Origin of the sequence: Sphingobacterium sp. 40-24 (assembly GCF_001899705.1) — a bacterium.
Lineage (GTDB): Bacteria > Bacteroidota > Bacteroidia > Sphingobacteriales > Sphingobacteriaceae > Sphingobacterium > Sphingobacterium multivorum.
In genome coordinates this window covers 1-52,954 of sequence record NZ_MKWH01000064.1, presented here as the reverse complement: position 1 = coordinate 52,954, position 52,954 = coordinate 1, and the positions used below count along the sequence as shown (strand labels likewise).

46 protein-coding genes and 3 tRNA genes are annotated in these 52,954 nt (G+C 38.6%); 19 read left to right on the top strand and 30 right to left on the bottom strand.

Translation table 11 applies throughout. From position 1 onward, the window contains the following. The first annotated feature begins 2 nt into the window (after positions 1-2). A tRNA-Leu gene (locus tag BGP15_RS24885) sits at positions 3-87 on the top strand. Between the two features lie 137 nt (positions 88-224). Here BGP15_RS24885 and chrA read toward each other — a convergent pair. The 3 genes from chrA to BGP15_RS24870 form a co-directional block, all read right to left on the bottom strand. Further along, complete coding sequence (gene chrA / locus BGP15_RS24880) at positions 225-1,553, bottom strand: chromate efflux transporter (RefSeq protein ID WP_286770969.1); 1,329 nt, start codon at positions 1,551-1,553, stop codon at positions 225-227. A 200-nt stretch (positions 1,554-1,753) separates the two neighbouring features. Continuing rightward, the gene (locus BGP15_RS24875; protein WP_046671760.1) at positions 1,754-2,275 is read right to left on the bottom strand and encodes an OmpA family protein; all 522 of its coding nucleotides are present in this window, start codon (positions 2,273-2,275) and stop codon (positions 1,754-1,756) included. A gap of 96 nt (positions 2,276-2,371) precedes the next feature. After that, the gene (locus BGP15_RS24870) at positions 2,372-4,558 is read right to left on the bottom strand and encodes a glucoamylase family protein (protein ID WP_286770968.1); all 2,187 of its coding nucleotides are present in this window, start codon (positions 4,556-4,558) and stop codon (positions 2,372-2,374) included. Positions 4,559-4,718: 160 nt separating this feature from the next. Between BGP15_RS24870 and BGP15_RS24865 the strand changes: the two genes are divergently transcribed. Together BGP15_RS24865 and BGP15_RS24860 are read left to right on the top strand one after the other, a co-directional pair. Then, entirely contained in the window at positions 4,719-5,672 is a 954-nt protein-coding gene (locus BGP15_RS24865; RefSeq protein ID WP_046671762.1) for an acetyl-CoA carboxylase carboxyltransferase subunit alpha, read from the top strand. Positions 5,673-5,941: 269 nt separating this feature from the next. After that, positions 5,942-6,014: transfer RNA gene (locus tag BGP15_RS24860), tRNA-Lys, on the top strand. A 163-nt stretch (positions 6,015-6,177) separates the two neighbouring features. Here BGP15_RS24860 and BGP15_RS24855 read toward each other — a convergent pair. From BGP15_RS24855 to BGP15_RS24840, 4 genes are all read right to left on the bottom strand, one after another. Next, the gene (locus tag BGP15_RS24855; RefSeq protein ID WP_286770967.1) at positions 6,178-7,314 is read right to left on the bottom strand and encodes an AcvB/VirJ family lysyl-phosphatidylglycerol hydrolase; all 1,137 of its coding nucleotides are present in this window, start codon (positions 7,312-7,314) and stop codon (positions 6,178-6,180) included. 387 nt (positions 7,315-7,701) lie between these two features. Then, a complete protein-coding gene (locus BGP15_RS24850) occupies positions 7,702-8,451 on the bottom strand; it encodes a LytR/AlgR family response regulator transcription factor (protein ID WP_286770966.1) in 750 nt (249 codons plus the stop codon). Position 8,452: 1 nt separating this feature from the next. Beyond that, a complete protein-coding gene (locus BGP15_RS24845) occupies positions 8,453-10,069 on the bottom strand; it encodes a sensor histidine kinase (RefSeq protein ID WP_286770965.1) in 1,617 nt (538 codons plus the stop codon). A 311-nt stretch (positions 10,070-10,380) separates the two neighbouring features. Further along, the gene (locus BGP15_RS24840) at positions 10,381-12,279 is read right to left on the bottom strand and encodes an alpha-L-fucosidase (protein ID WP_286770964.1); all 1,899 of its coding nucleotides are present in this window, start codon (positions 12,277-12,279) and stop codon (positions 10,381-10,383) included. A gap of 383 nt (positions 12,280-12,662) precedes the next feature. On the opposite strand from BGP15_RS24840, the gene BGP15_RS24835 reads away from it, so the two are divergent. From BGP15_RS24835 to BGP15_RS24820, 4 genes are all read left to right on the top strand, one after another. Next, positions 12,663-13,115: an SRPBCC domain-containing protein gene (locus BGP15_RS24835; RefSeq protein WP_286770963.1), complete on the top strand. Its 453-nt coding sequence runs from the start codon at positions 12,663-12,665 to the stop codon at positions 13,113-13,115. A gap of 93 nt (positions 13,116-13,208) precedes the next feature. After that, entirely contained in the window at positions 13,209-13,637 is a 429-nt protein-coding gene (locus BGP15_RS24830; RefSeq protein WP_286770962.1) for a DUF1801 domain-containing protein, read from the top strand. Positions 13,638-13,645: 8 nt separating this feature from the next. Next, a complete protein-coding gene (locus BGP15_RS24825) occupies positions 13,646-14,575 on the top strand; it encodes a DUF1801 domain-containing protein (protein ID WP_286770961.1) in 930 nt (309 codons plus the stop codon). Between the two features lie 22 nt (positions 14,576-14,597). Beyond that, on the top strand, positions 14,598-15,419 hold the full coding sequence (locus tag BGP15_RS24820; RefSeq protein WP_286770960.1) for a VOC family protein: 822 nt from the start codon (positions 14,598-14,600) through the stop codon (positions 15,417-15,419). A gap of 77 nt (positions 15,420-15,496) precedes the next feature. On the opposite strand, the gene BGP15_RS24815 is transcribed toward BGP15_RS24820, so the two are convergent. Next, positions 15,497-15,916 carry a SufE family protein gene (locus BGP15_RS24815; protein WP_070566085.1) on the bottom strand — a complete coding sequence of 140 codons (420 nt, stop codon included), beginning with the start codon at positions 15,914-15,916 and terminating at the stop codon, positions 15,497-15,499. Positions 15,917-15,928: 12 nt separating this feature from the next. After that, a complete protein-coding gene (locus tag BGP15_RS24810) occupies positions 15,929-17,152 on the bottom strand; it encodes a cysteine desulfurase (RefSeq protein WP_070566087.1) in 1,224 nt (407 codons plus the stop codon). A gap of 189 nt (positions 17,153-17,341) precedes the next feature. Between BGP15_RS24810 and BGP15_RS24805 the strand changes: the two genes are divergently transcribed. After that, entirely contained in the window at positions 17,342-18,334 is a 993-nt protein-coding gene (locus BGP15_RS24805) for an acyl-ACP desaturase (RefSeq protein WP_112375597.1), read from the top strand. A 72-nt stretch (positions 18,335-18,406) separates the two neighbouring features. Here the strand turns inward: BGP15_RS24805 and BGP15_RS24800 are convergent, their stop codons facing one another. From BGP15_RS24800 to BGP15_RS24765, 8 genes are all read right to left on the bottom strand, one after another. Next, positions 18,407-19,936: a peptide MFS transporter gene (locus BGP15_RS24800; RefSeq protein WP_286753187.1), complete on the bottom strand. Its 1,530-nt coding sequence runs from the start codon at positions 19,934-19,936 to the stop codon at positions 18,407-18,409. 54 nt (positions 19,937-19,990) lie between these two features. Further along, positions 19,991-21,763 (bottom strand): peptide MFS transporter, encoded by a 1,773-nt coding sequence (locus BGP15_RS24795; RefSeq protein WP_286770959.1) that lies wholly within the window; start codon positions 21,761-21,763, stop codon positions 19,991-19,993. 137 nt (positions 21,764-21,900) lie between these two features. Further along, entirely contained in the window at positions 21,901-22,230 is a 330-nt protein-coding gene (locus BGP15_RS24790) for a helix-turn-helix domain-containing protein (RefSeq protein WP_070566095.1), read from the bottom strand. Positions 22,231-22,296: 66 nt separating this feature from the next. After that, the gene (locus BGP15_RS24785; RefSeq protein ID WP_286770958.1) at positions 22,297-23,667 is read right to left on the bottom strand and encodes a Mur ligase domain-containing protein; all 1,371 of its coding nucleotides are present in this window, start codon (positions 23,665-23,667) and stop codon (positions 22,297-22,299) included. A 7-nt stretch (positions 23,668-23,674) separates the two neighbouring features. Continuing rightward, on the bottom strand, positions 23,675-24,514 hold the full coding sequence (gene prmA, locus BGP15_RS24780) for a 50S ribosomal protein L11 methyltransferase (protein ID WP_046671772.1): 840 nt from the start codon (positions 24,512-24,514) through the stop codon (positions 23,675-23,677). Positions 24,515-24,523: 9 nt separating this feature from the next. After that, entirely contained in the window at positions 24,524-25,291 is a 768-nt protein-coding gene (tpiA, locus tag BGP15_RS24775) for a triose-phosphate isomerase (protein WP_070566100.1), read from the bottom strand. Positions 25,292-25,302: 11 nt separating this feature from the next. After that, positions 25,303-26,469, bottom strand: a complete 1,167-nt coding sequence (locus BGP15_RS24770) for a putative sugar nucleotidyl transferase (protein ID WP_286770957.1) — start codon at positions 26,467-26,469, stop codon at positions 25,303-25,305. Between the two features lie 78 nt (positions 26,470-26,547). After that, a complete protein-coding gene (locus BGP15_RS24765; RefSeq protein ID WP_046671774.1) occupies positions 26,548-26,796 on the bottom strand; it encodes a type B 50S ribosomal protein L31 in 249 nt (82 codons plus the stop codon). A gap of 225 nt (positions 26,797-27,021) precedes the next feature. On the opposite strand from BGP15_RS24765, the gene BGP15_RS24760 reads away from it, so the two are divergent. Then, the gene (locus BGP15_RS24760; protein ID WP_046671775.1) at positions 27,022-27,360 is read left to right on the top strand and encodes a DUF2853 family protein; all 339 of its coding nucleotides are present in this window, start codon (positions 27,022-27,024) and stop codon (positions 27,358-27,360) included. Between the two features lie 24 nt (positions 27,361-27,384). Here the strand turns inward: BGP15_RS24760 and BGP15_RS24755 are convergent, their stop codons facing one another. Continuing rightward, entirely contained in the window at positions 27,385-28,029 is a 645-nt protein-coding gene (locus tag BGP15_RS24755) for a carbohydrate-binding family 9-like protein (RefSeq protein WP_286770956.1), read from the bottom strand. Between the two features lie 78 nt (positions 28,030-28,107). After that, positions 28,108-29,214 (bottom strand): phosphotransferase enzyme family protein, encoded by a 1,107-nt coding sequence (locus tag BGP15_RS24750; protein ID WP_046671777.1) that lies wholly within the window; start codon positions 29,212-29,214, stop codon positions 28,108-28,110. Positions 29,215-29,444: 230 nt separating this feature from the next. On the opposite strand from BGP15_RS24750, the gene BGP15_RS24745 reads away from it, so the two are divergent. Further along, positions 29,445-30,791, top strand: coding sequence for a Gfo/Idh/MocA family protein (locus BGP15_RS24745; protein ID WP_046671778.1), 1,347 nt, complete (start codon positions 29,445-29,447; stop codon positions 30,789-30,791). 145 nt (positions 30,792-30,936) lie between these two features. Continuing rightward, the gene (locus BGP15_RS24740; protein ID WP_201638674.1) at positions 30,937-32,229 is read left to right on the top strand and encodes a hemolysin family protein; all 1,293 of its coding nucleotides are present in this window, start codon (positions 30,937-30,939) and stop codon (positions 32,227-32,229) included. Positions 32,230-32,305: 76 nt separating this feature from the next. On the opposite strand, the gene BGP15_RS24735 is transcribed toward BGP15_RS24740, so the two are convergent. The 8 genes from BGP15_RS24735 to BGP15_RS24700 form a co-directional block, all read right to left on the bottom strand. Then, complete coding sequence (locus BGP15_RS24735) at positions 32,306-33,895, bottom strand: peptide MFS transporter (RefSeq protein WP_286770955.1); 1,590 nt, start codon at positions 33,893-33,895, stop codon at positions 32,306-32,308. Between the two features lie 83 nt (positions 33,896-33,978). Continuing rightward, entirely contained in the window at positions 33,979-35,553 is a 1,575-nt protein-coding gene (locus tag BGP15_RS24730) for a peptide MFS transporter (RefSeq protein WP_083295945.1), read from the bottom strand. Between the two features lie 276 nt (positions 35,554-35,829). Then, positions 35,830-36,720: a TIM barrel protein gene (locus BGP15_RS24725; protein WP_046672364.1), complete on the bottom strand. Its 891-nt coding sequence runs from the start codon at positions 36,718-36,720 to the stop codon at positions 35,830-35,832. 22 nt (positions 36,721-36,742) lie between these two features. After that, the gene (locus BGP15_RS24720; protein ID WP_070566110.1) at positions 36,743-37,471 is read right to left on the bottom strand and encodes a (Fe-S)-binding protein; all 729 of its coding nucleotides are present in this window, start codon (positions 37,469-37,471) and stop codon (positions 36,743-36,745) included. 20 nt (positions 37,472-37,491) lie between these two features. Next, the gene (locus BGP15_RS24715; RefSeq protein ID WP_286770954.1) at positions 37,492-38,790 is read right to left on the bottom strand and encodes an MFS transporter; all 1,299 of its coding nucleotides are present in this window, start codon (positions 38,788-38,790) and stop codon (positions 37,492-37,494) included. Positions 38,791-38,800: 10 nt separating this feature from the next. Further along, the gene (locus tag BGP15_RS24710; protein WP_286770953.1) at positions 38,801-40,120 is read right to left on the bottom strand and encodes a D-alanyl-D-alanine carboxypeptidase; all 1,320 of its coding nucleotides are present in this window, start codon (positions 40,118-40,120) and stop codon (positions 38,801-38,803) included. Positions 40,121-40,244: 124 nt separating this feature from the next. Next, positions 40,245-41,960, bottom strand: coding sequence for a RagB/SusD family nutrient uptake outer membrane protein (locus BGP15_RS24705; RefSeq protein WP_070566116.1), 1,716 nt, complete (start codon positions 41,958-41,960; stop codon positions 40,245-40,247). A 32-nt stretch (positions 41,961-41,992) separates the two neighbouring features. Beyond that, positions 41,993-45,298 carry a SusC/RagA family TonB-linked outer membrane protein gene (locus tag BGP15_RS24700; RefSeq protein ID WP_286770952.1) on the bottom strand — a complete coding sequence of 1,102 codons (3,306 nt, stop codon included), beginning with the start codon at positions 45,296-45,298 and terminating at the stop codon, positions 41,993-41,995. A 429-nt stretch (positions 45,299-45,727) separates the two neighbouring features. Between BGP15_RS24700 and mqnC the strand changes: the two genes are divergently transcribed. The 3 genes from mqnC (at position 45,728) to BGP15_RS24685 (ending at position 47,737) form a co-directional block, all read left to right on the top strand. After that, positions 45,728-46,852, top strand: a complete 1,125-nt coding sequence (gene mqnC / locus BGP15_RS24695; protein WP_070566118.1) for a cyclic dehypoxanthinyl futalosine synthase — start codon at positions 45,728-45,730, stop codon at positions 46,850-46,852. A gap of 9 nt (positions 46,853-46,861) precedes the next feature. Next, entirely contained in the window at positions 46,862-47,422 is a 561-nt protein-coding gene (gene scpB / locus BGP15_RS24690) for an SMC-Scp complex subunit ScpB (protein WP_286770951.1), read from the top strand. Positions 47,423-47,575: 153 nt separating this feature from the next. Beyond that, entirely contained in the window at positions 47,576-47,737 is a 162-nt protein-coding gene (locus tag BGP15_RS24685) for a hypothetical protein (protein WP_167450446.1), read from the top strand. An 88-nt stretch (positions 47,738-47,825) separates the two neighbouring features. Here BGP15_RS24685 and trxA read toward each other — a convergent pair whose 3' ends face one another. The 3 genes from trxA to BGP15_RS24670 all read right to left on the bottom strand — a co-directional run bounded on the left by trxA (position 47,826) and on the right by BGP15_RS24670 (position 49,710). Beyond that, complete coding sequence (trxA, locus tag BGP15_RS24680) at positions 47,826-48,122, bottom strand: thioredoxin (protein ID WP_046672371.1); 297 nt, start codon at positions 48,120-48,122, stop codon at positions 47,826-47,828. Further along, entirely contained in the window at positions 48,122-48,721 is a 600-nt protein-coding gene (locus BGP15_RS24675; protein ID WP_286710423.1) for a rhodanese-like domain-containing protein, read from the bottom strand. The genes trxA and BGP15_RS24675 overlap by 1 nt, the downstream gene beginning before the upstream one ends. 140 nt (positions 48,722-48,861) lie before the next feature. Continuing rightward, positions 48,862-49,710, bottom strand: coding sequence for a glycoside hydrolase family 25 protein (locus BGP15_RS24670; protein ID WP_070566122.1), 849 nt, complete (start codon positions 49,708-49,710; stop codon positions 48,862-48,864). Between the two features lie 67 nt (positions 49,711-49,777). Here BGP15_RS24670 and BGP15_RS24665 point away from each other — a divergent pair, with 67 nt between their 5' ends. From BGP15_RS24665 to BGP15_RS24645, 5 genes are all read left to right on the top strand, one after another. After that, a complete protein-coding gene (locus BGP15_RS24665) occupies positions 49,778-50,662 on the top strand; it encodes a bestrophin family protein (protein ID WP_070566124.1) in 885 nt (294 codons plus the stop codon). 95 nt (positions 50,663-50,757) lie between these two features. Continuing rightward, positions 50,758-50,842: transfer RNA gene (locus BGP15_RS24660), tRNA-Ser, on the top strand. Between the two features lie 408 nt (positions 50,843-51,250). Next, the gene (locus BGP15_RS24655) at positions 51,251-51,541 is read left to right on the top strand and encodes a hypothetical protein (protein WP_146753114.1); all 291 of its coding nucleotides are present in this window, start codon (positions 51,251-51,253) and stop codon (positions 51,539-51,541) included. Positions 51,542-51,545: 4 nt separating this feature from the next. Next, complete coding sequence (locus BGP15_RS24650; protein ID WP_112375585.1) at positions 51,546-52,040, top strand: RNA polymerase sigma factor; 495 nt, start codon at positions 51,546-51,548, stop codon at positions 52,038-52,040. After that, the gene (locus BGP15_RS24645; protein WP_286770950.1) at positions 52,027-52,623 is read left to right on the top strand and encodes a hypothetical protein; all 597 of its coding nucleotides are present in this window, start codon (positions 52,027-52,029) and stop codon (positions 52,621-52,623) included. The genes BGP15_RS24650 and BGP15_RS24645 overlap by 14 nt, the downstream gene beginning before the upstream one ends. Positions 52,624-52,954: the final 331 nt, after the last annotated feature.

Here is a 52,954-nt window from a genome sequence, read left to right as displayed (position 1 = left end):
CTGCCTAGGTGGTGGAACTGGTAGACACGCAGGACTTAAAATCCTGTTCCCGTTAAGGGAGTGCGGGTTCGATTCCCGCCCTAGGTACAAGAAAGCTCATCTAACGATGGGCTTTTCTTGTTTATATGCGTCTGTAACCTAGAATAACCCTATCAAATTCACTCCCCCCTTCAATCTTTTATAAATTTGCTCGCGAAGCTCATCAGTCGATGGACATTTTTATTTTATCGCCATAAAAATAAGAGAAAGCCATAGGCCAAACTTAACAGTATAAGTTTCAACATGCCTATTTTATAGTTGAATAAAAGAAAAAGTGAAAATAGCACCCATACCAAAGCCATCGGCTCAATGGCATACCAAGAACTAACCCCACCTGGAAATAGAATTCCTAGCCCTAAATAACAGGCTAAATTAACGATTACACCAACGACCGATGCTGTTACTAAAGACAGAATAAATTGTATACATGCATTTTTTTGGGTCCGTTCGATCAGTGGTGCCCCAACAAAAATCAGGGCAAAGTTTGGCAAAAAGGTAAAATATGCTGTAGCGATCAAACCTAGTGCTGCCATAGAATGGGACTGATGGAAATGATTGAAGCCGGCCATGAAACCAACATAGGCCAAAACGACCACTAAAGGCCCCGGGGTTGTCTCTGCAAGCGCAAATCCATCTATCATCTGGCTCTTGGAAAGCCAAAACAATTTCTCTGTCACTAGGGCCGCAACATAGGGAATGACTGTATAAGAACCTCCAATCGTCAAATAAGCAGACTTTGTAAACAAAAAGGAAAGTGTCTTCCAAAATTCCGTATCGATAGTAAAAAACAGTAAAATGGACAGCGGAATCAACCATAGTAAGAAAAACAGCAGAACCTGAAGAGAAATACGACGGTAAGATATAGGGGGTAGTTTTTCGAGCGTATTGATATAATAAACTGATTCGAGCTGCTTATCTTCTTTTTCATGATGGGCATTTATTTTGGAAGTTTTTGACAAGATTGCATAGCATAGTACACCGAAAGCGATCACGCCCACAATAATCCAGGGCATTGGAACCCCAGCAAAATACGATAGCAGAAAGGCAGCCAATGCGACCAAATAATGCCATATGCTGACAAGAGATTTCTGCCCCACTCGAAAGGTTGCAAATATAATGATCGCTAGAACGGCAGGTTTTAAACCCGAAAATAAAGCAATAAGCAATGCGGAGTTACCATAGTGTGCATATAGTGCACTGAGTCCAAATATAATGAGAAGTGAAGGAACAATAAAAAATAGTCCGGCCAACACACCTCCTTTTAAGCCATGCAGCTTCCATCCTAAATAGATGGTCAATTGGTGCGCCTCAGGTCCTGGCAACAACATACAGGCATTGAGTGCCTGAAAAAACTTCCTGTTGCTTACCCATCTTTTCTTTTCGACCAAAAAATCGTGCATGATGGTCACATGACCAGTTGTTCCACCAAAACTTATCCAACCTAACACAAACCAAAACCACATGGCTTCCCGAAAAATTGGCTTCTGTCTATGATCTTCTTCTTCTACATTCATCTTTTTCAACGCTACTTCCCCTAAGCTCAGATTTTATCGAAAACAATCCCACAAAACAGTCCTCATTCGATGTCTCCTATTTAAAATACCTTGTTTCGGGAGAAAAGACACCGCGGTTTAAAACCGCGATATAACCACATAAAAAAAGCGGGATATCTTAAATATCACGCTTTTTTTATATTAAGAATTGGTCTGATAAACTATTTTTTATCTAAAATAGTAACTTCCACTCTTCTATTTTTTTGACGTCCTTCCGGAGTTTTATTATCACCAACTGGATTTGACTGACCGAAACCTTTTGCTGTGATGCGTGATTCAGCAACACCTGAATCTACTAAGAACTTCTTAACAGAAGCCGCTCTTTTATCGGAAAGCCACTGATTATACTCAACAGTACCCGTAGCATCCGTATACCCATCAACTTTGATCTTATTATTACTTTCTTTCAAGATCAACGCCAATTTACTAACTTCAGTTTTTGCCTTCTCAGATAGGTAAGAAGAGTTTGTTGGAAACAATAAATCAGACGATATACTAAACTTAATCCCCTCATCAGTTCTTTTCGCATCATTAAAATCCTTCTTCACATTTTTCAAACCATCATCAGTTCCATCTTTTGTTACAACAGCACCTGGATTGACTACAATAGCTTGTTGTTTACAGGAAAATAACGATAAACTTGCACATAAGGTTAAAATCCCCAAATTAATTTTTCTAAGCATGTCGTTCTAACGTATTTAATATCGATTTAAGCAAGTAAATATAGCGAAAAAAGTCCAATATGACATCCCTTCTTCGCCATATCTAACGTAACAAATCTATTTCTTGGTATATACTTTTTCTAAAGTCTTTTTTACCTCAGGAATATTCTCATACAATTTCCAAATCATGCCTGAATTTGCATTCTCAATCATTACGGCAATCGTTGCCTGATTCCTCGCACGATAGCTTTCAGAAACATCGTTGTTTTTAATATCAATCCAGCTTCTGAAACCATATTGGGTAAACAACACATCGGCGTATTCTTCGTAAAACTTACGTAATGCTTTTAGACCGATCTCCTTTTCAAAGGGGTAAGCTGCAATAGATATCGCAGGATTCACCAAATACCCCTGATAGGTATCCTCCACATTTTCCACTCCCCAAATATCTGTAAATCGTGTCCCTATGCTCATCTCATTATCTCTCCGTTTATAGGCCAGAATATAATTCGACAAATATTTCTTGTAATCGACAAAATCATCCACTTTTCCTTTTGGATCCATAATCAAAAAGGGACGATAAACAGACATCAATGATTCATTTAAACTGCCGCCGGCAATATTCTTGGCAAAAATAACTTTATCGTCGGAGTAGATCGAAACTCCGGTATTTCCGTCGTCGCCAATTAAAGGGTTTGCACTTATTGAACGCGCTAAAGAATCATCTAATTTCATTTTGAGTTCAGGAGCCAAATCATTGGTGTCATCCCCAAAATACAATTCGTGACCTTTATGTTTGGTTGCAAATCCATTGATATAAGCTGAAATCGCTAAAGGATGGGTAGGTGAAGACATCGCCAGCAAGTAGGTCCCCAGACTCTCGTTAAATCCCCCCAAAGGCCTCGATCTAGCTGTACTGTCTACTGGAGACCACTTATTCCAAAGTACATCAGGATGCTGTGCATCCGTAAAATAGTTCCAGTTTATGCGCTCCCAGAGCTTCGTAATAGTATTCCTCAAGGCCTGTTCCTCAGGATCCTCTTTAGAAAAATATTGTCGGGCGATCAAAAGCGATTCCATAATATGGGAGGTACCGCGCAAATCGTACGTTGGAACTGAATCGCGATAATAAGGTACCCCTGAGCGGCCATCGTAAAGCGCTGTAAAGACCCCTTGATGTTGTTGTGCACTGCTCAAAAATTTCACAATCCGTGTTAACCTGACCAAAAGAGCTTGTCGCGAGATCAAATTGTTCTCTCCTGCCACAAGCAAACCCAAGATCGCATAGCCGGTTTCATTTGTTGATACAATAGCTTGTCTATTACCTCGGTCAGGTAGAAACATACCACTATTCACATCATAGTTGTCTATAAAATAATTCACATGAGCATTTCGGATAAAATTCAACATCTCTTTATCCGTCCCCTTTTTTGTTTGTACCTCCCTAACCTCAGAAAATGGAGATTCAACATAATTATAATCTACCCAAGCGATTTTGTAATAATAAGATTTATTATATTCATTAACCCTATCCAGCGACTTCTGTACATAGATGGGTAAAATTGCTATCGGCTGAAAATTGAGTTTATCTTCCGAACGGTAGATTTTCACATAGCGGATACTTGGTGTCAGCGGCAATTGCCAAACCAGCTCAACTTGTTTATCTACGGAACTGATCTTCGATAAGATAGCTGCTGATGAAAGTCTTACCTTTGGATAGTTTTTGGGCAAAAACTCAATTTGATCGATAAATAATTGATTTGTCTGCAGGGCAGTTCCGTTTTGTTCCAGAATTAAAGCCGAAACAGACTTCCCTAGTGAAATTCCTCCAAATTTATTGACTGGAATGGACACATTAAGCCAGGTATCATAAGCAAAATCATCGATATAATTTGCGATATCCACAGCATTTGTCTTCGTGTCGTTTTGTTGTAAGGTAACTTTTGGCAATTGTCCCTTTTCAGTATTGCTTTGAATAAAAAGCTTAAAAGTTAGATGATCATCCTTGGCAATTAAATAGGGAAATTTCTGTTTGTCGTTTAAAATACTTGCCTCCCACTTACCATTAGGAGAAGAAACGTACCGCAAAGAAAGCGAATTGCCTGGCGTAAAAAACAAACTATCGGAAACCGGAAGGCTATAGCTCACATTTTGGATCCATGATTCACCGGTATAATGAGCGATACTCTTCGCATAACTCCCGTTGATTACACTATTGTCAAATAAAACCTCAGGATAACTTTCTGACCGAACAAGTGTAGGTAAGATCAGTAATAAAAGAAAGTAAAAATATTTTTTCAGCATAAGTCAACATTTTTCACAGGCCTACAATCAAAAACTAAGCCACCAGTACGATTATAACGCAAATGTAACAAAGGAATTCCAATGATATTATCCTCCCTAATTTTAATTTCAGAAAAAATGCGCTAAATTAGCCCTCTGAATATTTTCATAAAATAGATATATGAAAACCACGTTTGATTTTGAAAAGCCAATTGCAGACTTGCAATTGCAAATTGAAAAGGTAACTCAAGTTGCCGAAAAAACTCAAGTTGACATGAGCGCAACCGTTCGTGAGCTTGAAGAAAAGCTTGCTTCTACTGAAAAAGAAATATACGGCAATTTAACAGGCTGGCAGAACGTTCAAATGTCGCGCCATCCGGATCGCCCTCAGACTTATGATTATATAGAAGCTATCTGCGACGAATTTATCGAGTTGCATGGTGATAGAACCGTTAAGGATGATAAAGCGATCGTCGGTGGTATGGCTTCTATTGATGGTAATGCCGTTATGATCATCGGTCATCAAAAAGGTAAAAACACCAAAGAGCGTCAATATCACAATTTTGGAATGGCCAATCCTGAAGGCTACCGAAAGGCATTACGTTTAATGAAAATGGCGGAAAAGTTCAATAAGCCTGTGATCACTCTAATTGATACGATGGGTGCTTATCCAGGACTTGAAGCTGAGGAACGCGGACAGGGTGAAGCGATTGCGCGCAACCTCATGGAAATGGCTGTCTTGAAAGTTCCGATCATCTGCGTTGTTATTGGTGAAGGAGCTTCAGGTGGAGCTTTGGGTATTGGTGTTGGAAATAGAGTTTACATGATGGAACATACCTGGTATTCGGTCATATCACCTGAATCTTGTTCTTCCATCCTATGGAGAAGCTGGGATCACAAAGAAAAAGCCGCTGAGGCATTAAAATTGACTTCAGAAGACATGTTGGGCAACGGATTGATTGATGGTATTATCCCTGAACCGCTAGGTGGTGCTCACCAGGATCCTGCGGCAGCAGCCGCTAATCTAAAAAGCCAGTTGTTGAAAGATCTTGCCGAATTGACGGCTAAAGATAGCGATACATTAGTTACTGAAAGAATTGATAAGTTTAGCAAAATGGGTGTGGTAACTGAATAATGTTATCCATACAACCCCTACAGCATAAAAAAAGTCAGCAATTAGCTGACTTTTTTTATGACCATTCTAGCTTAAAAATACGCTTCCTTGCTCCAAAAAACCTCCGCTATACTAACCCTTCCTATCCCCAAGTGTTTTAAAAGGCCTTTTAAACAAAAAATAATTCAGTAATTTTTAAATAGTTACAGTTTTTATCAACAAAAAAGACAAAAACATTTTGCAAAAATAACTTATTTTTCTACCTTTGCATCACTTTCAAAAACAGAAAGGATTCCGTAGCTCAGCTGGTAGAGCAATACACTTTTAATGTATGGGTCCTGGGTTCGAATCCCAGCGGGATCACAAAAAGAAAAGCTAATCGTAAGATTAGCTTTTTTTGTTTAGGAATATCAGGATTTGAAGGAAGTGTCGATAGGAACGGTCTTTGAAAGGCCCATGTAACAGAAATCGAATCAATATTGTCACCCCAAGATACCACAATACATCGGTCAGCGATTAAACTTGATTATTTGATCGCTATGGAGCTGATCACCTTTCCCACAATGGCTTCATAATCGTTATCAAAGTGGTGCCCTCCAGGCAAGATTTCTACAGGTGCTCCAGTATTTCTAAACTTTGCTACAATCTCGCTATCTTCCCCGAAACCAAAAATACACAGTTTACGCAGACTTACTTTCTTCAGCTCCGCTACTACATCGTAAGGTTCGCTGCGATCACCTAAACTAAGCATATCCGCCACATGGATCTCAAAATCAGCCCGATCATCTGGCGATAACAAGACCATTCCATTGGTCGCTTTTCTCAACTTCTCGGGCAGACGGTTGGCGATAAAAGGTATCACACAAGCCCCAAAAGAATAACCCATGATCGAAAAAGTGGTATTGGGCTCCCTTTCCTGAAAATAGGCCAAGATCTCGGACACTTCCTTTGTCGTCTGTTCTGGTGTCTTTGCATTCCAAAAATATTTCTGTGCATCCAAGCCAATTACTTTGATCCCCTTCGCCGCAAAAGTACTGGCCAACTCCCTGTCGAAACTGGTCCAACCACCGTCGCCAGAAATCATAAACATCAATTCCCTTGTAGCGCTTTTGGGTTCCAGTATCTCAATGGGCATATCCGTTTTGAGTACGCCCACATTTTGGCTAGGCTGGCCCACCATCAGCAACTTTTGAAAAGCCTTCCCGAAATGAGGCAGCCAATTATCGGCAATGGAGAATCCATGCCCTACTTTGGGCAGGCTGACCAATTGGACATTTTCTATCCCTTTAAGGAAATCTGCCGTAGCATTAAAGGGACAGGTCTGATCTTTTACACCATTAATTACCCAAAACGGAGCAGCCAATTTTTCGCTACGATCCAGGTAATAACTTTTTCCAGGCTTTAAGATATGGGAAGATAATCCACTGCCCTTACAGAGTGGTTTGGCAATAGTGATATCTGGACAGAAGCCTAAGGCAATCCCACCACGAAAAGTCCCTGCCGGAGCTTGGGCAATCAAGCCATAGACCAGCGTTGCCCCATAGGAGTAGCCTACCAATATGGGTTTCTGATAGCTTTCAAACTTATATTTCTTTTGGAGTGCCATGCTGAGCTGCTCGAAATCTTCAGCAGGATAATAACAATCTTTTTTTGATCGTGCCATTGAGGCAGCATAGTGCTTAGCGTCGATACCCGCAACGAGCGCCCCCCATCTCCAGAAACAAATAAAACCAAGGCATTTGGTTTACCTTTCGGGGCGTACATGCTCAGCTTGCCAAAACTTCCATAAGAGAACGTCTGTTGCGCAATGGCACATTGCGAAAACAAAATGATAAGGACGTATAAAATAAGAGATGATCTTTTAGCGGTTCGACCCATGACAATCCTTCGATAGGGGTTAATATTTAATAATGTAATTTAATAAAATGCGAATGGATTATGAAAGATATTTCTACGGTATTTTACTTTAAGAGCTATCTGATAATGAGATAGCTCCAGACTAAATCATGTAGATCAGATTATAAAGCGGCATGGATCACAATAAACCAGATTATAGCTGCTGTAAGGCTTGTTTCACCGTGTCTCTATTGGGCTTAGAAATGGGTATTTTTTCACCAGACATTAAGAGTAAAATACCACCGTCTTCTTTTAACCAGCTTTTCACGTATTTTGGATTTACCAGATGGCTTTGATGTGTTCTTACAAATCCGCTGGGATGCAGTAGATCCGCATATTCTTTAAGCGATTTAGAAACCAAAATTTTTTCACCATTCGCAAGAATAAAGTGCGTGTAAGTATTATCTGCTTCACAACGTATGATTTCGGATAAAGTAACATACCTTATTTCACTTTGCATCTGTAGGGCAATCTTGCTGATGTTCGTTTCTGCTTTTTTTAGTTGCTGTAGTAAAAATTCGAGCTGTGAATTTTGTTTCTGCGTAGCCAGTTTAAATTCGGCTTTATTTACCGAATCCATTAATTCTTCAATATCTAAAGGTTTTAAAAGATAATCTAATGCCGCAAATTTTACAGCTTGTATTCCATATTGGTCGTAAGCGGTAACAAAAACGACTTCAAAATCACGCCATGGCAGCTGCCTTAACACATCAAAACCTGTCTTCTCGCCCATTTGAATATCGAGAAACACTAAATTAGGCAAATACTTTCCAATAACATCAACAGCATCTCCCACGCTTTGTGCTATTGCAACTACAGTTACCTGCGGGCAGTGCTTTTCTAGCAAAGCCTGTAGGTTTTCTAAGTTGGAAATTTCGTCGTCTATTAAAACTGCTCTCATCATATTATAGCCAATCCGTTAATGTTAAACATATTTTAGTGCCATTAGTGGTTGATTCTATAACTAAGATAAAACGATTTTCTTTATAAACTTTATTTAAAAGTGCTACTCTACTGTCACTTAATTGAAGGCCTAAACCATTGTACTTTTTTTCCGTGTCAAATCCATTTCCATTATCGGCAACGGTTAAGACCAAGTTATCTGCCTGCTTTATAAATTCAATCATAATTTTGCCAGCAGTAGTTTTTTGCATCATCCCATGTTTCACCGCATTTTCTACAAAGGGCTGCAGTAACATGCTTGGTATTTCTATGTTTGCTAAATCTAAGTCTTCAGAATGATTGATGGTGTACTGAAAGCCAAATCGCAATTGCTCCATTTGCAAGTAATCATCCAATAGGGATTTTTCTTGCAATAAACTAATCCGCTCCTTATCTTTAAGCACACTACGCGTTAAACGAGCAAATTTGGAAAGGTATTTATTCGCACTGTCTATTTCATTCTTGTTGATCAGATTTTGGATACCAGAAAGTGCATTAAACAAAAAATGCGGATTTAATTGGGAACGAATGGAGTTAAGTTGTAGCTTTATCATGCTTCCTTCCTGCTCTTTTTCTACCAGCTTTTTTTTGTTTCTCCTTTTGCTGAGATAAAGGACAACAAGAAACACTGATCCAATGGAAAATGTTACAAAAGCCGCATAAGTAAAGAGCTCTAATTTGCTGTAGCTCTCTTCATCTATAGTTATGGAAAGCGTATGCCGGGTCATATATTTTTCTATCTCTCCCGATGAAATACTGGAACCAGCGTACCTATCCCATTTGATCAATGGCTGAATGATAATTTCATAATCTCCCGATTTTTTGAAAATGCTTTTATCAATCTTTATATAAGGTGAAAGTTTATATGATTCATCAAGGTAGCCCCCGTATTGCCAAGCTGCTGATTCGAAGATTATCTTATTTGTTTGTTTATCTTTTATGGAGGTATAATAGAGATAATCGATATCCGATCTGTCTTTTACTATCGTTAATTCATTGTCGTTGTTGGTAAAAGTAATGCTTGTCCTTTCTTTCGGATCTTTTACATAGCTGTAATCAACACCATTTTTAGTAGCGAAGCGTTTTGCAAAAGTTTTAATTTTCGCTTTCGGAATAGGTCTCCCGTAAAACACATTTTTGTAAACGTCTTGCGGTCTTTGGATGTCATAGGTGAGTATTGTAATGATTTTATCTTTTATAGAGAAGGTCCCCAGCTCGGCAGAGCGTCGTATTTCCTCCTCCCCTCGATCGACATTTTTCAGCCGTGCAGTGTCGATCAACTTGTTTACCGCTATAGGTTTGTTATCCGCTAAGATTGTATACCGATAATCCTGTACACGTTCTGTTTTTCTAAAATAGATTTGGACACCTATATTGTTAATTCCTTGTAAATAATTAAAGGAGGTCTGCGGTTGATTTGGAAATATATTTCCATAATAAACATTTCTGGCTCCACTATCAACAAACATGGCTAATCTTCCGCCAGCAGCATACGAGTGATGAAAATTAATGCCATTTTGTGCCTTTGCAACGGATAGCGTAATGACGAAGTGTAGAAATACAAGGATGATTTTTTTCATGTTGTCTCGTTTAATTTTCATCAAACTTGCCACAATGATAGCAAAACTAAAACCATAAAATAGCAAAGGCAGTGTTTGAACTAGTAAAAGTATTGTTGTTCACAGTATTTGAAAGTTGTCAAGAAAGTTGAATTTAATCATTAAATCAGGCACCGCATTAGTCCATAGCGAATGAGAATTTATACAGTGTTTTAAAAGATTCGAATTTCGTATTAGTCGATACAAAAAAAGCTAATCTTGTGATTAGCTTTTTTTGTTATTAACCCCAGATGGATTTAAACAAAGGATCGACGGATGCTCACCAATACAAATTATTCCGGAAGCAATATGACTTCCAAAAACTTCACCATTTCTGCTCCCGCTATAGTATGGGCACGTAATTCAATTACTTGCTTGCCCTTTGGCAATGCCACCGTACCCAATTCAAGCTGATGTTCACGCAAACCGACGGAAGAAGACGGATCTATTGTAAAATCAATATTCTTCCCCCCTAAATTCAAGCCCAGGTTCCCTCCTGTACCTACAACATCTTTCACATACCGTATAGCCACCTTGAAGCGTCCGCCATTTAACACATGGGTATCCCATCTTAACCCTTGACTTAACCTAGTCCAACCCGTCACATAATAGCGATTCTTTTTACCGTCCCCAAACTTCATCGGATTCCCGATCTGTTTTGCATAAAAAGTCAGTAGCCGATTTTTATTGACATTATGATCCACATACATTAAAGTAGGATTTATTGGATTAGCTATGCTATCCTTCAATTGCACCACTACGACCAGGTCATCATCCTCAGAAGCAATTTGATCTATAGGAATATGCAGTCCATCTTTGTCGGACCTATATTTTCCGATAGTTTCTCCCGACAATAACGAAACCGAATTAACCTGAGCAATCAATCCGCCGACAATCAGATCATTCCGTTGAGGGCGCTCAAACACGTGTAAATACAGGGTATTTTTACGCTGAGTAATGACTCCCCAAGGCTGACGAGGCAAGCGAGATGGTGCAACATCAATGACACTTTCACTATTCCCCCGCATCCACCGACCTAATCCCTTTAAAATAGCGACATCAGCGCTGTCGATGCTTCCGTCGCCCTTGGGTCCAATATTCATTAGAATATTCCCACCCATGGCCTTAGCCTTCGCCAAGAGTTTGATAAAATGCGCTGTCGGTTTATGGCTCTTATCAGTCGACGAATAACCGTAGGATTCATTGGTAGTTGGTATGGCCTCCCAATTAGCGCCAGAAGCAACTGGATAATATTCCTCAGGTCGATCTGCCGTATTCAGGTAATCGCCGTAATTCTTTTCCTCGGTACGTGCCAATCGACCATTGACAATAATATTCGGATCAGCTGTTCGAATAGCCTTTAAAATTCGCAGGTTTTCAGACAGCGGCAACTTATGCGGTGTGTCAAACCATAACAAATCCGGATGATAGCGCTGAATAAGTTCCTCAATCTGAGGAATCGCCTTTTGATCTACGTAATGCCGAGCCTTTGTCAACCATTCAGGATGTTTGTCAAACCAATTTGTGCCACCCAACAATTTATCCCCGCCTGGATTACGGTAATCCCAGTCATTACCGGGAGCATCCGGATGCTCCCAGTCAAAAGCATGCGAATAATAGAAGCCAAACAAGAGTCCATGTCTATGGCAGGCAGCTGCTAATTCCGCCAACGGGTCCCTTTTAAATGTAGTGCTTGACAATGAGTAGTCACTTGAAAATGCAGAAGGATACATCGCAAAGCCATCATGGTGCTTAGCCGTAATAATAAAATATTTCATCCCTGCATTTTTTGCCAACAATACCCATTCCTCCGCATTAAACTTTAGGGGATTAAATCGACGTGCTGAATCAAGATACTCACTACGTGGGATTTTCATCACACGCATCAGATGCTCCGCATAGCCCCCGCCCGCCTTCCCTTTCCAAATATTTCCATATTGGGAATAAACGCCCCAATGAACAAACATACCAAATGAGGCGGCCTTCCATTTCTCCAAGCGTTGTTCACGAGTTAATGCGGCACGTTTCCACCAACCGGTTTCTGCTTCAACAATCGCATTTTTATCACGTGTTGTCGCATCATTAAACATATTTGGAGCCTCATTGCCTTCATTTACATTTTTAGTCTGTGCGCTCGAAAAAAAAACGCCCGAAGAAACCATAAAAAGAAAAAAACACTTGATTTTAAACATAACGTTGGTTTTATGAAGACAGCAAATACCACCTGAAAGATTTCAGACGGATACCTTTTCTAAATTTATTGGATTATAGTTCCTCGAGACCTAACGGAAGGAATGCAGGATCAATTTTAACTATAGTCAAAAATACGCCAAAACTACATTTTACAAGTGTACAATTCGTTCATTTTAGGGGAAATATTGATCCGGGTCCTCAAAATGAAAACCTATTCTTCAATAAGGTGTTTATATAATCTATACATCTTATAATAAATAAACAGTGATTTGGACAATTAGATTGGTCCATGGTCACAAAAAGATCTTTTTCAATATTTTTAACGTAACCAGATACAAGCTATCAGTATTTATTGAATATTTGTCTAAAACTTTAAATTAATATGGAAAAACTAACCGCCAAAGCCAGCATCCAAATTCAGAAACCAATCAACGAAGTTTTTGAGGCTATTGTAGATCCCAATAAAATGAATCACTATTTTATAAAATCTTCGACTGGACGTCTAGAGACAGATAAAACGGTAGAATGGACATTTCCAGAATTTCCTGACAGTTTTCCCGTGACAGGAAAAACCATCAGGCCCAATTCATATATCTCTTTTGACTGGAGCGGGGGACTTCCCAATCAACTGGTAGAAATCGCACTATCCACATTCGGAGAAAACGCGACCGTCATAAAGATTACAGAACACGAGATGAACAACGATGCAGATGGAATTTTAATGATGATGCGACAAACAGAAGGTTGGGCCAACTTTTTAGCTTGCATGAAAGCTTATCTAGAATATGGTATCAATCTGAGAACTGGGGCTTTCGATTTTATGTTCCAAAAATAGTTCTCTCTAAAAATAGCCACTCATCGAATTACTTCAAATACACTATATTCAATTGAGGTTATCCGAATATCCGTCAAAAGACATCAACTATACATGGCAAAAAATAAAACGGCATATACCGAAGCATCTGTCCAAGACTTTATAAAAACTGTTGACGACCCACAAAAACAAATCGATAGTGCAACACTGATACAATTAATGGAAACCACAACGGGTGAGCCAGCTAGAATGTACGGACCAACGATCATCGGATTTGGAAACTATCATTACACCTATGTAAGTGGGCACGAAGGCTATGCTCCTTTGATCGCATTTAGCCCCCGAAAATCAGCAATCTCCCTTTATGTATTTACCGGTGCCGATGAGCATCGACATTTAGTCGATCAGCTCGGGAAATTTAAAATAGGCAAAGCCTGCATATACATCAAGAAATTAAGCGACATCAATATAGAGATACTCCATCAGCTTATGTCCGAAACGATACAGTTTATTGAAAATAAGTATACGAGAATCAAAGAATAGCACAAATTATGACAACGAGCATCGCAACAATAGACGAATATATCAATCAATTTGACGGGGAGAAAAAAGAATATCTGATCAAGGTGAGACAGCTTATCGCTGGCCTAGTCCCTCCCGATGCAGATGAAACGATCTCCTATCAAATGCCTACTTTCAGATACAAGGGTAATATCATCCATTTTGCGATGAACAAAAACCATTTGGGCCTATACCCAGGACCTGCTGCTATCGAGCACTTCATTACAGAACTCAAAAATTTTAAAACCACAAAAGGGGCAATACAAATTCCTCTGGATCAACCGATTCCAACACAAATAATTACCGATATTGTCAATTTTAATATTGATAAACTTAAAGACAAACAAGGCCCCAATTGGTACCAAAGCCGAGGGAACTGGCAGGAGGCTGAAGAACTCATGCAAGAGATCATCCAGCAAACTTCCTTAAAAAAGGAATTCAAATGGGGGAGCTATATCTATACGCATAAAGGGAAAAATGTTATTGGTTGGGGCGGCTTTAAAAATTTCTTCTCCCTCTGGTTTTATAATGGTGTATTCTTAACCGATCGGGATAAACATCTCATCAGTGCCTCCGAAGGAAAAACGAAAGCATTACGACAATGGCGCTTTGAAGACGTTAAGGATATGAATGCCGAAAAAATAGCCGCATATATCCAAGAATCCATCCAAACCATTAACGAGGGAAAAGAGCTCAAGCCAACTAAATCTCCAATGAAGGCCCCTGCTGGTCTATTATTGGAAGCACTGCAGACGGATCCGACCTTCGCAGAAAGTTTCCAGGCTTTAACACCAGGAAAACAGAAAGAATACATCGAGTACATCGATGAGGCCAAGCAAGAAAAAACGAAACAATCCCGTATTGAAAAAATTAAACCGTTGGTCCTCGCTAAAAAAGGCCTGAACGACAAATACAAATAGGTGAACGCTAAAACAAAAAAAGATGAATAATTCAATTATCCCATCCATTTGGTTCGATCAAAACGCGAAGGAAGCCTTTGATCTTTACGCTGGTACCTTCCCTGGAAGCCATATTAGCAACAACTCTCCCATCGTTGTTGAAGCTGTCCTAAGCGGTGTGAAATTTATTGGAATAAATGGAGGTCCTACATTCAAACCCAACCCATCCATATCATTTATGGTCATTTGCGAAAGCAAAGAGGAAATTGATCGTATCTGGAATTCACTTGCTGTGGAAGGTAACACCTTAATGCCTTTAAACTCCTACCCTTGGAGCCCTTACTACGGCTGGTTGGCCGACAAGTTTGGGGTAAATTGGCAATTATACCTCGGTAAACTGAGCGATACCAACCAACAGGCAATTGTACCTACGCTAATGTATTGCGGAGAGCAACAAGGAAATTGCGAACAAGCACTAGCATTTTATGCAGAATTATTTCATGATTTTCGAAGCAATGGGATCATGAAATACACAGAAGGTGAATATACCGGATCAATCCAACATACCCAATTTTTAGTCCGGGATTTTACACTCATGGCAATGGATAGCGGAGTTCCACAAAATTTCACTTTTAACGAAGGCATTTCACTCACTATTCTATGTAAAGATCAGCAGGAAATTGATTATTTCTGGAATACGATCACGAAGAAAGGCAAAGAGAGCATGTGTGGCTGGTGCAAAGACGAATTCGGTGTAAGCTGGCAGATCGTACCCGAACAAATTGCAACATTACTAAAGCGACCGGGGGCAAATGAAGCGCTCATGAGAATGAAAAAGATCATTATCCAGGAGCTCATTGGATAATTTCAAAATAAATCTCAAGCTGAGGGGAACAGCTTTTAAAATAGTATTAAGAAAAAAGGGGATGAATAATCCCCTTTTTATGCTTTCACTTGCAAAGCCAGAGCGTATAATTTCATTTGCTTAATCATGGATAGCAAGCCATTTGCCCGAGTTGGTGACAAATGTTCTTTCAGCCCTATTTTATCCACAAAATATAAATCGGCATCAACAATCTCCTTGGCGGTATGTCCAGATAGTACTTTGACCATTAAACTCACCAAGCCTTTTGTGATAATTGCATCGCTATCTGCCGTAAAATACACTTTTCCATCCTTTATTTCCGGAAAAAGCCATACTTTGGACTGACATCCTTTGATGATATATTCATCTGTTTTGTATTGTTCATCAATTAGAGGCACTTCTTTTCCCAGCTGGATGATGTACTCATATTTTTCCATCCAATCCGTAAAGAAAGCAAAATCCTCAATTAATTCATCCTGTATTTCATTAATGGTCATACCTATTTTTTATTAAACCAACATATTGACCGCGCGTTGGATACCGGCGACCAAAATATCTATTTCCTCTTTTGTATTATATACGGCTAAAGAAGCACGAATAGTTCCCGGAATACCGAACCTATCCATGACAGGTTGGGCACAATGGTGGCCTGTACGTACAGCGATCCCCAATTTATCCAAGATCACACCAACGTCGTACGGATGCGTGCCATCAATTACAAATGAAATAACGGAACATTTCTGCTCGGCCGTTCCAATAAACCGCATGCCCGGAATTTCAGCCAACTTCTCCGTAGCGTATTGCAACAAATCATGTTCGTAGGCCTCGATATTTTCCAGACCTATTGAATTGATATAATCGATGGCCTCGTTCAAACAGATACCGGCTTCAATATTAGGCGTACCGGCCTCAAATTTAAAAGGTAATTCATTATAGGTCGTTTTTTCAAAAGTAACCTCTTTAATCATATCTCCACCACCTTGATAAGGTGGCATCGCGTTCAATAGCTCTTCTTTGCCATATAACACTCCTACACCTGTAGGACCGTACATTTTATGTCCTGAAAATACCAGAAAATCTACATCCAGCTTTTGAACATCAATCTGTATATGTTGAACAGCCTGCGCAGCATCGACTAAAACAACAGCACCATGCCCATGAGCAATTGAAATCATCTCACGCACAGGATTGATTGTCCCAAGGGAGTTTGAAACATAGGTTACAGCAACTAATTTGGTTTTCTCATTAAACAAATTGCTGTAGGCATCCATATCAAGCTCACCTTTATCATTCATCGGAATGACCCGAATTTTACAGCCCTTTTCATCACAGAGCATCTGCCAAGGCACAATATTGGAATGGTGTTCCATCGCTGAAATAATAATCTCATCACCTTCGTGAATAAAAGCTCTGCCATAACAAGTGGCAATCAGATTAATTCCATCTGTTGTTCCTTTGGTGATAATGATTTCCTTATCTTCAGCAGCATGGATGAAAGCCTGAACTTTTTTTCGAGTCACCTCAAAAGCGTCCGTCGATATCTGACTAAGATAATGTACGCCCCGATGCACATTACTATTCATATCTGTATAATAATGTACAATCGAATTGATAACAGAACTCGGCTTCTGTGTTGTCGCGCCATTATCCAAATAAACCAATGGTTTACCATTTACTTCTCTCTTAAGAATCGGAAAATCGGCTCGTATTTTATCTATATTAAATTTTTCCAACGTCGTCTAAATAATTTATACAAAGTTAATAGTATTTTATCGAATACAGGACGGTCAATCTGTTTTTTATGTCATTATCAATGTCGGTTTTCCAAGGTATCCTCAGCCAAAAAAGTAATTTTTGGCATTTTAAACAATTATAATTAGCTTTTATAATTTATTGATGCTATTTAGTACCTTTGTAATGATATGCAAGAATTACCTCTAAATTTACCGGAAGGCTCACGTAAAGAAGTGATGACCTATTTGGAACCGTTCATGCTCAATGAGATGAGCGAATACCTGAAGCCTGTTGAAGAGATGTGGCAACCTGCCGATTTTCTTCCAGATTCTTCTAGGGACACTTTTTTTGAGGAAGTAAAAGAGTTGCAGGAAAGTGCAAAAGAGCTCTCTTATGATTTGGTCGCAGTATTGGTTGGAGACACCATCACCGAAGAGGCCCTTCCAACGTACGAATCATGGTTGACCATGGTAGAAGACGTTGACAAAAACGAGCAAGGTGGATGGATGAAATGGGTACGCGCTTGGACGGCTGAAGAAAACCGTCACGGTGACCTATTGAACAAATACCTTTATTTGTCGGGTAGAATAGACATGCGCCAATTTGAAATGTCTACACAATATCTTATTCAAGACGGTTTTGATATTGGTACTGGTGCAGACCCTTACCGGAATTTTATTTATACTTCATTTCAGGAATTAGCGACCAATGTTTCCCATCGTCGTGTATCTGGGCTTTCCAAAAAAAGCGGCGATAAACTTTTGGCAAAAATGTGTGGGGTCATCGCATCTGATGAGGCACGTCATGCTAAAGCCTACATGTCTTTTATTTCAAAAGCAATCACCGTGGACCCGAGTGAAGTCATGATTGCATTTGAGGATATGATGCGTAAAAAAATCGTTATGCCAGCCCAGTTCTTAAGAGAAGCAGGCGAACCCCAAGGAGAAGCATTTGCACATTTCTCAGACGCTGCCCAACGATTGGGAGTATATACTGCTTTGGACTACGTCGATATCTTGAAAGAGCTGAACAGTGAATGGAAAATAGATCAAGTTACTGGCCTGAATGATAAAGGTGAGAAAGCGAGAGATTATCTACTAAAACTACCAGATCGTTTGGCTAGACTGGCTGATCGGATGAAGGTTCCAGAAAAAGATTATAAATTCAAATGGATTTATTAATATAAAAAAAGCTTGATTTAATAATCAAGCTTTTTTTATATCAATAACTTTAATGTTTCAAAGTTGCGCACTTTACTTTACATTCCCCATCAATTTACGTACAACAGGAGATAAGGCTATAAGCACCACACCAGCAATCAAAGAATATAAGCCTAATTGTTTATAACTCTCCGTATAAGTCACCAGTTTGTCCGCCAATGAACTTCCTTCCTTAGCTTCAGCCATACTAGCACCGATCAAGCCCGCTACGTATTGACCGTAAGCACTTGCCAAGAACCACATGCCCATCATGATACCTTGTAATCTTGCTGGAGACAATTTCGTCATAATGGAAAGACCAATTGGTGATAGACAAAGCTCCCCAACGGTAATCACAAGCAGTGCAAGAGTAAAGACATCCAATGAGGTCATACCATCGTGAGCAAATAAACGCGTAGCAAATAGGACATAATAACCTAATCCCAAGAAAACAAAGCCAAGACCAAACTTAATAATGGTATTTGGCTCAAGTTTACGTTTGCCCAGCCAAATCCAAAAAAGACCAAAAAGAGGTGCTAATGCAATAATAAATAATGCTCCACCTGAATTGTTAACGCCATTTGGATCGAGCGTCATAACGCCCAATAAGGAATCATTCAAATGCTTAGCAGCAAAGATGCTTAAGGAACCGCCACTTTGCTCATATATACCCCAAAAAATAATCGAGAAAAGGATAAACACCAGCGCGGCAATTAATTTATTCCGCTCTTCAGCAGTCACTTTAGACATTTCATAAAAAAGATATAACAGCGTCAATGGGCCGATCGTGTACATAAAATAGTCTGTATACTGCGTTTTTGACACCATGATCTGAATAATAGGGATAAAAATCAACGTGGCAATATATACGGCATATTCTACCCATTTCGGTAATGCTTTCGTCTTTACTATGGCCTCAGGATCCCCAGGTTGAAGTCCAATTGGTCCTAAATGCCTTTTGGTAAAGTGAAAATTCACTAAACTAACCAACATGCCTACCGCCGCCAAACCAAAAGCAACATTCCAGCGATGTCCCTCAGAAATAATTGACGTCAGCATATATCCTTTACCGATCGCAACACAGATATATCCGCCTAAGAATGCGCCTAAATTTATTCCCGCATAAAACAAGGAAAAGCCGCCATCACGACGAACATCACCTTTTTTATACAGCTCGCCTACCATCGTCGATATGTTGGGTTTAAAGAAACCCGTACCTATAATGATAAATGATAAACCAAAAAAGAAATATTTATGCGGATCTGCTGCAAGAAATAAGCTTCCTACGATCATCAATAAGCCACCCCAGAATAAAGACTTTCTGAAACCAAGAATTTTGTCTGCAAACAGCCCTCCTATGAATGTAAACGCATATACAAATGCTTGTGTCGCTCCATACTGTAAATTGGCATCCTTTTCAGCAAAGTTTAGCTGTGTGATCATAAAGAACACCAACATCCCGCGCATACCATAGAAACAGAATCTTTCCCACATCTCGGAAAAAAACAAACTCCAGATTTGCCTTGGGTACTTCCCGTCAAAATTTTGAATCTCTTCTAGCGATTCCCTTGTACTAACCTCCATACTAATTTATATTAATCAAAAAAGCTTCTTTCGTAAAAGAAGCTTATATATTTGTTATTTAATTCCGTGCATCAATCGTTTAATCAATGGATTAAACAGCATTACTAACAGGCCTGCTAAGGCAGGAATTGCTGTAAATAAGAAGAAGAAATAACTCAAGGAGTGTTCCTCTTGGATGGTTTCCACTTGTCCTCCTAATACCGCTGCAACCTTCTGTGCAATAGCAATCGCCAAATACCATATTCCAAACATAAATGCGAGCATGCGAGCCGGCACCAATTTGGATACGTAAGAAAGACCTACCGGTGAAATAAATAATTCGCCCAATGTATGGAACAAATAGGTCAGCACCAAAAATACCATCGAGATTTTAGCCCCTTGGCTTATCCCCATAGATCCCAACCCGATAATAAAAAATCCTATCGCAACCAAAATCAAACCAAAGCCATATTTAAAGGCTGCCGATGGGTTATATTTGGACTCCCAAATTTTGGATACCGAGGAGGCAAGTGCAATGATAAAAAATGAGTTTAGGATCGAAAACCAGGAGACTTTAATTTCTGATGCTTCTTTATTGAATTCATTGTACAACATCCAGATTACTGCTCCCCAGATCAACCCAAAACAGATAAACAATACGATATTTGAAATGGCAATTTTGTTCCAGGTTACTTTTGCCAATTTAATCAGAACCCAAGAGATAATCGAAAGCGGTACAATCGTCAATAAACCATTTACCACATTAAAGGTCGTCAATGCAGCACCAGTAAGTGATCTATCAATATTATCTCTAGCCACAAGAACCAACGAAGTTGCCCCCTGCTCAAAGCTCATAAAAAAGAAGACCAAGAAAAACGCTAGCAACACGACCGCAAACATCCGATCCCTTACAACCTTATCATAACGCAAAATCCGTGTCACAATAAGATATATGAAGAGAATCAACGCCACAATGACCATAATATACTGACCTCTAAGAAACGGTGTATCCAAACCAGAAAACACATCAACAATACCATTCTTAGACAAAGGGTCATTGAAAGCATATACGAAACCGACAATAGAAACTATCGCGATCAATACATAATCCCGTATGGTAAATGGATTTCTGGTATCGGTATCCTCAGCGATAACTTTATGTTCCCCAGAGGTAGATTTAGTTAATACACCAAGATTTCCCATGAGCGGTTTTGCGAAAACAAACTGCAGTGTTCCCAAAAGCATAAAGATACCAGCCAAGCCGAATCCCCAATGCCAACCATACGTTTCGGCTATATATCCACATAGCATCATGCCAAAGAAAGCACCAGCATTGACCCCCATGTAGAATATGGTATAAGCTCCATCTTTTTTCTCTGGTAGATCTTTATACATTTCACCTAAGATAGAAGGCATATTGGGTTTGAAAAAACCTGTTCCAATAACTAAACAGATCAAACCCAGAAAAAACATAATGGAAGTATCAAAGGCCATGGCAGCATGTCCTAGCGTCATAATCGCCGAACCGATGATCACAGCTTTCCGTGATCCAATATATTTATCCGCTATAATCCCTCCTAGAATAGGAGTTAAATAGAGCATCATGGCATAGGTTCCATAAAGTGCTCCCGCTTGTTGTGCAGTCCAGGACCATCCCGAGAAAGGACTACCTTGAATAACTGCAGCAGTTAAAAACTGCATTAAGAGTACACGCATCCCGTAGAACGAAAAACGTTCCCACATTTCAGTAAAGAAAAGGACAAAGAGTCCTGAACGCTGTCCCAATACATTTGACTTAAAAAAATCAGTCGACGGGCTATTCGTTATATCCCCGTTTAATCTCCCCATAAATAATCAACCTTTATTTTTTGATAAAATACTTACAAAGAAACAAAAACAAAATCACTTTTGACCAAAATAAAGTTGCATAAACAAAAAAAGGCAACCCATTTGGATTGCCTTTTCGGTAACATTTTTAATATGCCTTATCTTTTGTGCAATTGCTCATAAAGATCAATAACCTTTTTCTGCAATTCAATTACTTCGCCATCGCGTTGTTGTAATTTTTGCGTCAAAGCATTCACCTCGTTCACATACTCTTTATCTTCTTCAGAATCTGAAGTAGATAAAAGTTGAACAACTGTCAAATTGAATAATTTTGAGATTTGATTCAGGCGAGACAAATTCACATCTGTAATCCCTGTTTCAATTTTAGAAAATGCTGGGATTGAGATATCCAATCGTTTTGCAACATCCTCTTGACTCCACCCCTTTTGGTGTCTAAGTAATCTGATTTTTTTTCCTAATGCATTCATCTGGTAGATATTTTAAACAAAAATAATAAATTACAATTTAATTTACATTAAATTATAATTTTTTCTCTAAAAATCTCTAAAAAACCGATCAGCCAGCACAGACAAATTAACCCCATTATAATTATTTAAACTCATAAGAAGTAAATTGTAACCTTTTGATTTGACACCATCTAAAAATGAATAGAGCCCATCCAAACTCACAACAACCTCTAAATCAGGGTTATTAAAATTATCCTTAATATTATTGGGGACACTTTCGATATCTTTATTAAGTTCTTTACAGGAATTTATATTCACGTAGACCACAGAGACATCCGACTCTTTCATTGAGTTTGCATATTGTAACAAAAACGATGAATCTAAACTATCATACGAGTTTAATTCGATAATTGTAACCAATTTCTGATTAGGAAATTGCTCTTTCACGGCGTGAATACTTGACTTCACTTTATCCGCATTACAGGCATAATCCTGATAAACCACAGATCCTTCCGAGCTTGCAACAAACTCCAAATAACGAATCGAAGTATTAAAACTTTTTATGGCCTCAAAGAACTCTTTCTTTTTGATCCCCAACCATTCGCAGATCGTATACGCCCCAGCAATATTAGATAGGTTGTGCTTACCAAACACTTGCAATGGAACGTCGCCATCCGGTGTATTGATGTAAGTCACCCCCTTATTAATTGTATAATCAGGAATCTTATAGCCATGTCTATTGATCTTACAATCTTTTGTATCTTGAAGAACCTTCTGTAACACAACATCTTCCTTATTATAAATTAAGGTACCTTTAGGCGGAATTGAGTCAATAAAATCTTCAAATTGTTTAATATATTCCTCTTGAGATATTTTCGAGTTAAACTCATTCCATACAATACCCGAAATTAACGCTATATTCGGTTTATAATACAAAAATTTGGACTTCGGATCAATCTTAGATGAAACATATTCATCTCCTTCGATAATAATAATCTTATTATGCTTAGTAATATCGACCAACTTATCAAAGCCTCTTAATTGAGCTCCTACCAAATAGTCAAATTCTTTTCCTAGAAATCGCATAACATGCATCACCATGCTCGTTATGGTTGTCTTACCGTAACTTCCAGCGATAACCACCCGGATTTTATCCTGCGAAAGCTCTTGTATAAATTCTGGAAAAGAATAAATTTTAAGACCTAATTCCTGGGCCCGCTTTAATTCAGGATTATCTGCCTGGGCATGAGCGCCCAAGATCACAGCATCAATATCCTCCGTCACTTTTTCTGCAAACCACCCCAATTGATTAGGAAGCAATCCTGCTTCAATCAAATGAGAACGGGAGGGCTCTACGATCTGATCGTCAGAACCGGTCACTTGATGCCCTTGTTTTGCCAATGAAATAGCAAGGTTATGCATCACACTACCACCTATTGCTATAAAATGAATCCGCATAGCTAAATTATCGCTTCACAAACTTGGCTGCACACCAATTATTTAAAACTTTATTGGAGATAAACTCAAAACCCAATGTGGTCGCCGCATCGCTTAAGATTGCTAAATCTTCCTGCTCATAGAAACCACTTAGGTACAGCTCACCCCCTGTACGAATGCTCAAGGCATACTGAGGTAATTGTTCTAAAAGAATGTTACGGTTAATATTTGCCAAAATCACATCAAAAACCCGACCGGCCAAAACTTCGTAAGATCCACAGAGCGCTTCGATATGCTCAACATGATTGAGTGCCCTATTTTCGATTACACTTTCAACACATATCTCATCATAATCCACAGCCAATACAGCTTTCGCGCCTTTTTTTGATGCTAAAATGGCCAATATCCCTGTACCGCAGCCCATGTCCAAAACCTGCTTGCCCATAAAATCATTCTCCAAAATATACTGAAGCATCATCGAAGTTGTTTGATGATGGCCTGTTCCAAAAGACATCTTCGGATCTATAATGATTTCATAGGGAAACTCAGGTTTGGCCTCATGAAAAGTTGCACGCACATAGCATTGCCCTCCTACCTCTATTGGGTTGAAATTGCTTTCCCACAATTTATTCCAATTCTGATTTTCTATTTCCTGTATCTTATAATCGACCTCCAGGCCTTCATAAGGTTGAAGCATCAGCGTTTCTAATGCTTGCAAGTCAAGATTTGCAGCTGAAATATAAGCTGCAAATCCAGATTCGGTATCCTCAAAAGTATCAAAGCCAATATCAGCCAAATCAGATATCAACAAATCCTTCTGCCATTCTTCACCTGATCGCATTTGAAAGATAACCTCTACGTATTTCATTTCTAAAAATTAGCCGTTAAATACTTTAGCGATATCAATAAAATCTCTCGATTTTAAAGAAGCACCTCCAATCAAACCACCATCGATGTCGGCTTGAGCAAACAAATCTTTTGCATTACCTGGATTACAAGACCCTCCATATAGAATACTTGTATTATCAGCAATCTCCTGACCATATTGATCAGCTAACACCTCACGAATAAATTTATGAACTTCCTGTGCTTGCTCAGGGCTAGCTGTCAAGCCAGTACCAATTGCCCAAACTGGTTCATATGCCAACACCACAGCTGCAAAAGCTTCTTTAGACAAGTGGAACAATCCATCTGTCAATTGTGTTTTGATCACATCAAAGAAAGCTCCAGATTCGCGTTCCTCTCTTGTTTCTCCAATACAGAATATTGGGGTTAAATCATGCTTTAATGCAATATCCACTTTAGATGCCAACAATGCATCAGTTTCACCAAAATAAGCACGTCTTTCAGAGTGACCTAAAATAACATGTGAAGCACCTACTGATTTTACTTGTGAAGCCGAAATCTCACCTGTATAAGCACCCGACTCCGCTTGGTGAATATTCTGAGCACCAATATTTACATTCGCGACATTTTTAGACAGTTGCCCAAGACTTGACAAATGAATAAATGGACTACAAACAACCAATTCCTGGTTTCCAATCACTTCATCTTTGGCCATATTGATAATTTCAGAAAACAAGCTCAATCCTGATTGATAGTCTAAATTCATTTTCCAATTACCAGCTACGATTTTTTTACGCATGATTTTACGATTTAATTATATTTTTTGTTAAGTTGATTCAATTTATCTTTAATCTGCTCCGTGAGCTCTTCCCCTTTTGATGCATACAGCGTCTCTAGATATGCCATAAACTTATCAAATTCATAAGTCTGAGCACCTCCGTCAAACACCCAAGCAAATGACGGTACAAATTTAGCATAAAAACTTGTATCTGCTAGCATGCTTGCAATTCCAATTACTGTTCCTGTATTTAAAGCCGAATTGATGCCAAGGCGAGTATAGTCTCCAATAAAGGCACCGCATTTTAAAAGACCTGTATCCCGAACACTATCTAATGCATAATCGTAAATTGAAACAGTCTTTAAGTTATTCTTCAAATTGGAATTAGAGGTACCAGCTCCTAAATTACACCAATCTCCTATTACCGAGCACCCTAGATAACCATGATGCCCCTTGGCCGAAAAATCACCAATGACCGAATTCCCGATCTCTCCCCCAATAACACTCTGCTTCCCTACCGAAACATTCCCATAAATCGTAGCGCCCATTTTTACAACGGCTCCTTTACCAAGATATAATGGACCACGCAAATGCGCGCCCTCCATAATTGTAACATCTTCATCGATATATATGGGACCTTGTAGGGTATTGAGCGTAGCACATTCCATGCTAACACGATCAGCTACATAAAGATCATTACCCAACAATTGATTTGTTCCAGATATACTGGACGACTGAACACTTTGTACCAGATGATTGAAATCATGTGTTATTTCAGTTCCTGTGAGCAAAAACAGATCTTCTATCCCTTTTAATAGATCAACAGATATATCAACCTCTTGCACACGATAAGAGTCCTTATGCGTATAACAACAAGCTAAAACGTATCCGTCCTGTACAAGGACCTCTCCTACACGCAAGCGCTGTAGAAGCTGTAATAAGGCTACTGACGGAATAACGTTCTCAGACACCCATATAAGCCCCTCCTTATCCGCATCGTTGGCAACATAGTGTACATCAAATTTTAAAGCTAATTTTCGCCATTTCTCCCGTAAAGTCAGTATACCAACCCGAAGGTCCAAACAAGATTTCACGAAAGTAAATGGATAAAGACTCTTTCTATCAAAAGTAGTTAATGGGGTGCTAAGCTTATCCAACAATTGGATCGAATCAAAGCAATCTGTAAAGAAGATTTTCACAAATTAAAAATAACAAAAAAAACCCGACAAATTATATTTATCGAGTTCTTAATATTGTAATATACAGATCTGCTACAATTATTTTTTGTTGTAACGGTTACGGAATTTGTCGATACGACCAGCAGTATCAACCAATTTCATTTTACCTGTATAGAAAGGGTGTGATGTATGAGAAATCTCTAATTTTACAACTGGATACTCATTTCCGTCTTCCCAAGTAATAGTCTCTTTTGTATCAACACAAGATTTTGTAATAAAAGCATAGTCATTTGACATATCTTTAAATACAACTAATCTGTAATTTGAAGGATGCAAATCTTTTTTCATTATTATTATGATTACGTATATTCAATTATTGAGGTGCAAAGATAACTTATAAAAATGTAACTTACAACAATTACGAAGAATAATTAGTTGAAATTTTCCACATTTTGGTTAACAGCACTTATCAAGGGTACAAATGTAACAATCTTTATCCTAACCAAAGAATAATTTTGTTTATCGACTTTTTTACCTAACTTAACTTACTACAATTAAATCACTTACATAATTATGAGCAAATTAGATGAAAAAATTGCTGCATATGTTGCAGAATCAAAAAAGCTAGGCTTATCATTAGATGAAGCATTTATTGCAAAAGTAACAAAAGGAATAGGACCTTCCATTTACAATGCAGACTCGGAAACCATTGCTGCATCAGATCCCGAAGAACTTAACCGTGTCAAACAAAACTTTTTGATCAAAAAATTAGGCCTAAAAGATGGCCCTGATTTAGACAAGGCACTAGAGGAAGTGATTACCGCTATTGGCAAATCCAATAAAAATAAATACCGTGTATTAGTATATGCTTTATTGGCAAAGAAATTCAAAAAAGAATCTGTTTACCAATAAGCATCACCTTTTTTCACTCAACTCCTAACCAAAGACCATTTCTCCAAAAAACTCAGGGAGATGGAAATTAGGAGTTGGGTTTTCTATTTTATTCCAAGATATAAAATGTGGTTGTTTGAGATGATCACCACATTTGTAAAAATTCCCATGTATCCGTTTACCTTTCAGGTCTACAACATTGTCAAACTGAAATACAGCAAGTGGAATGACCTCAATCATACTCCATCGCTTATCGGAACCATTACGCTCAATTAAAGAGTAAGTACGCACCTGTTCTATTGTTGTACTATCCAATCGATTTCTATTTGCCTTTTCGGCCGGACCATAACCGATCAAGCCTGTTCCAATTAGATTAAATTCCAGGTTATAATAATGTTCGCGTCCATCAAAAGAAATAAAGAACTCCACACAGCTATCTTCCCATACATTTTGATTTGTTTCGGAATAATTACCCCGAAGTTGTTCTTCGACGACATCATATTGCAACACAAGATACTCCTGGGTATAGCCAATCTTAAATTGTACCTGAGGTTTATACGGGAAAGATTCGCTCCAGTTATTAAACTCCAGCGAATGCGATTCAAAATTGCTCAAGAGCTTCGACAAAGTATGATAATCAAGTGTATTGGCCAGCTCCGCTGCGATAGGCAAAATGGTTAGTTTTTTCATTCGAATATTTTTTTACAGAAAAAAGAAGCTTCATCTACGCGATGGAAGCTTCTCAATAGGATTAAAGGTATAAAATTGTTAAATGCAATCAAAAACTACCTTCCGCATAAATGCTTCATTCTTTTCCATCTCTTCAACCAATTTCAATTGCGTATTTGTACGCACCAGATTATGGTCATCATATTTAGTCTTGTAGTAATGATCTCCTTCCAAATAGTCCGTTAAGAAACGTACTCCTTGCATATAGGGCAATAAGAAGGCCCCATCGACTAATGTTTCTTTCTCTAAAGTTGTCAAGAAGTCATTAGCTTCCTCCAAATAACCTTCGGCATAGGCCTTATATAAGGCAAGATTTAGCAGAATTTTCGAAACATCCATCTCATCTTCGGCAACAGGGTTAATAATCGTCCGAATCGCATCCCCAAAATCGTATGCCACATAGCCTGGCATAACTGTATCCAAATCGATCACACATTGCATCTTATCGTGGCGATCTAAGAGCACATTATTAAACTTGGTATCATTATGTGTAATGCGCAGTGGAAGTTCCCCCTTGTTACCAAGTTCAAGAATGGTTTTCATTCGATCTTCACGACTAAAGATAAAATCCAATTTGTCCTTTACCGACGCTACACGTTGGCACACATCTTTAGCGATTGCTTTTCGAAGATTTTCAAGTCTAAACTCTATATTATGAAAGTTGGGAAGTACTTCAACGATCAACGAAGCATCTAAATCCGACAGCTGTTTTTGAAACAACCCAAAAGCACGGCCACCTTCGGCTGCTTGGACTTCAGTCTCTACAATATCATAGCTTTTCGTATCCTCTATGAGAATAAACATGCGCCAATAATTATCCTGACTATCTTTTATATATAATTCCCCACCTTTTGTAGGAACAATTGTCAATACATGATCGCTGATTCTTTTTCCTTCAGCGACTTTAACTTTTTTGCTAAGATGCTTGGTGACAATCTCAATATTATGCATTAATCCATCCACGTTCGGAAAAACATGGTGATTAATACGTTGTAATAAATGCGATATACCGCTATCTACAGTAGTAACTACACGATAGGTATCATTGATATGACCAGAACCAAACGGTTGCACTGAAATGATATCTCCTTCTAATGTGAATTGTTTTGCTGCGCTCTCTACTACTAATTGGTTAAAATCAGACATTAAACTATGTTTTTTAAATCATCAATGTGCTTGCAATATCACAAATTGAATTAATAAATGATAATTTTTATTTCAATCAAACGTTTGCATGAAATTTAATAAAATTAAGCAAACGTTTGCACTTTCATTTATCCCAAATGAAATAATATATTTGTTAATAGTACCCAGTCTCAAAGACTGTTTTCAAACAAGTAAATAACTAATATACAAACTCCTTATATCTCAAAACAATGGATAGAAGAAATTTCATAAAATCGACTGCCATCACTACAGCTGGAATCGGTGTCCTTTCAAGTACAGAATTATTTGCCCAAACAAATGGCAAGATAAAAATCGGTTTTATTGGTGTGGGTCTTAGAGGACGTAATCACGTTCAAATTGCCCTAAACAGAGATGATTTAGAAATTGTGGCTGTCTGTGACACCCAAGAAGAATCTCTAGCACAATGCCGTAAACAATTCAACGCAAAAGGCACCAAACTTCCAAAAGAATATACTGGTGGCGTTGATGCTTACAAAAAGATGCTAAGCAATGAAAAATTAGATGCTGTCATTATTGCAACACCTTGGCAATTCCACAAAAACCAAGCTATTGACGCAATGAAAGCTGGACTATACGTAGGTTGCGAGGTTATAGCAGGTCTAACGCTACAAGATCACTGGGATATTGTGAAAGTATCCGAAGAAACCGGAAAGCCTTACATGACCCTAGAAAATGTGGCATTCCGTCGTGACGTACTTGCTGTATTGAATATGCACAGACAAGGACTATTTGGTGAATTGTTGCACCTGGAAGGCGGTTATCAACACGATTTACGCGAAGTATTATTCAATGACGGAAAAGCGTATTATGGCCATGGCGTTGAATACGGCCCGAAAGCGATTTCTGAGGCACAATGGCGTACACAGTTCAATATCGATCAAGATGGTGATCTATATCCTACCCACGGTTTAGGTCCAATTATGCAATTTGCAGATATCAACAAAGGCAACAGATTCACCCATATCACTTCGTACTCAAGTAAAGCCCGTGGATTGGCAGCCTATGTCAATAAAGTTTCCCCAGGACACCCCAACGGTAAGATCAATTACAAAAATGGTGATATCACACAAACGATGTTACAATGTGCAAATGGAGAAACCATGTTATTAACGCATGATACACACTTGCCAAGACCTTACTCTATCGGCTTCCGCGTACAAGGAACAGATGGTATTTGGATGGATGTTGCAAAAGGTATTCACATCGAGGGTAAATCCAAACCACACACGTGGGATTCTGCAGATGAATGGGTAAAGAAATACGATCACCCAATCTGGCAAAAATATGAAGCGGTAGCAAATGGTTCTGGTCATGGTGGCATGGACTGGTTTGTATTCAATGCGTTCATTCAGGCAGTAAAACAAAAGGTACAGACGCCAATTGACGTATATGATTCAGTAACCATGAGTGCTGTATTCCCATTATCTACCGAGTCTATTGCAAAAGGAAATAAAACGTTGGAATTCCCTGATTTCACAAAAGGAAAATGGAAAACCAAGAAAAATACTTTTATGTTAGATGACAGTGGAATGTAATTGAAAAAACATTCTTATTATTATAAAAGCCGTATTGAAAGATATACGGCTTTTTTTATGGATGCTTGACATAATCATAATAATCCTACTTTTTAGCTGGTCTTTTCCGTAAATTAGCACTAGCAAACAACTTTTTCAACTCATTATGCTTACCGAAGCAATTATTATTTTAGTCCTGATTATTCTAAACGGAATACTATCGGCATCAGAAATATCCATCGTATCCAGCAGAAAGGCAAGGCTACAGGCTGAAAGCGATAAAAACAATGCGGCAGCCAAAATAGCGCTAAACCTAAAAGAATCGCCCAACAACTTTCTATCCACTGTACAAATAGGCATTACCCTTATCGGCATTCTAACCGGTTTTTTTTCTGGTGGTAGTATTTCCACATATCTAGTCGGCATATTTAATAAATCCAGTATTATAGCCCCCTATAGCGAACAGCTCGCTGTAATCATTGTCGTCTTTATCATCACCTACTTTTCGTTGGTGCTTGGTGAATTAGTCCCCAAACGTATCGGTATGGCTATTCCGGAGAAGTATGCCATGCTAATCGCTTATCCGATGAACCTGCTCAGCAAAATCGTACGACCATTTGTATGGCTACTCAGTATGTCGACAGAGTTTATTGTCAAAATACTCAATATCAAGAGTAGCGGCAATAGTGTCACGGAAGAAGAAATTAAGGCGCTAGTAGACGAAGGTGTCGACAGTGGTGTCATCGAAGGTATTGAGCACGATATCGTCGACCGTCTATTGAGTTTAGGAGACAAAAAGGCGGTCAACCTAATGACTCATCGCAAAAACATTGTTTTTTTGGATCTGGAAGATTCTTTTGAAGAAAACAGAAAGATCATACTGGACAACGATCATTCCATCTACCCGGTCTGTGAAGGTGGACTCGACAATATTAAAGGTGTTGTTCATGTAAAGTCTTTACTACGACAATGCCTCCAAAACGAACCATTTGATCTAAGAACGCTCATGTTACCCATCAAATTTGTGAACGAATTTAGCTCATCTTATAGCATCATGAATACCCTGCGCACCTCCAGTATACATCAGGCGGTTGTCATTGATGAATATGGTTCGCCACAGGGAATTATTACGTTACGGGATATCGTTGGCGATTTGGTAGGTAACATCACAGAAAGCGACCTAAGTGCCCGACCGACAATACGTCAATTGGAAAACGGCGATTATGTTGTCGACGGACAATATCAGATCGAGGACCTTTTGGATGAATTTGAAATCGGTCTTTCTGAGGAAGACGAAGATGAGATCAACAATGTAACTACTGTAGGAGGCCTAGTGTTCCTAAGATTAGATCACGTGCCCGAAGAAGGCGAACGTGTCCGATTTAAAAATTTAGTTTTCGAAGTGCTTGATATGGATGGCCACCGCATCGATAAACTACTTTTGAAAGTGGAGGAATAAAAGAATATAAAAAGCGGTTGGTTGATCGATGTACTGATCAGCCAACCGCTTTTATATGCTCACCTTCTACAACAATTTAGTTGATGCCGTGCATCATTTTTTTCAATAAGGGGTTAAAGATGATCAACAACAATGCAGTAACTCCCGGAACTATTGCAAATATCATAAAGAAGTAAGACATCGAATGTTCTTCTGTAATGCGATCAATGTATGACCCTAAAAATCCACCGATAAAATTGGCAATAGCCGAAGCACAGAACCAACAACCGAAAAGAAGTCCCAAAAATTTCTTTGGAGAAAGCTTACTGACATAAGACAAACCAACAGGTGACAAACAAAGCTCTCCTGCAGAATGGAAAAAATAGGCGATTACAAGCCAGATCATACTGACAGAGGCTGTCTTGGCACCTTGGGGAATTTCACTCGCCCCATAAGCCAATGCTGCAAATCCGATACCTACTAATATTAAGCCCAATGCAAACTTAACAGGACCAGACGGATTCCATATTTTTTCCCAGAATTTACTAAATGACGATGCCAGTGAAATGATAAAAAATGCATTCAAAATCTGAAACCATGAAGCGCCGACTTCTGATCCAGTTATTCCTATTTCTCTAAAGACTTTCCAAAGTCCTAAGCACCAAATTATACCAAACGAAATACCAGTAAATAAAATCGTTAATGGATATTGTTTATATATCTTTCTAGCCAATGCTGTTAAAACAATTGTGACTATAACAATAGGCACAATGGTCAAAATAGTATCAATCCATTTAAATGTCACCGCCGAACTTCCAGACAGAACCCTTTGCGTATAGTCCTTGGCAAAGATTGACATCGATCCTCCTGCCTGTTCAAAAGACAGAAAGAAAACTACACTAGCCAACATGAATATGGTGACGACGATCAATCTATCTCGGACAACATGTGCTGGAATGACCTCTTCCTCTTCTTCGTGATTCTTGATCTTTTTTTCATGGTAAGCCTGAAGTGCTTTAGGAGAATCTCCGATGATACCAAATATCTTTTGTCCAAAATAGAATTGCAACATACCAAAGAACATAAACACTCCAGCAAGTCCGAATCCATAATGCCAACCGATCTTCTCACCAATGTAACCACATAATAGCATTCCTAAAAATGATCCGGCATTGATTCCCATATAAAATATGGTATAACCAGCGTCCTTTTTAGGACTTTGATCTGGGTAGAGATTTCCCACCATGGAAGAAATATTAGGTTTAAACATCCCGTTTCCTAGGATCATTAAGACAAGACCTAGATAAAAGAAATTTGAATTTACGCCCTCAAATGCCATAGACAAATGCCCCAAGGTCATGACCAAAGCTCCGATCAAAATTACCTTTTTAAAACCGGTTAGCTTATCCGCTATCATTCCACCGATCAATGGTGTCAAATAGACGAAACCAGTATACAAACCGTAAAGTTTCATGGCCCGTTCATTACTCCATTCCCATCCTCCATCAGCAATGGAACTTATTAAAAATAAGGTCAACAATGCCCGCATACCGTAGTAGCTAAACCGCTCCCACATCTCTGTAAAGAATAGCACAAATAATCCGGCAGGATGTCCATTTACCATCTTGTCATCGATCCCCTGCTTAGCAAGATGCGCTACAAGAACTTGATCTTTTTCTTGATTCATATAATTTCAATAATTGTTTTATAACTCAGGTTTTGTTTTTATTTTGATAAAAATCGCTTGAAGATACACTATTTTTCTATGAATTAATCAATTCCATGCATCATCTTTTTTATTTTTTTGTTGCCTAGAATAAGAAATACAGCAGCCACCATAGGGATCACTGTAAACACAGCAAAGAAGTAAGACATCGAATGAGATTCAGTAATCTTATCAATATACGACCCAATAAAGCCCCCTATAAAATTAGCTATGGCATTGGCACAAAACCAAAAACCAAACAATAACCCCAGGAATTTTTTGGGCGATAGTTTACTGACATAAGAAAGTCCAACCGGACCAATACACAATTCGCCCACTGTATGAAAAAAGTATGCCAATACCAGCCATATCATACTAACAGAGGCCGTCCTTGCACCGGTAGGAATCTCGGAGCTTCCAATAGATAGTGCCGCAAAACCAACTCCAACCAGTGTCAGTCCCATTGCAAACTTAATTGGACCAGAAGGATTCCATACTTTCTCCCAGATCTTACTAAATGATGTAGCCAGCGTAATGATAAAGAAAGAATTTAACATCGGAAACCAGGATACAGTAACTTCCGAATTCATACCATAATATTCCCGATAAACCTTCCAAAGACACAAGGACCAGATGATCACAAAAGAAATGCTCGAAAAAAGTATAATCATCGGGTATTTGCGTATGATTTTCTTCGCTAAAACAAACAGTACCCCAGTAATTACCACAATCGGCAAAACCGTCAATGCAGCGTCGAACCATTTAAATAAAACCGCCACGTCACCACTCAATACCCGCTGTGTATAATTTTTTGCAAAGATCGTCATCGAGCCACCCGCTTGTTCAAAAGCTAAATGGAAGACAATACTTGACAACATAAAAATGGCTATTACAAGCAAACGATCACGCACAATATGTTGCGGATTTTCTTCTTGACCCGCTGCAATATCGGTTAGCTCTTCTTGTTTCTCGGGTGTATTTCCAATCTTTCCGAAGATGCGCTGCGCAAAATAAAATTGCAACATTCCCAAAAACATAAATATTCCGGCAAGCCCAAAACCATAATGCCAGCCGATCTTCTCACCAATATAGCCGCATAGCATCATACCCAAAAATGCCCCTCCATTGATACCCATATAAAAAATGGTATACCCCGCATCCTTTTTACCGCCTTTATCCGGATATAATTTTCCTACCATCGAAGAAATATTGGGTTTGAACAGACCATTTCCCAAAACAATCAGCACCAACCCTGCCAAAAAAAAGCTTTTATTAAATCCCTCTAAAGCCATAGCGATATGCCCGAGAGTCATAATTATAGCCCCCACCATAATGGATTTTTTATATCCTGTAAGACGGTCGGCTATAATCCCGCCGAACAAGGGCGTTAAAAACACCATCCCCGTGTACAAACCGTAAAGCTTCATCGCTTCGGAGTTGGTCCAGCCCCATCCTTGTTGGGCGATGGTAGAAACTAGAAAATTCACCAACAGCGCCCGCATACCATAGTAGCTAAAACGCTCCCACATCTCTGTGAAGAATAATACGAACAAGCCGGCTGGATGCCCTTGTACCAATACATGTTCCGCCCCTACTTTTTGCAAATGGGTTTCAAGAACAGCATTTTTTTCAAAATTCATGTTTTTTTTAGTCGTTATTTTTCAAAATAAGGTAGTGCGATTTCCATTTATAAGTATACCATCAGTAAATGGAAAAATCCGATGGTCCTCTACACCAAGAAAGTAGTTATTCACTCATCTTCATATACTCAAGCAAGATAGTGAAGATTTTAATAGGTTTCTAACAAATGGACTTCAGTTTTTTTTCGTTGTGGCATCCGAGCAACACATCAATTCAAACCTATTTAACTATTCGAGTTCTTTCCATTGACAGAAAAGAACTCGAAAAGTTAAATTTTAAATCAAAGGACGCAAACGTTCCAATAATTTTTTAGTAGCAAAAATACCCTCTTCCTCACTCAACTTACTTCCCTCATATTCAATCCCCACATAACCTTTGAATTTTGCTTTTTTAACAATCTTCAACATACGCTCATAGTCAATTTGCGTTTCATTACCATTGGCATCAAAATCATGTGTTTTGGCACTCACACCATGCGCATAAGGCATTAAATCCGTTACACCTTGGTAACGATCATACTCATAGAAATTACCAAGATCGGGTAAACTTCCACAATATTTACTACCCACTGCTTTTAATGTATTGGCCAACCAGTCACCATGCGAAGAGATACCACCATGGTTTTCTACAATTATGCTAATGCCCGCTTTTTTACCGATATCAGATAGTGTTGTTAAACTTTCAACAACACGCTTACTCACTTCCTCAGGCGTTCCTTTTCCAGCCGCATTGACACGAATGGCATGACAACCTAAGAAATTAGCTGCAGAAATCCACTTATAATGGTTTTGCACAGCTTGTTTTCTCTTTGTTTCATCTTCGTCACCGAGATTTCCTTCACCATCAATCATAATGAGTACATTACGTACACCATTATCTTTCGCGCGCATATTTAGCTCAGTAAGGTAATTATTATCATTAGCCTTATCCTTAAAAAACTGATTCACATATTCCACCCCATAGATACCGTATTTTTTGGCAGCCAATACTGGAAAATCCAAATTGTTCAAATCTCCCTTAAACAAGGATTTATGCAATGACCATTCAGCCAAGGAAATGTCAAACCAATCTTTCTTTGCTGCCGCAAAACTCTCCAATGAGGGAGCTAATGCTATACCAGCAGATGCTAGCGCAAGGTTTTTAAGAAAATCTCTTCTTGAATTCATGTGTTTAGATTTAATGTGTTATTTAAATATTTCCCCAGCCAGTGGTCAACACATCAACGAGGTGCATCGTCTGAATGGGTAATTTATGTTTATCGATATAAGATTGAAGCTGTAGCAAACAAGATGAATCAGTGGAAATAATATAATCCGCATTCAGATCAAGTGCATTGCGCACTTTTTGCTCAGCCATTGCTGCGGATATTCCTTCGAATTTAACGGCAAAACTTCCCCCAAACCCACAACATGTCTCGCTATCTTTCACCTCCACCATCTCCAAACCTAAGACCTTACTCAATAATTTCCGTGGTTCCTCTTTAATTTTGCACTCTCGCAAAGCCGAGCAAGAATCATGGTATACCGCAACACCCTCCAATTCAGCTCCAAAATACTCTTTTTTTAGCACGTTTACTAAAAAATCAGAGATTTCCATCACCTGTTGTTGTATTTTATGACATTGATGGGAATCTGCCGAATTTGCGAATAAATCATTATAAGCATGTCGTACCATACCAGTACAGGACGCCGAAGGAGAAATAATCACATGATCTCCCGAGAAGTCACCTAAAAACTTCCGTCCGACCTGTTTCGCATCATCCCAAAATCCAGCATTATAGGCCGGCTGGCCACAGCATGTCTGCTCAGGATTATAGACGACCTCGCAACCGACTTTTTCTAATAAACGAACCGTATTAAAAGCGGTTTCAGGGTAAAGCTGATCTATAAAACAAGGAACAAAAAGTTCTACTTTCATATGCAATTCAATCAATAAAATTAAGATTTATTGGATACTAATATCCGGACCAAAAGTAACAATCCAATTACAAAAAATAAAGAAAGAACCAATGCCGAATATCGAATATTATGTGTTACCTGTTCTATAAACCCGAATGAGAATAATCCAATGACAATAGCAACTTTTTCTGTAACGTCATAAAAAGAGAAGAAAGCCGTCGTATCTTTAATATCCGTCGGAATTAACTTAGAATAGGTTGAACGTGATAAGGACTGAATCCCGCCCATAACTAAACCGACCAGTGCAGCAATTATATAAAACTGAAGTGGAGTAGATAAATAAAATGCTGCAATACAGATGCCGATCCAGATCATCACCACAACGATCAACACCTTAATATTTCCAAAAAGCGTAGATAAATAAGACATTAAAAATGCACCTAAGATAGCCACGAGCTGGATGAGAAGAATTGTCGCAATCAACCTTTCTGCGCCTAAATGCAAAATTTTCTCTCCAAAAGAAGAGGCTACAATCATCAAGGTCTGAACACCAATTGCATAAAAGAAAAAAGCCGGCAAAAACTGTTTTATTTCTGGAATACCTTTGATCTTTTGGATAACATGGCCGAATTCATTCCGTACATTCTGTACAAAACTCTTACCGGTGTTATTCTCGGTCGCATCAATTTTAGGCAGGTATTTAAAAGGGATCATTGAAAACCCAAGCCACCACAATCCGACCATTAGAAACGATATGCGAGCCGGTAGTGAAGCATCTGTAATACCAAACCATTCAGGTTTAAGCACCACTATAAAACAAAGAATCTGTAAAGTGACACAGCCAATATATCCATAAGCAAAACCTTGCGCACTCACCTTATCTTGTTGATCAACAGTTGCCAAAAGCGGTAAATAAGAATTGTTAAACAAAACACCACCAATATAGCCCATCGCCGCAAGAACAAAACATATGATACCAATTTCCAAGGTTTCAAGCTTGAAGAAAAATAAGCACATACATGCAACCGCTCCAACATAGGTAAAGAATTTCATAATCTGTTTCTTTTTCCCCTTTGCATCAGCGTAGGAAGAAATAAAAGGCAAAGAAAAAGACATCAGCAAATAGGCAAAAGCCAAAGAAAAATTGGAAAGTGCGGTATTGACGACTTCAATCCCAAAGAAACGAACAACATCACCATGCTCTTTTGTCGTCGTAATTGCGGTATAGTAAACAGGGAATATCGTGGAAGTAATAACAAGGTTGTAAGCAGAATTGGCCCAATCGAACATGGCCCAAGAACGAATCAATTTTTTATTGTTTTTTACAATTGCTTCCATTTAAATTGGCTTAATAAGTTTGACGAATATAAGTAATTATTTTAGCCATTTCTTTACGAATTACACTTGCTCGATCATCTATATAATTATTGTTCATAAAAGAAAATGCCAAGCGCCTTCCTGTCCGCGTAATCAGATAACCGCTCTGATTATAGACAGATGTAATCGTTCCCGTTTTAGCAAAAACAAACGGTTCACCGAGATCTTTGCTATAGGTACGTTTTAGGGTGCCATCGACACCTCCAGCCGGAAAAAGACGGAAACGCTCTTGCTCATCCGGCAACTTATTTTTCAAGAGGACCAATAGATCTACATTATTCTGCGGAGTCACCTTGTTATAGGACGACAGGCCCGATCCATCAAATAAGGCGACCTCAGCTGAAAAGTATTTATAAACGTTATTCTTCATCCAGTCCCGTACCAAGTAAGTATCAAATTGACTGAATTGTTTCCACGAACACATCATCAAAAACTGTTCAGCAATAAAATTATCACTTGGCAACATCATTTCACGGATTAAATTTTTGGTACTGCCGGAATAGAGTATCTTGGTATTGCTTGGTTTTTGGTAAGATAGTAAGGTGACGGATTTACCTAGACTGTCCGCCAATAATTTAATAAATAAGCTATCAGAATAGATAAATGGAACTTCATTGACATAACCGCTCGGAACGGGACGTTTGGACATCCAAAAGGAATTTGCATGAAATGAGCGGGAAAGTTCAAAATCACCGACCTTAGGTTCCGGCAAAAAATCCAGTGAATTTTGAAAACTTGATGGAGAGGTCGATAGATAATTATAACCTTTTTGTCGAAAAGTGACCACATTGCCATAAATAGGAAATGTACTGATTTCAGGTTGATAGTAAGCCTCAAAATCTTCCATAGCCCAACCATGCGCAAAGAACTTATTCTTCATTGTTCCTGGCACAACAAAAATGCGTTTATTCGTATTTTTCAAAAAGTTGTATACTACCCGGGTATCTAAACGATTATGCAGAAAGGTCGGATCACCAGTCCCCCAGATAAGCAACGAGTCTCCGCGTTCCACATACTCCAAACCAGGTATTGAATCGCCCAACAGTGCCAGTGCAGCATAGGTGGTATACATTTTCGTATTGGAAGCCGGCGTAAAATGCTTATTGCCGTTTATGTCCATGACATATTTATTGGCATTGAGGTCGTATAAAGAAAAACCAACAAAATGATCATTTAATATTTTAGATTCTTGAAATAGCTGATAAACATCCTCAAAGCTCTGAGCCTTCGCTACAAAAGTAGCAGCGGGCAGAAACCAAAGCAGCAATAATGCACTTAAAATTTTTTTCATCAGTTCAAACATACAAAAAACTGCATGAACTCCCTTTCGTCTATTGCCAAAATTCAGATACAAACCCTTAAAAAGGAAAGGGGAAGACAACGCCTCCCCCTTTCCTTTTTAAAACTATCAAAAATTAATATCCTTGATTTTGTGTCAGAGCTCCACCACTTCTGTCAATCTGCGATTGTGGAATTGGGAAGTAATCATTTTGTGGTTTATAGTTTAAGCCTTTATAACGTGACATAAAACCACCTTCAAACGTTGCGTAGCTTTCCAATACAGTTTTCGCCTCACCCCAACGCACGAGGTCATAGAAACGATGTCCTTCCATCGCTAATTCTAAACGACGTTCAAAACGAACAGCTTTGCGCGCATAATTTTGGTCTGGGAAAGAAGTATAGGGTTTAACAACATATACTGCCGCTGCAACATTATCGCCAGTCGTTTTTGGAGGTAATTTTGCCGCACGTTCACGAACTGCATTTACGAGATTCATCGCTGCACCTAAGTCGCCCAATTCAACTTGACATTCCGCTGCCATTAAAACAACATCAGCTAAACGAATAATATTAACATCCAAGTCAGTAATATATGCCGCTCCTGACGCCGTATGTGTCGCATGCAGACTCTTCGGAATCATTGTTTTTATACCAACAAATGGTCCTCCCGAGCTCACCTCACGAATCCATGCATCGCCTGGCATGACACCATAATCATAGAAATTTACACCTCTACGACCAACCGTATAGTCCAACCGTGGATCAAAACGAAGCGTCACATCAAGTTTGTATGTTTTCTTTGCCTCATCAGACAAACCGAAATCTGATTTATATGGATTATTGCGATAAGAACCGTCCAACAATGGTAAGCCATTTGCATCAACTTTATACGCATTGACCAAATCAATGGTCGGTTGATAGAAACCACAACAACCTACAGGATTACTTCCGTTTAATCCAGACAACATATCTCCAACATTGGCATTGTCGCCAGATCCATCTGGGTTAATCACATGTTTAGATACCAGTAATGCCTCTGGGCCATCTTTTGTAAGTACGTCAAAGTTATTTTGGTACGGCATCGTACGAAGATCCTTTGCACCGATAACGTCTTTAAACAAGGCCAATGCATCAGCATATTTTTTCTGGTATAAATAAACCTTACCTAAATATGCCTTAGCGATATTTTTATCCATACGGCCTGATTGTTGGTTAATCTTAGTGGCAGGAAGATTATCCACTGCAAATTTTAGATCGTCGATGATCTTAGGCAGTACATCATCTTTATTAGGTTTAACCTTGGCCTCATCCACCGTCATAGTCTCATCCACGTAGGCTAAGTTTTTGAAAACACGCCAGAGGTAAAAATAATAATGTGCACGCAATAACCTGGCTTCACCTTGAATTTGCTTTGCACGGTCCGCAGTCACTGTTTTTGCACCTGCCTGATCCGCATTCAAAAGTCGTAACGTATTATTTGCTCTGAGCACACCCTCATAGTATACCTCCCACATCTGGCTCAGGTTATCATTAGAACTATTTGGTGTATGAAACTCGATCATATTCATATTAGGTTGATCCGTAGCTTCAGAACCTTTATGGGCGTTATCCCCCGCAACCTCTCCAAACAACCACTGGCTAGGTGCTGAAGAATAGTTTCCCCAAGTACCATTGACATTGCCATTTAAAATGCCGTATGCACCAATCAATTCAGCTTCAATACCCTTTGAGTTAGCAACCTGCGTGTCAGACAACTCCCCCTGTGGAATACGTTCCAGGAAAGATTTACCACAAGAAGATAGCAAAGCCATTGATATTCCGAGAACGACGATTATATTTCTTTTTTTCATTTCAATCAAATTTTAACTTAAATCATTAAACCTTAAAAACCAAGACTCACACCCAACATATACTGACGTGCTTGTGGATACACTCCGAAGTCTACCCCCAAAGCAGAATATGTTGAAGGTGTTGCACTTACTTCTGGGTCTAGGCCTTGATATTTTGTGATTGTAAATAGATTTGTTGCACCAATATAGGCACGCAATTTTTTGATACCGGTATTATTACCGAACACCTTATTTGTATCAAAATTATATCCAACCTGCAGATTCTTCAACTTTAAGAAGCTCGCATCCTGAACGTAATAGCTCGAAGAAGCATATTCGTACGCCGATGCCCCCACCACTTGCGACGGAATCATGCTTGAAGGATTTGTTTTGGCATCCCATGCGTCTAAGACACGTACACTTTTTTGGCCTCTAAATACGCCAAAATCCGTAAAATAACGCGTCGCCTCATAATTTTGGTTACCCTTTGACCCATAGAAATAAGCCATAAAGTCAAAATTTTTATAAGATGCATTGATATTGAATGAGTACACAAAATCAGGATGTGGACTACCTATGATCGTACGATCGCTGGCATCGATTTTTCCATCACCGTTAATATCCGCAAATTTAAGTCCGCCTGCTCGCGATTTTCCATCCTCATATTTGGCCACGCTTGCATTTGACATATCTGCATCCGAATAGATACCGATTACCTTATAACCATAAAAAGCACCAATTGGCTCTCCTGGTTTTAAGATAGAAGTTTCCATACTTCTAAAGCTACCGTAAACCTGTTGAGTAACAGAAGGCGCCAAGGCAACAACTTTGTTCACGTTTCGCGATATTGTAGCCGACAGATCGAATTTAAATTGGCTTTCTTGACGTCTTCCATAATGGTAATTCAATGAAAACTCAACCCCTTTGTTTTGCATATCACCAATATTTACATAAGGTGATCCCGCACGACCGGCGGCAACAGCAGGTAATGGTAGCAGGTATAACATGTCTTTCGTTTTCTTGTTATACCAGTCGAAAGAACCATCAAAGTCACCTTGGGCAAGCGTAAAGTCCAAACCAATGTTCAATGCGGATACTTGTTCCCATTTTACATCAGGATTATTATACGCATTCTGCCACATACCGGATGTTAAACTTCCATCGATTGGATAAGAAGAAGAATTAATAGCAACTTGATAGCGATTTAAATATTGGTTAGCTGGAATACGTTGGTTACCCGTTACCCCATAACCTGCTCTGATTTTTAGGTCAGAAATCCATGAAACACCTTTCATGAACTCTTCTTGCGACAAACGCCAAGCCGCACTCGCCCCTGGGAACGTTCCATACTTGTTGTTCGGTCCAAAGTTAGAAGAACCATCGCGACGTACAGTTGCACTTAAGATATAACGATCTTTGAACGAATAATCCACTTTTCCAAAGATCGAAAACAGTGATCCAATTGCACCCGAACCATCACTTACACGACCTGTAGATGCAGCACCCAAATAGAGATAATCAAGACTTGACATCGTGAAAAAGCCATTTCCTTTTCCTGAAATTTGTCTATTACGATTTTGAATTGCCTCTGTACCCGCAAGAATACTTAACGTATGCTCGTCATTAAATGTCGCTTTGTAATTTAATGTATTTGTCCAGGTCCATTCTTTATTCAATCCAAAATATTCATTTATTCCATTATTAAAACTTCCTTCTGTAAATTCAGGATTTGGATAAGTATAAGAAACACCATTGTAATTCTCATACTTCATACCAAAGCTGCTTCGGAAGGTCAAACCTGAGACAATATCAAATTCACCGAAAACGTTACCGAAAAACATATTGCTCTTGTTTCTATTGTCTTTTGCACGGTAAGCAATAGCTACCGGATTTTCACCATTACCAAATTGGCCACCAACGGATCCCGCAAAATTTCCACCTTCATCATATACTGGAATAATATTGTGTATACGATATGCAAAACCTAATGCACTACCTTCACCGATATAATCACCAGCAACATTGGTATTTACACCTACACCAAATCCCTCCGTAAAGCTATATTGCATATTCTCCCCAAAACGCAATTTATTGTTGAAAGCCGAAAAACGCGTATTTGAACGAAGATTGTATTTTTCGAACCCCGTGTGAATAATTGTCCCTTTTTGTTTCAGATAACCACCAGAAATCGCGTATGAAGCGTTCTCTCCGCCGCCTAAAACACTAAGCTGATGTGATTGTGTGGGGGCATTTTGAGACAAAGCATCAAACCAGTTCGTTCCGGCCTTATTTGCTTTCGTAATCTGATAGAAGTCCGAACGGCTGCTTGCATCGTATTTATATTTTGACATATCGATATCCGCTGCAGTGATTACATCTTTACCGCCTACTTTAGGTCCAGCGATAAGATAGTCCGGAAGCACATTATTTGTGCCATTTAATCTATTTTCTATATCCAAAGTTTGTTGTGGAGACAACATTTTTGGAAAACGTGAGCTGTTTGGTACTTGTACACCATAGTAAGAATCAAGGTTAAATTGAGGTTTTCCCTCTTTACCAATTTTAGTTGTAATAATTACGACACCGTTGTTTGCGCGTGAACCATAAATTGAAGCTGCTGATGCATCTTTTAACACCTGCATTGTTTCAATATCATTTTGATTCAACCAGCTTAACTTTCCTTCATAAGGCACTCCATCAATAATGTAAAGGGGTTCATTGTTGTTAATCGTACTATAGCCACGAATTTTAATCTGTGGTGTAGAACCAGGAGCGCCGTCCACTACGATCTGAACCCCTGTTGCTCGCCCTTGCAATGCCTCAACAGCACTCGCAGCCGGTGTGGTCTTCAATTCCTTCACATTGACAACAGCGACCGCACCTGTTAAATCTTTCTTACGTTGTGCCGAATAACCTGTCACAACGACCTCTTCCAAGGCGTCTTCTGAACTGCTTAACGAAATTGAAAGATCAGCTTTCGAAGAAACAGTAATCTCAGTGCTTTTGTACCCAATGTAACTGATGATCAACACATCGCCTACTTTACTTTGAATAGTAAATGCACCATTCTCGTCGGTCGACGTCCCGGTACTACTTCCCTTTACTTTAACAGAAACGCCTGTAATACCTTGACCTGTAGCAGCATCCTTCACGATCCCCTTGATAGGCGTCTGTTGTACACGCTTTGTTTTCATTAATGAAACGACTTCAACTTTGCCATGGCTAACTAATCCACTGGCAAATCCATGAGTGATCATTCCTCCCCCAATGAGAAGAGAACTCATAAGCAGAAACCTCTTATTGAACTTTTGGCCCAATATGAGATCAAAACAGCAATTTTTGTCCGTTTTTTTCATCATAATTTTACTAAATAGGTGGTTTAAAAAATTTATGTTTATTCTTTAGTTGTTTTAGCTGATATTGGTTTATTTAAGTTCTTGGTCATTTTTTTTAGGTCTGACGACAACAATGCGATATCGTTGACAGGTTCATTCCCCTTGGTTATTCATTTTTCACTTAATTTGGTTATTTTCCAGAAATGTTAAAATCTGTTAAATAAATGTAAAGAATAATAAATGTAAAAAAAAAGGAAAAATCTTAATTAATTCACAAAGTGCTATAAATCAAGTTATTGTATTTTATACACTAAGCCGAATTGCAATACTATTGTTACACAAGCACATCCTTTTGTTTTCGTTACCGAAAACCTTTCCCAAAATTCAATGTGCATTGTCAAATATTCTACAAATAGGTCCAAATAAGCTAAAAGCTCCTTATATTTGTTGTTGATGAATGTAAGTAATTTATTAGAACGGGCGCTCCGATTTGAGTTCCTATCCAAGGAAGAGGGTGTTTTTTTATATCAAAACGCACCTACAGCTGATTTGACTTTCGTAGCCAATGAATTGCGTAAAATACAAGTGCCACATGGTAAAGTAACCTGGCAGATCGACAGAAATGTCAATACCACCAATGTATGTATTGCAAATTGCAAATTTTGCAACTTTTTCCGCCGTCCCGGTCATGAAGATAGTTACATCACCGATATCGAAAGCTACAAGCAAAAGATAGAGGAAACTTTTAAGTACGGTGGTGATCAACTGCTGCTGCAAGGTGGCCATCACCCGGATTTGGGTATTGAGTTTTACAAAAACCTTTATAAGCAATTAAAAGAGCTTTACCCTACGCTAAAACTACATTCACTCGGCCCGCCTGAAATTGCGCATATTTCCAAGTTGGAGAACATGAGTCATATTGAAGTTTTGAGACAATTGAAAGAAGCTGGACTGGACTCTCTACCTGGAGCCGGAGCTGAAATTCTCAATGATCGCGTAAGACGTCTTATATCAAAGGGAAAATGCGGTGGTAAAGAATGGCTAGATGTTATGCGGGCAGCCCATAAAATTAATCTACCAACTTCTGCCACCATGATGTTTGGTCATATCGAAACAATAGAAGAGCGTTTTGAACATTTGGTGTGGATTCGCGAAGTACAGGATGAAAAACCGCAGGAATCCCATGGTTTTATAGCATTCATCCCTTGGCCTTTCCAGGATGATGGCACCTTATTGAAAAGACTTCGCGGTATTACCAATAACGTAACAAGTGAAGAATATATCCGCATGATTGCTTTGAGCCGCATTATGCTTCCTAATATCAAAAACATACAAGCATCCTGGCTCACTGTCGGAAAACGTACTGCTCAATTGTGTCTGCATGCCGGAGCAAATGACTTTGGTTCTATCATGATCGAAGAAAATGTCGTCTCTGCAGCAGGGGCCCCCCATAGATTCACATCTAAATCAATACAGGAAGCTATTTTGGAAGCTGGATTCAGTCCACAACTACGAACACAAAAGTACGAGTTCCGTGAGCTACCAGCCCATATGGTCGAACAGGTCATTAACTATTAATACGATACATTGAAAGACGTCATAAGAAATATTGAAGCAATTATATTTGCTTCTGCGGAAGGAATAGATCTTGCCGACATCAAACAGATTTTGCAGGAAGCATTAGCCATCGAAGTATCCAGAGACGAGCTACGTGACTTGATTAAAAAAATTGAAACGAAGTACCAGGATGAAGATTATGTACTCGAATTACGTTACATCAACAACGCCTATCAGTTTTTGACAAAAGCTATTTATCATGAATCGATACAACAGCTCCAAAATCATAATAACAAGCGAAAATTAAGTCAATCAGCGCTAGAAACACTCGCCATCATTGCTTACAGACAACCGATAACAAAATTAGAAGTGGAGCAGATTAGAGGTGTCAGCTGTGATTACGCTATTCAACGTTTACTGGAAAAGAAGTTAATCAAAATTGCGGGAAAAGCAGATAGTATCGGAAAACCATTACTTTATGCAACAAGCCAACAGTTCATGGATCACTTCGGAATCAATGGTGTGAGAGATCTCCCACAATTAAAAGACATCGTTACCGAGGACAATGCGATTGGCGAAACAAATGAATAAATAAAATAAAATAAATTTTTATTTTCAAAATACAATTCAACATATTGATTAACAGAAAAATAAAGCTTAATAATTTTTTGAAAAAAAGTTTTAAAAAATAGTTTTCTTCTCTAATTTTACAACATTGAATAAGAAACAATAAAGTATTATTTTATGAACACGGCAACTTTAGCTAACGAAGATCTTGAAGAAGTAAAATTCGCATCTTTCAACGGTCCTGATGACGATGATGATGATTTCGATGATGATTTCGATTTACCTGAAATCGACTCGATTGGAGGATTGGATGACTTCGATGATGACGATGAATTTTAATATTTTAGTGCGATATAACACTACCTATTAAAACACCAGAGTATCATTAAAAAAATAAGGCGTTCAATCAAATTGAACGCCTTATTTTTTACTTTGCCTGATCGATCAATTTATGTAATTCCATCTTGGGAATCATGCCGCTTTGTCGCCATATTTGCTGTCCATTTTTGAACAGCACAAAAGTAGGCACGCCACTTACCTTATAAATCGAAGCAATTTTGGGATTTTTATCTACATCAATTTTAATGATGGATAGATCTTCCTGATAAAATTCCTTTACATCCTGTAAAATCGGCGCCATAGTCTGGCATGGACCGCACCACGTCGCAAAAAAATCCACCAAAACCAGCGAATTTGATTGAATAATCTGGTCAAAAGTAGCCATTATTGATTCTCCTTTACTTCTTCTTGCAATGCCTTATACCCACCTTGGATATTGCATATATGTTTAAATCCTTTAGCACTTAAAATAGATACAGCCACTGCACTCCTATATCCTGATTGACAGTGTACATACAGCTGTTTATTGTCTTTTTTAAGTGTAGAACCAAAATTAACGAAATCTGTTAATGGAATATTCATTGCATTGTCAATATGTCCATTACCAAATTCTTTATTTGTTCTTACATCCACAATATGACCTTGACCTGATCTTTTCCTAAATTCTCCTGCACTAATATTGCTCAATGAGACTACATCTTCGTTACTTTTCCAAGTTTCGATGCCACCATCCAAAACTCCAATAACATGAGTATAACCCAATTTTAATAAATGGTTGTAAACCGTATCCTGACTATCTATTTCTGTAATCAATAAAATTTTTTGCGCTTTATTGGGAAACACTTGTGCCAAAAAGTGATCAAATGGACCTTTAAAACCTATATTTATTGATTTCGGCACAAATCCTTGCAGGAATATATCGCCAGGCCGCGTATCAAGAACTTGAATAGCTGTTTCACGGCGCATTTTTTTAAATTCCTTCAATGTTAATCGTGGTAAATCTGAAGCGGGCTGCGACATCTCGGCCTGATGGTTCTTCGATGCTGCATGCAATTGCACTTGATCATTGAACAGTGCAAAACAGACCCCACATAATGTGATAAAAACGCTACGCATATATTTGACTATTTAAAAGGAATAAGCAGCTTTTCCAATTCCTCAATTTTACCATTGTATATATTTAAGTCCACATTGCCCTGAATGCCTCTGACAGAGCCTTTTTCAGAAAATTGCCAGAAAGCCCAATGCTCCTTGGGGTTCTCAACCCAAAAGTTGTAATTTGCAATCCATAGCGTATAAGCGGCAAACTCCTTTTCCAAAAAATCACTATAAAACTTATCTCCGGAGTAAAGAATGGGCTTTACTTTGTAGTGAGCTTCGACTTCTTCAAGCCAACGTTTTAGCCCAACTTTCAAGCTATCCATAGATTGTTGTTTTGGATGCTCCTCAATATCCAAGACCGGTGGAAGATCGCCAGGCTGTAATTTAACTTTTCGAATAAAATTCTTCGCTTGCTTTACCGAGTTTTCATTGGGTCTAAAATAATGATAAGCCCCTCTCAAAACCGCCCTATTTGCCGTTTTGCTCCAATTTCGACTAAACTTATTATCCATTCCTTTCTCACCCATTGTCGCCCTGATAAACACAAAATCTATCGGAAAATGATCATTGATTGTGCTTACCTTTTGCCAATCTATTTCTTCCTGGTAGGTAGACACGTCTATACCAAACACCTTATCATCGTGCTTGCTCATAATCTCAATATTTCGAATATCGTATTTAGCCTCCTTCGTCAGAGACTTGTCTTTGGAGGTAGCCACACGAAAATAGTATATAATTCCAGCTCGATAATGCCACATTACAAGACAGAGGAAAAACACCAGCATTCCTGCTATCATCCAGATCCACTTTGTTCCTCGGGCTTGACTTCCTTTTGTGCTTGTTTTCTTTCTTTTTAATCGCTGTTGTGCCATGGCACGATGAAGTTACGGCAATAGCAATTAACTCGCAAAATTTTCACAACAATTTATATTTTTGTGTATGATCGTGTACAACCCCAAAGACTGGCTTTCGGCAACTTTCAAGTTGCATAAATCAGATACCTTCAAAAAGTTACTGCCATTTCTTGTTTTAATCGCTTTTTATTCCTGGATGATTGCCTTTCTTGAATTGGAATACCTCAAATTAAATGAAAAGAGCTGGGTCAAAAACATTACCATTGTCCACAATCTTCTCGGTTTCGTTATATCGCTTTTACTGGTATTCCGAACAAACACAGCCTATGATCGTTGGTGGGAAGCCCGAAAGCAATGGGGTACATTGACCAATATAAGTAGAGCCTTTTCGTACAAACTAAATGCCATGCTGGATGTAGATGACAAAGTGAACCGTAGCTTTTTTAGAAAGGCAATCCCCCTATTCGCAGAGACACTATACGATTTTTTAAGATCGGATTACACCAAGTTTATGCTCGACGAAAACGAACACCCTGAGTTAAAAGCTTTGGATAATAAAAAACATGGCCCCAATCAAGTTTCTACCATGATCTTCCACAAAATCAATGATCTATATAAAGAAGGAACTATAAGTGGCGATCAGCTTATTATCCTTAATGAGGAAATTACTACTATGACACATGTTTGTGGAGCTTGTGAACGTATTAAAAATACGCCAATACCATTGGCATATAGTGCATTTATCAAGAAGTTCATTATCTTCTATACCATGACCCTTCCAGTAGGTTACGTTTTCTCCATCGGTTACTTTGTTGTGATTGCTGTACCATTTATTTTATATGTTTTAGCATCTCTCGAATTAATTGGCGAGTCCATTGAAGAGCCATTTGGTATCGACCAAGACGATTTACCGATCGACAAAATTGCGGCCAACATCAGGAAACACTGCCATGAGATTATCCCTGTATAGCCTTTTTTAAAAACAATCTAGCTCATTTTCAAACCCTAAGACTATCTATAGAAAATAAGTTTTGTAAATCTATTCGAAATTTCTACTTTTGTCGCGGAGAGTTGGCAGAGTGGTCGAATGCGGCGGTCTTGAAAACCGTTAACTGTCACAGGTTCGGGGGTTCGAATCCCTCACTCTCCGCAGAAAAAGCCTTTCAGAAATGAAGGGCTTTTTGCTTTATAGCTGGATTCAAAGCCCCAGCTGGCTGGGCTGCCAACACATCCCCATTCAATCTGGTTTACCAGCTATTCTCCCTATCAAAAAATCAATTTTCTTACAGCACTACACCATTCGAATTACCACATTGTTACTACGAGAAAACAACATTTTACGCAACTCTACCTTTCCCCATGCACGATTTTTAACTTTTTTCACTCTTTTATGTAATAATCTGTAATTCATAACATCTAATACGCAGAATATTCTAGGCAACCCTAATTACTGGTTTTATGTTCAATTCTTATGAAAACTATTGTTCTTCGTATCAATAAAGATTTACGGAACTATATATGTTATTTCATCAAACTCGGTATTTCAATACTTTTACTTATGATATACGGATCGGCATATACACAAAAAAAATATGATTTTCAGGTCAACATCAATGGAAAAGGAACACCGATGAATCTTATCACAGGATATAGCTGTAGTGGAGCGTATGGACAGAAACCGATTTTCGTGTTAGGCAGTAAATACGAAACGCTGGAAAAATCACAGCAAATTCTTTCCCAACAATATAAGTATGTAAAAAAGCTAACTTTACACACTACCAACAGTAAGCATTTTAATATGTATGACCAGCCGATATGGTTTTTTGAACTAGACACATTTTTAAAATAACCCGATGACCAACAAAGAAAACTTTGAGATTATTTATAAAGAATATGCGCCGGCCATCCGCAAGTTATGCCTCAGTTATACTGGAGACCCAGATAATGCAGATGATTTAGTCCAAGAGACCTTCATTACTGTATGGAAAAAACTCGACGGTTTTCGCAATGATGCAAAATTAAGCACCTGGATCTACAGAATAGCGATCAATAATTGCTTGACGAGCATGCGAAAAAAGAATCAACATGTAAAAAAAATAACTGACTCAAACTACATCGATATACCCGAGGATTCAACGAATGAAAAAGTACAACAGATTGATCTGCTGTATAAATGTATCAGCAAACTAAAAGAAGCGGATAGAGTACTGATCACATTGGTATTAGATGAAAAACCTTATGAGCAAATAGCAGAAATTACGGGAATTACAGAGAATAATCTCCGTGTTAAAATCCATCGAATTAAAAAAGAATTAACTGAAATTTTCCATAAATATGCAAGACTTTAACGATTTACAACATCTTTGGAAACAGGATAGCAAACAACATATCTTGCGCCCAAAACGCCTGAGTAAGGTCAAAGACTTTCGTCAGGAATTAATAAGGAAAGAAATAACCGGTGCTGTGTTATTGCTTGTAACAGGATTAATTATTCTTGCGCTAGCATATTTCCTTGATTTTAGACACAAAACGCTGGCATTGTACACAGCGATGTTTATCGTATCCTGCCTTTGTTTTATACAGGCATCCTTAATGATGACCACTGTAGGTAAAATCAAAAAGATCAATGAAGTAGCTTTACCTACCGAGCATTTACAACAGTGGCAACAGTTTGATTCCTTTAGAAAGAAAAGAATTCATTGGAATATGCCCATTTATCATTTAATTCTCTGTATAGCAATCTCGATCTATCTTCGGGAAATCCTAGTGGGTGCCAGTTTCAACTATTATTTACTCACTTACCTTCCAACCTACAGTTGGATGCTATTTTCCTACTTTTATTTAGGCAAAAGACAACTCGCTAAAATTGATCGATCCATCAACGAAGTTATTTTTGAATTACAAGAACTAGAACGACAATTCGGGAATTGAAAAATCGGATCGTGTTTGCTCCTTAAAAATACTTTCATAGCTCCATTTTTAATTGCAATTTCCTTAAAACAAGGTTATGATCACATCTAAAGCGAAAATATCCACCAAGGCGGAGTTTTTTTTGTCGCCAATATGACATCGGAAAGAGGGGCACCCCTTAAAAATAACCAACTGGTATTCAACTACATTTCTATTTTAAGAGTGCTAAAACTGCTTTTAAACAAAGAAAAATGTAAAATAAGTTTTGTAATTCTACCCAAAATTTCTACTTTTGTCGCGGAGAGTTGGCAGAGTGGTCGAATGCGGCGGTCTTGAAAACCGTTAACTGTCA

Coding starts and splice junctions, on each gene's coding strand:
- chrA (WP_286770969.1), bottom strand. CDS start 1,553: ATGAATGTAGAAGAAGAAGATCATAGACAGAAGCCAATTTTTCGGGAA.
- BGP15_RS24875 (WP_046671760.1), bottom strand. CDS start 2,275: ATGCTTAGAAAAATTAATTTGGGGATTTTAACCTTATGTGCAAGTTTA.
- BGP15_RS24870 (WP_286770968.1), bottom strand. CDS start 4,558: ATGCTGAAAAAATATTTTTACTTTCTTTTATTACTGATCTTACCTACA.
- BGP15_RS24865 (WP_046671762.1), top strand. CDS start 4,719: ATGAAAACCACGTTTGATTTTGAAAAGCCAATTGCAGACTTGCAATTG.
- BGP15_RS24855 (WP_286770967.1), bottom strand. CDS start 7,314: ATGGCACGATCAAAAAAAGATTGTTATTATCCTGCTGAAGATTTCGAG.
- BGP15_RS24850 (WP_286770966.1), bottom strand. CDS start 8,451: ATGATGAGAGCAGTTTTAATAGACGACGAAATTTCCAACTTAGAAAAC.
- BGP15_RS24845 (WP_286770965.1), bottom strand. CDS start 10,069: ATGAAAAAAATCATCCTTGTATTTCTACACTTCGTCATTACGCTATCC.
- BGP15_RS24840 (WP_286770964.1), bottom strand. CDS start 12,279: ATGTTTAAAATCAAGTGTTTTTTTCTTTTTATGGTTTCTTCGGGCGTT.
- BGP15_RS24835 (WP_286770963.1), top strand. CDS start 12,663: ATGGAAAAACTAACCGCCAAAGCCAGCATCCAAATTCAGAAACCAATC.
- BGP15_RS24830 (WP_286770962.1), top strand. CDS start 13,209: ATGGCAAAAAATAAAACGGCATATACCGAAGCATCTGTCCAAGACTTT.
- BGP15_RS24825 (WP_286770961.1), top strand. CDS start 13,646: ATGACAACGAGCATCGCAACAATAGACGAATATATCAATCAATTTGAC.
- BGP15_RS24820 (WP_286770960.1), top strand. CDS start 14,598: ATGAATAATTCAATTATCCCATCCATTTGGTTCGATCAAAACGCGAAG.
- BGP15_RS24815 (WP_070566085.1), bottom strand. CDS start 15,916: ATGACCATTAATGAAATACAGGATGAATTAATTGAGGATTTTGCTTTC.
- BGP15_RS24805 (WP_112375597.1), top strand. CDS start 17,342: ATGCAAGAATTACCTCTAAATTTACCGGAAGGCTCACGTAAAGAAGTG.
- BGP15_RS24800 (WP_286753187.1), bottom strand. CDS start 19,936: ATGGAGGTTAGTACAAGGGAATCGCTAGAAGAGATTCAAAATTTTGAC.
- BGP15_RS24795 (WP_286770959.1), bottom strand. CDS start 21,763: ATGGGGAGATTAAACGGGGATATAACGAATAGCCCGTCGACTGATTTT.
- BGP15_RS24790 (WP_070566095.1), bottom strand. CDS start 22,230: ATGAATGCATTAGGAAAAAAAATCAGATTACTTAGACACCAAAAGGGG.
- BGP15_RS24785 (WP_286770958.1), bottom strand. CDS start 23,667: ATGCGGATTCATTTTATAGCAATAGGTGGTAGTGTGATGCATAACCTT.
- prmA (WP_046671772.1), bottom strand. CDS start 24,514: ATGAAATACGTAGAGGTTATCTTTCAAATGCGATCAGGTGAAGAATGG.
- tpiA (WP_070566100.1), bottom strand. CDS start 25,291: ATGCGTAAAAAAATCGTAGCTGGTAATTGGAAAATGAATTTAGACTAT.
- BGP15_RS24765 (WP_046671774.1), bottom strand. CDS start 26,796: ATGAAAAAAGATTTGCATCCTTCAAATTACAGATTAGTTGTATTTAAA.
- BGP15_RS24760 (WP_046671775.1), top strand. CDS start 27,022: ATGAGCAAATTAGATGAAAAAATTGCTGCATATGTTGCAGAATCAAAA.
- BGP15_RS24755 (WP_286770956.1), bottom strand. CDS start 28,029: ATGAAAAAACTAACCATTTTGCCTATCGCAGCGGAGCTGGCCAATACA.
- BGP15_RS24750 (WP_046671777.1), bottom strand. CDS start 29,214: ATGTCTGATTTTAACCAATTAGTAGTAGAGAGCGCAGCAAAACAATTC.
- BGP15_RS24745 (WP_046671778.1), top strand. CDS start 29,445: ATGGATAGAAGAAATTTCATAAAATCGACTGCCATCACTACAGCTGGA.
- BGP15_RS24740 (WP_201638674.1), top strand. CDS start 30,937: ATGCTTACCGAAGCAATTATTATTTTAGTCCTGATTATTCTAAACGGA.
- BGP15_RS24735 (WP_286770955.1), bottom strand. CDS start 33,895: ATGAATCAAGAAAAAGATCAAGTTCTTGTAGCGCATCTTGCTAAGCAG.
- BGP15_RS24730 (WP_083295945.1), bottom strand. CDS start 35,553: ATGAATTTTGAAAAAAATGCTGTTCTTGAAACCCATTTGCAAAAAGTA.
- BGP15_RS24725 (WP_046672364.1), bottom strand. CDS start 36,720: ATGAATTCAAGAAGAGATTTTCTTAAAAACCTTGCGCTAGCATCTGCT.
- BGP15_RS24720 (WP_070566110.1), bottom strand. CDS start 37,471: ATGAAAGTAGAACTTTTTGTTCCTTGTTTTATAGATCAGCTTTACCCT.
- BGP15_RS24715 (WP_286770954.1), bottom strand. CDS start 38,790: ATGGAAGCAATTGTAAAAAACAATAAAAAATTGATTCGTTCTTGGGCC.
- BGP15_RS24710 (WP_286770953.1), bottom strand. CDS start 40,120: ATGAAAAAAATTTTAAGTGCATTATTGCTGCTTTGGTTTCTGCCCGCT.
- BGP15_RS24705 (WP_070566116.1), bottom strand. CDS start 41,960: ATGAAAAAAAGAAATATAATCGTCGTTCTCGGAATATCAATGGCTTTG.
- BGP15_RS24700 (WP_286770952.1), bottom strand. CDS start 45,298: ATGATGAAAAAAACGGACAAAAATTGCTGTTTTGATCTCATATTGGGC.
- mqnC (WP_070566118.1), top strand. CDS start 45,728: ATGAATGTAAGTAATTTATTAGAACGGGCGCTCCGATTTGAGTTCCTA.
- BGP15_RS24685 (WP_167450446.1), top strand. CDS start 47,576: ATGAACACGGCAACTTTAGCTAACGAAGATCTTGAAGAAGTAAAATTC.
- trxA (WP_046672371.1), bottom strand. CDS start 48,122: ATGGCTACTTTTGACCAGATTATTCAATCAAATTCGCTGGTTTTGGTG.
- BGP15_RS24670 (WP_070566122.1), bottom strand. CDS start 49,710: ATGGCACAACAGCGATTAAAAAGAAAGAAAACAAGCACAAAAGGAAGT.
- BGP15_RS24665 (WP_070566124.1), top strand. CDS start 49,778: ATGATCGTGTACAACCCCAAAGACTGGCTTTCGGCAACTTTCAAGTTG.
- BGP15_RS24655 (WP_146753114.1), top strand. CDS start 51,251: ATGATATACGGATCGGCATATACACAAAAAAAATATGATTTTCAGGTC.
- BGP15_RS24650 (WP_112375585.1), top strand. CDS start 51,546: ATGACCAACAAAGAAAACTTTGAGATTATTTATAAAGAATATGCGCCG.
- BGP15_RS24645 (WP_286770950.1), top strand. CDS start 52,027: ATGCAAGACTTTAACGATTTACAACATCTTTGGAAACAGGATAGCAAA.